Genomic DNA, 57,671 nt, shown 5'->3' on the forward strand with positions numbered 1-57,671 from the left:
CTGAAATTCCGTATTGCTGAAGAAGGTGCGCGAGTATCTGAATACTTCTTTTGGAGGAATATTTTTTCATAGTACAAATTTAATTGATAAATGCTTAACACAAAAAAGAAATTAATTTAAAAATCTGTAATTTAGCCATTCGTAAATTTCTAAAAATGGATAAAATACCTAGTGTAGACCTGCGTGATTTCCTTTCGGGTGAACCGGAACGCAAACAGAAATTTGTAAATGAAATCGGAAAAGCTTATGAAGAAATTGGTTTTGTAGCCTTAAGAGGCCATTTTCTTGATGACGAATTGGTGGAGGAATTGTATGGAGAGGTAAAAAACTTTTTTGACCTGCCAACGGAAACGAAACAGAAGTATGAGATTCCGGGAATCGGTGGACAGCGAGGTTATGTCGGCTTCGGTAAAGAAACGGCAAAAGGCTTTAAAAAGGGAGACCTGAAAGAGTTCTGGCATTTCGGACAATACGTGTCTGAAGATTCCAGGTACAAAGACGAATATCCCGACAATGTTATTGTTGAAGAACTTCCCAAGTTCAATGAAGTAGGAAAAGAGGCGTATCAGATGCTGGAAAAAACAGGACAGTATGTTTTGAGAGCATTGGCACTGTATCTTGGTCTTGATGAATTTTATTTTGATGACAAGATTGCTGAAGGAAACTCTATTCTAAGACCGATCCATTATCCGCCGATCACAGAGGAACCGGATGATGCGGTGAGAGCAGCCGCTCACGGAGACATCAACTTAATTACTTTATTAATGGGTTCACAGGGAAAAGGCCTTCAGGTTCAGAACCACAAAGGTGAATGGATCGATGCGATCGCAGAACCGGATGAACTGATGATTAATGTAGGTGATATGTTATCCAGACATACCAACAACAAGCTGAAGTCTACGATCCATCGAGTGGTAAATCCGCCAAGGGAATTGTGGGGAACTTCAAGATATTCCATTCCGTTCTTCATGCACCCGGTAAGCTCCATGTCTTTGAATGCATTGGAAAACTGTGTGGATGAAGATCATCCTAAATTATATGAAGATACAACCGCAGGCGAATTTCTTCATGAAAGACTTATCGAATTAGGATTAATTAAAAAATAATAGAGAAACCGGGTCTTGAACCCGGTTTTATTTTGATGTCGTTTCACGTGAAACTTTTCTGTTATAGTTTTCTAAAACTATCCTGTGATACAATAAAATTCAGGACATGGGGTATTCTGCACTACCGTTCCCCACGGGCAGATACAGGTGTAAGTATCTCCACCACCGCCTGGATTTCCAGGACCACCCGGACCCGGTGAATAAGGTACACAAGTCCCGCCGGAACAGATTTCATTGGCTCCGCAGCCTCCCGTTCCCGGTCCGTCCCCTTCAAAACAGGATGCCGGAGGTGATCCTGCAGAAATACTCTTCTTGTCTTCTCTTGAAAGTTTTCTGAAATTTTTCATAGTTTTTGATTTTGATATTTTCCTACTCTTCCAGCTTTTCGGATTCCGCTTTATTTTTTAAAATTAAAAATTTTCTAACTAACAATCAAACATTTAGCCTTATTTATTCACATTGAAATGAATTTTATATTAATTCAGAAAACAAAATATACCACAGTTCATTGATATATTATTTTTTTGATTAACTTTACTTTAGTATCAAATTTTTAACTCAAACAATATGAAAAATTTAAAAAAACTAGACAAAAGCCAATTAAAAAACATTAAAGGAGCCGGAGGGATTAAGCCAATCGACGAGCCGGAATTTTGCGTATACGCTTGTGGAAATACGGTAATCTGTACTGCTTGCAGCGATGATTTCGAATGTCCGGATGATTCGATCTAAGATAGAGATCCTTTCTGAAATGATAAAAACCGTTTCTTTTTGGAACGGTTTTCTATTTTTAATGAATTTTTGCTATTTGAAGTTAGGTTTATAATTAAGCTCTATAGGATTATTATTTTCCTTCAGCACTTTTTGCATTTTTTGCGACATTTCACGAGAATTCCAAGGCAACTTATTGCCTTTTTCATCTGCATGTACTATTTTCATTCCACTGCTTTCAAGCTCAGCAAATGGTTGACTGTAAAAATTTTCTTGTAAAAGTTTAAATTGGGTAAAGCTTAAAATTTTACCTTTCTTCGAAGGAAAAAACATACTGTTTTTTTTATCCGCATAATATACAAGGCTGAATTTAAAATCATTAGTTGAATCAGCAATCTGTATAATTAATCCAGGTAATCCATGAAATACATAAGGCCTGTCCTGAATGGCAATGCTTTTTGCAAACCAGGCTTCCCACGTTCTTCCTCCATAATTTACGGTTGCTTTCTGACATTTCAAACCTGCAATAGTTGCTGAATCACTTAATAATTTCCAATCAAGTTTTTCATCAATTAAAACATCATAAGTATTTAAAACAAAAGGAATGGTCACCGTTTTATATATTTCTTCTTTGGACTTTCCTTTATGACTATATAATTGATTAAAGTCGAGAGGAGTTCCTAAGCCCTTTCCCGTCTTTTCTCTCAAAGAATCATAATATCTATCATTTTCTGATCTAAAAACTGATTTCTCATCAGAAATATCAAGAAAGTAATTTTCCGTTTTGAATAATTTTTTATCAGGAGTTGAATTTGTTGTCACTTCATAAACAAATGACAAATTTTGCGAAAACAATAGGGCTTCCACAAAAAATAAAAGTAAAATAAAAAGTTTTCTCAATACAAATTATTAAAATTTTTAGTTACAAACATTTTCGGCAGTAACTTGTTATTTGGCCATTATCACTATTTGAAATAACATAAGTACTGCAAGTTAAGCCAAACTGCTCACAATATCCGTCATTTGGACCGCAAGCGTCTCCACAATTGCCCATACCAACAGGAAGTTTTCCTCCATAAATCTTTCTTAGTTTTATTCTAGAATAGTTTTTAAAATTTTTCATTTTTTGAAATTTAATATAACTAAACTAAATACTTCCTATTAAAAATTCTATGACACTACGAAGAAATAAATTATTGAATATACGTAAAGTTAAAAAATTTCTCACGCGAATATGGCAACTTATCTTAAGATAAGCCAAACACAATATCAGAAAAGAGAGACAGGAAAAATTAAAATATCTGATTCAGAATGGGAACGAATCGCTCGCCTTTTAAATGTCAATATAGAGGATATTTATGAAGATGACCAGCCTTCCGATGAAACGGATATAATGGATGAAATCACTTTTTTAAAAGAAAAAATTAACGTTCCAGAAATGAAAGTGGCCTCACTTACGGATGTTAAAATCACTCAAACAGTCTCAACTGCTGATCCTTCGCTCCTGTAAAATTTTGGGTTGAAAGTTTTGGAAAATCTGTTCCGTCAAAGAACTTTTTCCTTCCTATTTTGAAGGTATTATGAATCATTTCAGCAATATTTCCTTCACCTTTTTGCCGGTCGAAATATCTTTTCTCGCCTAATTTTCCACCGCGCATTAACCGGATCAGGTTCAAAACCTTCTGCGCGCGGTCCGGAAAAGCATGTTCGATCCAATTGACGAAAACCGGCTCTACAGAATCATTCAGCCGTACCAGCGTATACCCGAAACTCTTCGCACCTGCCTCAGAAACAGCCTTCAGTATGGACAGCGGTTCATCGCTGTTCAGCCCAGGAATAATCGGTGCAACCATCACATTTACCGGGATTTTATTTTCCGAAAGGATTTCGATGGCTTTTAATTTATTTTTAGCAGAACTCGTGCGGGGCTCCATTTTCCGCCGCAGCTCTTCATTAATCGTCGGAATGCTCAGTGAAACCGAAACGAGATTTTTTTCCGACAAAGGTTTTAAAATATCGATATCCCTCAGCACCAAAGCATTTTTTGTGAGAACATGCACGGGATGCCGGTAATCCAGACAGACCTGCAGGATTTTCCGGGTGATCTCAAACTGGCGTTCTGCAGGCTGGTAACAGTCGGTATTTCCGGACAGTAAGATCGGTGCCGGCCGGTAACCTCTTTTCTGGAAGAACTTTTCCAGCAGCTGTGGTGCATTTTTCTTCACCATGATCTTCCTTTCGAAATCGATTCCGGCGCTGTATCCCCAATATTCGTGGGTAGGTCTTGCAAAACAGTATGAGCAGCCATGCTCACAGCCCTGGTAAGGATTCATGGAATACTCCATCGGCAGATCTTCGCTTTTTACCTGATTAACAATGGTTTTCGGAAAAACTTCAGTGAAGGATGTTTTTACCGTTTCGAAGTCTTCTTCTTCCGGTTCATAGGTATAGCGGTCGAAACGGTTGATGACATTTCGCTGAGCGCCCTGACCTTTTATGATATCCTCGTTCTGCATTGTTGATGTAAAATTAAAAGGTAATTTCTAGAAAACCATTACATTTTACGTTACAATTTGTAACAAAAAAATCCAACACTGTAATAGTGCCGGATCAACATAATTGGGATATATTTTGTAACTACTTCAATGCATAAAATTCGATACCGTGATATTCGTCATCATGATTTTTACCCTCAAAATGACGGTGATAATCCGAATAGGCATCGCTGTATTTTTTATCTTTTCTATCTAATATTTTTTTTATTCCTATGATACTTAATACTGCCAAAAGACCTACTCCCCCTGCCAGTAAAACTCCGACTTCTTTTTTCATATTCTGTCTGATTTATGTATCACTAGCTATTACAAAAAGTATACCCAACGCCTTATGGGTATTATAAATTTTGTTAACGTTGCATAAGCCTTTTGATGCATTGAATAAAACAGATATACCATGTTTTGTATATCAATGGTTTAATTATTGCAGTTTTAACGGAAAAAATTATTATGGACAGTACAGGAAATATTGATAAAATGACAACCTTAAGCCAGGTTATGACCAAACTGACACAGAAAGGCGTTCACAGAGAGTTCCGAATGAATGAAAATGGTGAGATGAAATTTGAAAACTCTGACAAAGTTTACCAACCTCATGAACTTACCATCGTGAAAACCTACCGTTTTGAAGGGCCGAGTGCACCGGATGATAATGCCGTGCTGTACGTTGTAAAAGACGATGCCGGTAATATCGGAATGATGATCGATTCTTACGGTGCCGACAGCAATTATCCCGGTGAGGAATTCGATAAGTTTTTACGGGCTGTACCAATCCTGGAAAACCACGAATTTGATTTCGAATAAACAAAATCGACTTATATAAAAAATCCGGAATTATTCAGTTCCGGATTTTTGTTTTTTCTTAAACAGGCCTTTCAGAAATCCCTTTTTCTCATCTGGCTGAGCGGGCGGCTGTACGGCAGCTCCTTTTTTCTGCTCCTGATTATCTTTAGATTCTGCCTCCTTTCCGGATGGCTTTGTATCCTTTCCTTTAATGTCATCCTTCCCTTTTTTAGAGGTATCGATGTTGATTCCGATCAGTGTTTTCTTCAAGCCCTGCTCGATTCCTTTCCAGAATAGATTAAAGAAAGATTTGGTGGGGTCTCTTTCTACATCTTCGATTTCCACATCTTCGGGAAGCTTTCCGGAATCCGATTTCACCAGCAGATTGGCAATAGCCGTTAAAAATCCCTTCTTCTCGCGGTTTTCTTTATCCAGGATCGCTACTTTAAGATCTTTATGTCTAAGGTTAAAGCTGCCGTTCAGCCCTTTTGGGTTTCCTCTGAAATTGAAAAGCATTTCCTGGATGGTTCCTGTAGCCGTCACATGAAGATAAGGACGGATAAAAGGATTGATCCCGGTTGCCGGAAGATTGGTTGTACGACCTGAAATATTAAATACATCCCTCTGGTCGGCGACATCAAAATTCCAGTTGACTGAAAGCGGCGCGAGATTCATGAATGAACAGTTGATTTTGATATCAACCCGGGTCGGCTTGCCTTTCATTTTGGCAGAATTCAGATTCTTTACATTCATATTAAAATTACCGAATGTCAGTTTACCTGGCCCGGCACTTTCCGGTGTATCTTCTTCATAAACCAGAACAGAATTCCGAAGATTTAGATTATTGACAACCATCGGAATTTTAATAGATCGCAGCATCCTTGAATACAAAGGCTTTTCTTTAGGATCGTCTTTAGGGATCTTGCTCCTGAAAATATTGGCATCCGCCGACTGGATCGTAACATTTGAAGCGTTGATAGATTTCTGGTCCGAAAATAGATCCCAGGTTCCGTTGGCAGTAATCTGAGCAGCTTTAATATCATATAAATCCCTTTCTACGGGGATCATTCTGATAAACTGGCTTCTCGAAATGAGAGGCTTCATCACAAACTGGGCGATCCGGATATTATTCTGATCTGCTTTTAAAACACCCGTCGTCATCCGGTAAAACTGAGTTTTATAAGCAAAGTTATCGGAAGTAACGGCATAGCTTTTAATTCCCACCTCCATTCCCGGCTGCCCCTTTTTGGAATTCAGCTCAATATCACTAAGGGTAGCATTCAGATTATTTAAAGTTAACGGCTGATTATTTTTATCGTAGGTAATATCAGAATTTCTAAGCGTTACTTTCCTGACATTGATCGGAAACTGTATCCCTTTGAAATCTGCTGTTTTATTTTTCTTTGTGTTTTCTTCTCCCGCTTTAATGCTTCCTTTTACACGGTCCACCAGCACATCTTTTACGTCAAGATTCATTTTTTTATCAACAACTTCCCATTTATTGATGGCAAATCCTATGTAATTTGCAGTAAGATCCATTGAGGTCTTCTCATTGCCTGAACCGTTCGGAACAACGGATATCATTTTAAGCTCCCCTTTTTTGGGCGTTAAGCTGAAACTTTTTACATTAAAATCCTGGTGGTTGGAGTACAGGATATCCTGTGCTGAAAACTGAAAATCCTTGTATCCTACTGGGATCAGCTCCTCCCGAGTTTCTTTGTCAAACCGGAGCTGGTTGATATTCAGGTTGGCCTTATGGGCATAAAGGAGCTTGCTTCCGTCGGGCTTCATTACCTGTATCGTCATGTTATTCAATCTTACCCCCTGCAGATCCAGTTCAAAATTAAATGGCTTTTTCGCCTTGATGGGAACCGCACTCGTTGTGTATACAAAAAGATCCGGGTTATAAAAATCGGCATTGGCCAAAGAAATTTTATTCTTTTCCAGCAGGATATCTTTTAACTGGATTTTTTCGACATTAAACTGAAAAAGCTGCGTTTTTTTAGGATAATATTTTTTAAACTGTTCAAAAGTTACGAGGGGAGTCAGCTGAAACTTGTTAATCGACATTTGTCCGTTTTTTGTTTCAATCCTGTCGATCTGTAAAGCATACACATTATCCGGCCGGAAAAAAAAATCCGTTCCTTTGATGGTATACTGATCGAAAACCACAGGAAGCTTATCTTCAACCGACTCTTCTGTCATCTGGAGGTTTTCCACATACAGGCTGAGATCTTTCACGGAAAAAAATTTCTGTTTGGTGTACCTGAACATATTGATATTCCCTTCATTGATCCTGATGTTCTCAAATAGAAAGGGACTTCTTTTTTTGCCTGTTTTGGCATCCACGGGTTTTGCGAGGATAATATTCAGATTCGGCTTGGACAGCAGGAGGTCGGACGAACTGATCTGCTTGTTGAAAAGGGCATCGTAAATTCCGAAACGGCTTACCTTCAAAGTATCCATTGTTCCCTGGAGCCCGATTACCTCCGTATTCTGCGGATTTTTATTATTAACGGTAATTCCTGTCGAAAGAATATTTCCCGACAGCAGATCGACATCAAGGGTTTTATAGGAAACCTGATAGTCTGTATTGTTCTTAATGTATTTTGGAAGCTGGGTTTTAAGCCAGATATTAAGCCCTAAATTTGCCAGTAAAATAATGACGAACAGAATTCCGAGACTGATTAATAATTTTCTGACCCATTTTTTCATAATTTGTGATCTGGTTTAATCTGAGATCCGGTTTAGTTGGTTACATTCAATTCAATCACATAGCCTTCATGCCCTCTAACGTTAATAAAATGCCCTCCGTCAAATCCCAGATACTGTCCTTTGATCCCCGTCAGCTTTCCGGTAAATTCCGGTTTTTTATCCAGGGTAAAGGAAGTTACTTTTTCAGGTTTGTCGTAAGGATAATCGAATGTCCAGAGGTTTTCACCTTCACTGTAAAACTTCTGAAAGTCTTCCGGGAAATATTCTTTTATTTTCTGCTGAAAATCGGCCAGATCTACTTCTCCTTCCAGATCGTCCTGAAGCATTTTTTTCCAGCTGGTCTTATCCGGCACATGCTGCTTGAGGGCAACTTCGATCATTCCTGCTTCATACCGGTTTTCGGTTCTTGCAATCGGCAGTGCGAAAGTAGCGCCCTGGTCGATCCATCGGGTGGGGATCTGCGTATTTCTCGTCACCCCTACTTTTACTTCTCCCGTATACGCCAGATAAACCGTATGTGGCTGTAATTGAATTTGTTTTTCTATATCCAAATCCCGTTCCGCAATTCCCAGATGTGCCGTAGAAAGTTCCGGTCGGATGATCGTATCGCTCGCATAAGGGCTTTCGAAAAAGCAGTTTTTACAGAAACCCATTCTGTAGATGGTTTTATCTTCCTGGCAGTGCACGCACTGAAATCCGATATGCTTGATGGTAAGTTCCTTCCCGAAAAGCTCGTTCATGTGGATCAGATCCCCCGAAAGATTGAGATAATACTGAATCGGCTCGTCATGGAAGCTCGTCATCTTTAAAATTTGCCCTTGAAACTGCATATTAATTTTATATTACTTTTTTAAGTAAATTTAATGATTATATTTTTCACGAAGTAAATTTATATTTTTGTAGCACGAAAAACATACGGATGAATTATCTTGTCACCGGCGGAAGCGGTTTTATTGGTTCTCACTTAACTGAACAATTATTGAAAAAAGGACATTCTGTCATAAACGTTGACAATTTTGACGATTTCTATAATTATCATATAAAAATTCAAAATACTTTAGAGGCGATCCAACATTTTTCGGATTTTGAATACTCGGATAAGGAAGCAGACATTTGTAAATTAATTTCTCTATCCCAATCGGAGAATTATCGTCTATATTACCAGGATATCAGGGACAAAAATGGGCTTGAAGAAATCTTTAAAACCCATCAGATTAATGCGGTCATTCATCTCGCTGCGCTTGCCGGCGTACGCCCTTCTATTGAAAGGCCGCTGGAATATGAGGAAGTGAACGTACGAGGAACTATGAACCTATGGGAGTTATGCCGCGATTTTAACGTTAAAAAATTCATTTGCGCCTCATCATCAAGTGTTTATGGGAACAACGAGAAAATTCCTTTTGCGGAAACCGATAATGTAGATCATCCGATTTCCCCTTATGCTGCCACCAAAAGATGCGGTGAAATTTTAGGTCATGTTTATTACAATCTGTACAACATTGATATCATCCAGCTGAGGTTTTTCACGGTATATGGGCCACGGCAGAGACCGGATCTGGCCATCCATAAATTTATCCGGTTAATATCCGAAAACAAAGAGATTCCTTTTTACGGCGATGGTACTACGGCAAGAGACTATACCTATATTGATGATGTTATTGATGGGATCTTAAAATCCATCCTCTATCTTGAGAACAATTCCGGCGTTTATGAGATCATTAACCTCGGAGAAAGCGAAGTCATTAACCTGAACGAAATGCTGGCCACAATAGAAGGCGCACTTGGAAAATCTGCCATCCGGAAAAATCTGCCAATGCAGCCCGGAGATGTCCTGAAAACCAATGCCGATATTGCCAAAGCACGCACATTAATCGGCTATAAACATGACACAAACTTCCAAAATGGCATAAAAAAATTTGTGGAATGGTTTTTGAGAAAATGACCTCGAGTACGGCGAAGGCGCCTTGCAAAGACTTCTCCGGCTTACAGTGAACAAAAATTAATAAAAAGAATTGAAAATCAGGTGTAAAAAAGCATATTATATAAGCGATTTTTATACTTTTGCAAAAAATTAGAAAATTATGTACTGGACATTAGAATTAGCTTCATACTTAAGTGACGCACCTTGGCCAATGACTAAAGCAGAGCTTATCGACTATGCCATCAGAACCGGTGCTCCTATGGAAGTAGTGGAAAATCTTCAGGCGATTGAAGATGAAGGGGAAATTTATGATGCAATCGATGAAATCTGGAGCGATTACCCTACGGACGAAGATTATCTTTGGAACGAAGACGAATATTAATTAAAAGCAATAAGCTTTAGGCCATGCTTAGAGCTTTTTTGCCCTTTTTATATATCATTTTCACGTTAAGTGTTATTCAAACGCTTAAAGGGTATTCTTTTAAGCATAAAGCAAAAAATTTATGAGTTTTTTAAACAAAGTTCTAAAAGGGTTTTTGGGAGACAAAAAAGCGCAGGACCTAAAAGAAGTAAAAAAAGTTGTAACAAAAATCAAAGCTGTTGAACCGGCGATCCAGCAATTGTCTGATGACGGTTTAAGAGAGAAAACTGCTGAGTTTAAAGAAAATATTAAATCTGCCACCAGCAAAATCACAGCGCAGATAGAACAGATCCAGGAACAGATCAAGAATTCGAAAAACGTGGACGAAAAAGAATCCCTTTTCTCGAAGATCGAAACCCTGAAAAAAGAATCATACGAAATTGAAGAAAAAGTCCTGGGCCAGATCCTTCCTGAAGTTTTCGCTTTGGTGAAAGAAACGGCAAGAAGATGGGCACAGAACGGAGAAATCCGTGTAACGGCATCCGACTGGGACAGACAATTGGCTGCTGCCGGAAAAGATTTTGTAGAAATTCAGGGAGATCAGGCAGTCTGGAAAAACTCATGGGATGCTGCCGGAACACCTGTAAACTGGGACATGGTACATTACGATGTACAGTTTATCGGAGGGGTTATCCTGCACAGCGGAAAAATTGCTGAAATGGCAACCGGTGAAGGAAAAACTTTGGTAGGTACGCTGCCGATATTCTTAAATGCTCTTCCGGGAAGAGGGGTTCATGTCGTAACAGTGAACGATTATCTTGCCAAAAGGGACTCCGCGTGGATGGGACCATTATATCAGTTCCACGGAATGTCGATCGACTGTATCGATAACCACCAGCCAAACTCAGACGGAAGAAGAAAAGCGTATAACTCAGATATTACTTACGGAACCAACAATGAATTCGGTTTCGATTATTTGAGAGACAACATGGTAACTTCTCCATCTGAATTGGTACAGAGAGAACTGAACTTTGCCATCGTCGATGAGGTAGATTCCGTATTGGTAGATGACGCGAGAACTCCGCTGATCATTTCAGGTCCGGTTCCGCAGGGAGACCGTCAGGAATTCGACGTTTTGAAACCTTCAATCGACAGAATCGTTGAGGTTCAGAAAAAAACCGTTTCCACCATCTTTAATGAAGCGAAAAAATTAATCGCTGCCGGAAACACCAAAGAAGGAGGATTTAAATTGCTTCAGGCCTACAGAGGTCTTCCTAAAAACAGACAATTGATTAAATTCTTATCGGAAAGCGGAAACCGTGCATTGCTTCAGAAAGTGGAAGCGCAATATATGCAGGACAACAACCGTGATATGCCGATCGTAGATAAGGATCTTTACTTCGTAATCGAAGAAAAGAACAACCAGGTAGATCTTACCGACAAAGGGGTTGAATACATGTCCCAAGGGAATTCCGATCCTAATTTCTTCGTACTTCCGGACATCGGAACGGAAATCGCTGAACTGGAATCTAAAAATTTATCCAAAGAGGAAGAATTTGAAGCAAAGGAAAGGTTGTTCTCTGATTTTGCAGAAAAATCCGAAAGGGTACATACCATGAGCCAGTTGCTTAAAGCGTATACATTATTCGAAAAAGATGATGAATATGTAGTAATCGACGGAGAAGTAAAAATCGTTGATGAGCAGACCGGGCGTATCATGGAAGGAAGACGTTATTCCGATGGTCTTCACCAGGCTATTGAGGCGAAAGAAAACGTAAAGATCGAAGCGGCAACCCAGACGTTTGCGACCATTACCCTTCAGAACTATTTCCGTATGTACAACAAACTTGCGGGGATGACGGGTACTGCTGAAACGGAAGCGGGAGAGCTTTGGGAAATCTATAAGCTGGATGTGGTGGTAATTCCTACCAACCGTCCGATTTTAAGACATGACAGACAGGATCTTGTTTTCAAGACCAACAGAGAAAAATACAATGCCGTAATTGAAGAAATTGAAAGATTGACGGCAGCAAAAAGACCGGTACTTGTAGGAACTACTTCCGTAGAGATTTCACAGTTGCTTTCAAAAGCATTACAGCTGAGAAAAATCCAGCACCAGGTTCTTAACGCGAAACTTCACAAAAAGGAGGCAGAAATTGTAGCTGGTGCAGGTCAGCCGGGTGTTGTAACCATCGCCACCAACATGGCGGGTCGTGGTACCGACATCAAGCTTTCCAAAGAAGTAAAAGAAGCCGGAGGTTTAGCCATTATCGGAACCGAAAGACACGATTCCAGAAGGGTAGACCGACAGCTGAGAGGTAGAGCGGGACGTCAGGGAGATCCGGGAAGCTCACAGTTCTATGTATCTTTGGAAGATAACCTGATGCGTTTATTCGGTTCGGAAAGAATCGCTAAAATGATGGACCGGATGGGCCATAAGGAAGGTGAAGTTATTCAGCATTCCATGATCAGCAAGTCGATCGAAAGAGCTCAGAAAAAAGTAGAGGAAAATAACTTCGGAACCAGAAAGAGACTTCTTGAATATGATGACGTGATGAACAAGCAGCGTGATGTAATCTATAAAAGAAGAAAGAACGCTTTGTTCGGGGATCACCTGAAGTATGATATTACCAATATGATCTTTGATGTGGCAAATTCTATTGCTGCAAAAGGAAAAGCTTCAGGAAGCTATAAAGATTTCGAATACGAAATCATCAAGACTTTCACTATGGAATCTCCGGTTTCTGAAAACGATTTTAAATCCAAAACCGTTCAGGACTTAACGAATATTCTGTTTAAAGCTGCTCAGGAAGATTACCAGATGAAGCTGAACCTGTTGAAGGAGAAATCATTCCCGATTATTGAGAATGTATACCAGAACCAGGGGTCGATGTTCAGAATGATCCAGGTTCCTTTTACGGACGGGCATAAAACGATGACTATCGTTACTGATCTTAAGGATGCTTATGAAACGCAGTGCGACAGCCTGATCAACGATTTTGAGAAGAATATCACGTTATCCATCATCGACGAGAACTGGAAACTGCACCTTCGTGAAATGGACGATTTAAGAAGATCTTCACAGGGAGCCGTATATGAGCAGAAGGATCCGTTGGTGATTTACAAGCAGGAATCTTTCCACTTATTCAGTGAAATGATCGATAAATTGAACAAAGAAATTATCTCATTCTTATATAAAGGAGAAATTCCGGCATAAGAAATAATAATTTTAAATACATAAACCGCTTCAGGATGGCCTGGAGCGGTTTTTTGCTATTCATGGGATATTAAATCTATGATAAATATCAACTTATTAATTTATTTAGAATAATTAAAAACAATATATTTGCAAAAAATTTGTGTTTCATGAAAAATGTACTGATCTGCGCTTCACTGTTAGGTTCCATGCTAACTTTCGCCCAGGAAAAAGATACGATTAAGTCGAATGATATCGAAGAAGTTGTTGTAAACGGTAAATATTATAAAAAATACGTCGAGAAAGAAGGATCTTCTTCTATCCGTCTGGATGAGGAACTGATAAAGATTCCTCAGAATATTTCCATTATTACCAATAGGGCTTTAGAAGATCAGCAGGTCACTACCATGAGCGACGGTGTTCTCAGAAACGTTGCCGGAGCCCAAAGGCTGGAGCACTGGGGAGATATGTACACAAGAGTGAACATGAGAGGTTCCAGAGCTGCCGCTTTCATGAACGGGGTAAACGTAACTTCAAATTGGGGTCCGTTAAGTGAAGATATGTCTTTTGTGGATCACATCGAATTTATCAAAGGGCCGTCAGGATTCTTAATGTCGAATGGTGAGCCGAGCGGTATTTACAATATCGTAACCAAAAAGCCTACCGGACAATCTTTAAACGGTTCTGCCAGAGTAACCCTGGGAAGCTTCAATATGTACAGAGGCGAAACGGATATCGATACCAAGATTACCGACAAAGTAGCATTCAGATTAAACTTAATGGCTCAGAACAGAAAGAGTTTCAGAGATTATGAATTTAACGACCGTTACATCATCAATCCTTCCCTAAAGGTAAATCTTACCGATAAAACAACTTTAACGGCAGAATATATCTATCAGAAAGCAAAAATGTCTGAAGTAGGTTCTGCTTATGTTTATAGCTTTGAAGGATACGGAACTAAACCTGTAGAATATTCTATAACAGATCCAGGAATTGATCCAACAAAAGTAACAAACAATACAGTAAATGTTAATCTACAGCATAAATTCAACGAAAACTGGAAATTAACAACCCAACTTACTTATGTAAATGAATATACAATGGGTAGCGATATCTGGCCCGGAGAATTCATATCCAATACACAGTTCATTAGGACATTAAATTTTTGGGAAGCAGATAATACTATGAAGTTTGGGCAAGCCTTTTTAAATGGTTACGCAAAAACAGGAGCTGTATCTCATAAAATATTAGTGGGTCTTGACCTAGGCTCTAAAAGATATTTGGCAGACTGGTCTAAATCCGGTCCGCTAGATACAAAGGCAAATCCTTTTGATCTTAATTCAACAACGTACAGTCCGCCAAGTGCTGGATATCCTCATTTTACAACTGATGGAAAATCGTTATTAGAAAGAGCAACACCTTACGGTACTATTGAACAAAACTATACAGGTCTCTATCTACAGGATGAATTAGGTTTCTTTGATGACAAATTAAGATTAACCTTAGCTGCCAGACATACCACAGTCAGCCAAAATGATTATGGTACAGACAAAAAAGCAAGCAGAATTACACCACGTATAGGATTAAGTTATTCTGTAGATGGAAATACTTCGGTATATGCATTATATGATCAGGCATTCGTTCCGCAGGCAGGCTTCCTAAGAAATGGAGAAATCGCAAGCCCGATTACCGGAGATAATATAGAAGTGGGTGTAAAAAGAGACTGGTTCGGTGGAAAATGGAATACAACCCTATCCCTTTATAACATTAATAAAAACAATGAGCTTATCAGTGATCCAAACAATCTTCCGGGAGAGAGATTCTCTATTGTATTGGGTAAATCCAGAGTTCAGGGAGTTGAATTCGATCTGAAAGGAGAAATCGCAAGAGGATTCAATGCCATATTCAACTACGCTTTCACGGAAAATAAAATAACAGAGTCCAACGATCCGACCGCTAATCCGGTAGGCATGAGAATTCCGGGATATGCAAAACATACGATTAACGGATGGTTAAACTATACGTTCACAGAAGGAACACTGGAAGGATTCGGATTAAGTTTCGGAGGAACATTCTTAGGCGACAGAAGTACCTGGAACTGGGGAACTGCCGGAACGCAGAATATGAATGATTACCTTAAGTTTGATGCAGGTTTATCCTGGGAAAATACAAAATTCAGAGTGGGATTAAACGTCTTCAATGTATTTGACCGATACCTGTACTCCGGATCTTACTATGGTTACGGCGGATACTATTACTACCAGGCCGAAGCCCCAAGAAATTTCAGACTTTCAATAGGATATAAATTTTAAATAATTAAAAGTTAACCCCTCAAAAGGTTAACTTTTTTCTCATGAGAAAGAAGCATCATCATAAAAAGAGCCCTTCTTTTACCAAAAAATGGTCTGCCAAACTGCACTTGTGGTTTGGCTTGTCCGTTGGACTGATCGTTTTCATTGTTTCATTATCGGGAACAATGTATGTTTTTAAAGATGAAATCCAGCATCAGCTCCGGAAAGAAGCAATGTACGTAAATGCTGAAACGATTACACAACAGCCGCTTTCCATCGAAACATTAAAGGAAAAAGTATCTCTGGAGCTGAACGAGAAATATCCGATAAGCTCCGTTGAAATCCCTTTAGCCAAAAACAGGGCGTACGAATTCCTGTATTATGAGAAGGATAAAAAAGCATGGAATTACTTCGATGAAGTAAAAATCAACAAACTGGTGTATGTAAACCCGTACACGGGTGAAGTTTTAGGGATCTACAATGAGAAATACGACCTCTTCCCCATTTTGAAATCAATTCACTGGAGCCTACTTTTAAAAGCCGACTGGGGAAAATATGTGGTGGGAATTCCGGTGGTCCTTTTTATTATCATGCTGATCACGGGTATCATTTTATGGTGGCCTAAAAACAAAAAAGCACGGAAAGGAAGATTCTGGTTCGACTGGAAAAATGTGAAAACCTGGAAACGCAAAAACTACGACCTGCACAATGTATTAGGATTTTACGCTTCTTTTATTGCCCTGCTGATGAGCCTATCCGGAATTTACTTTGCTTATCCGTGGGTAAAAAACACTTTCAACCTGGCATTGTCCGGCTCAGTGGAGCTGCCAAAAGAAAAAGAAATGAAATCCCAGGATTCTTTACATGGAAAAAATAATGCGGTTTATGATCTTACCGCCCGGGAAACAAGAAAGCTGTATGCCACCTCATCAAGCTTCAGAATTCCGCTAAACGGAAAAAATAAAAAAGGAAAGACGTTAAAAAATATTCCGGTAACGGTTTACGGTGAAGACGGACGATTCGCTGTCCGGAACCAACTGGCTTTTGATAAATTTTCAGGAAAACTATTAATAAACAAACCCCATCAGCAGCTTAATGCTGCAGAGCAATATGCCCACGCCAACTATGACATCCATACCGGTTCTTATTTTGGAATGGCAGGAAAAATCATCTGGTTTATCGCAGGACTAATCTGCACCTCACTGCCCGTCACCGGATTTTTGGTATGGCTGGGGAAAAAGAAGAAAAAAGGAATTAAAAAAGCATCATGAAGAAAATCATTTTATCGGCAGCTGCCTTGGCTGCTATTGGCGTTACCGCACAACAAAAGGACTCTCTACAGGTTAAAGACGTAGATGAAGTAGTTCTTACCGCTTCACGGAAAAAAGAAAGCATCAAGGAAGTTCCCGGTTCTGTAACGATCGTCAGCCAGAAACAGATCCAGTCCCAGCTTACCGTAAATTCCGACATCAGCAATATTTTACAATACACTGTTCCCAGTCTTGCTCCCAGTTCGGGAACAACAACCAATAGCGGCCAGACCCTTAGAGGAAGACAGGTTCTTGTCCTGATCGACGGCATCCCGCAGTCCACTCCCCTACGGAACGGCGCAAGGGATATCCGGTCGATCGATCCCTCCGTTATTGAAAGAATTGAAGTCATCAAAGGAGCAACCTCCATTTATGGGAACGGATCGGACGGGGGAATCATCAACTACATCACGAGAAAAGCAAGCGGGGACCGCAGGATTTCAGGACAGTCGCAAATCGGGATTACCGGGCAATTGTACGGAGGAACGCTGGGTTTCCGTGCTAGCCAGTTCCTGACAGGAAAAATCACTTCGAAATTTGATTATGCCGCATCCCTGGCCTACGAGAGAACCGGATATCTGAAAGATGCTGATGGTGTCAACCTCAGCCCGACGTACAGCACCGCCAAAATGGACAATTACAACGGGATGCTGAAGCTGGGATATAACCTGAATAACAACCAGCGAATAGAAGCTTCCTATATCGGGTACGCTTCAAAATCCGATCTGGATCTTGGCCTTAAAACCGGGAAATATGGCATTACGCCAACCGTTGGGGAAGGATCTTCCAAAAATCAGGAGCTTACCCCGCAGGGAACACCGAGAAACCACAACTTCAAAATCAGTTATGACAACCAAAACCTGTGGGCAGGAACATCGCTGAACGTCAACCTTTATCTTCAGGATTTCAGAACGGTGTACGGATACAGCGACACCTTTCTGAACGGCGGCCAGTCCAACGTCATTTCAAAGAAGAAAGGAGCGCGGTTCAATTTTGACACGCAGCTTTGGAATACGCAGAATTCCCAGGGAGAAGTTCTCTATGGAGCCGATATTTTAAATGATCAAACCGTGCAGAAGCTGGAAGACGGACGATACTGGACTCCGGATATGGATATGACCAACATCGCCCCGTTTATGCTGGTAAAGATTGATTTATTTAAAAAGCTGATCCTGAAAGGTGGCCTGCGCTACGAAAACATCAAAGTAAAGGTCGGTGATTTCAACACCCTTTCCACCATTAAAAACGACGGTACCTTTACCAAAAGTATTTTTGTAAAAGGTGGCGACCTGGAGTACAATGCTTTGGTGGGAAACATCGGATTCCGTTACAATTTCAATCCTCAGATCAACCTCTTCGGAAGCTTTTCACAGTCGTACTCCATCAACGAGCTGGGAAGAATCCTGAGAACATCAACTGCTGATACCATCAGTAAGCTGGAAACCAAACCTATTATCGTAAACAATTATGAATTGGGTGCTACCGGGCAGATCACCAAATGGCTGAATTACGAAATAACATCCTATGTAAGTACGTCCAAACTGGGAGCAACCTTTGTTCAGAGTCCGGACCGGTCACTGACGATCCAACGAGCTCCGGAAGTGGTGTACGGTGTTGAAGGATTCCTGCATTTCAATCCGGCACAGTGGATCAGTTTCGGAGGAAGCTACAGCTGGATAGAAGGCATCACTTCCCCGAAAGACGACGGCGATTATTCAACCAAAATAAACAACAGCCGGATTTCGGCTCCCAAGATCCTGGCTTATGTGCAGGTAAGACCTGTCCCGAACGTATCGGTAGGTCTGGATATGCTTCATGCATTCGGACAGGACCGTTTCCAGCCGAACGCCAAAACAGGACTGTATACCTATGGCGAAGGCAAGGTTCCGGAATACACCGTTTTCAACTTTAAATCAAGCTACGACATCAATAAGAGCTGGAAGGTTTCTGCGGGGATCGAAAACCTGTTCAATAAATCTTATCAACCTGCTATCGCCTGGTGGGCGGCACGGGACAGCGATTTCGTCAATGCATTGGGAATGAGGGGAACCCTGATCGTGGAATATAAATTTTAAATATAAACAGGCTTTGTAACTCTAAAAGCCGCAAAGACTATCATATTACACAGATCTAATTTAAAGCTTAAAGTTATTTTTTAGGTTGTGTACCCCATAAAGCTCTTGAAATTTTTCGAGAGCTTTTTGTTTTGAAGCAGGCCTTAATAAACCGCATCAACATTCTTCATCTCTCCGTTGGTGAACCAACTAAAATATCTTCGACGAAATTTCGTTAATTATAAGTATTCTAAATAAAAATTAAAACATTATCTTTGCCGGAATTAAGGAAGACATGAGGAAAAAGCATCATAAGAAAAAGCCGAGCGCCTTTAAGAAATGGACCGGGAAACTGCATTTGTGGCTGGGCCTGGGTGTTGGATTTCTGATTTTCATTATCTCGATTACCGGCGCATTGTATGTTTTTAAAGATGAAATTGAAAACGCTACCCGGAAAGACGTTATTTATCATAACGAGCAGAATATCGACCGGAAGCAGGTTCTTCCGATCAGGGCGCTGGAAAAAGCGGTAGTGCAGCAGGTGAAAGAAAAGTACCCAGTACACTGGGTGAATATCCCGATCGACAAAAAAATGTCCTACCTTTTCTACTGGTACGAGCATAACCCAGACGGCTGGAATTATTTTGATGAATTTCCTATTTATAAAGTTGCTTACGTCAATCCTTACACCGGGCAGGTTCTGAGAACCTACGACGAGAAAAACGGATTCTTCCAGATCGTTAAGATGATCCACTGGAGCTACCTGCTGAAACAATCCTGGGGAACCTATCTCGTGGGTATTCCGGTTATCATTTTTGTCATCATGCTGATTTCAGGGATTATCCTTTGGTGGCCTAAAAACAAAGCGGCCCGCAAGCAGCGTTTCTCTTTTAAATGGAAGAATGTAAGCGGGTGGAAAAGGAAAAATTATGACCTTCACAACGTATTGGGATTTTATGCTTCCATCTTTGCCTTAATCTTTTCCATTACAGGATTGTTTTACGCCTTTTTTGCCGTTCAGGCTGCCATTTATTTTATCTTTTCCGGAGGAAAGACAGCCTATCCTGATTTTTCATCCATCAAAACAAAAGCTCCGATCGAATTACGGACGGAAGGAACGCTGGATAAAATCAGCAATACCGTTAAAGCAAAATATCCGGATTCTTACGGATTTTCCATCGATCTCGGCCACGAGCACATGGATGATCATGAGCATCCGCACTTTGAAGTCTATGTAAAGCACCTCTCCTATTCCTATCACAAAAGCAGCAGCCTGATCTTTGATGAAAACTCCGGCGAACTGCTTCATACCCACGATATGAAAGACAAAAATTTCGGTGAAAAAACAGTCGGCGCCAATTACGACATCCACGTAGGATCCATTCTCGGTCTTCCGACAAAGATCATCGCTTTCCTGGTAAGCCTTATATGTGCCTCATTACCAGTCACCGGCTTCATGATCTGGTGGGGAAGAAGAAAAAAGAAAAAGTTGAAAACCGCCTGAAAAAAAATTTCAATAATTATCTAGTTAATAATCCATTAATACAATCTTTTTTATAATTTTAACCTTTTAGAATTTTAGAATAGAATGTCATTAGTAGATTTGTCAAAACACGTAGCGCTTGGAATTGATATCGGCGGGACGAACACAAAATTTGGAGTAGTAAACCACCGGGGTGAAGTCCTGGAAAAAGGAAACATCCGTACAGATGCCTATCCTACCGTAGAAGAGTATATCGATGCCTTATATGAAGCGGTGCGTCCGCTTATCGAAAACCACGGAAAGGAAAAGAATTTCGACGGGATCGGAGTGGGTGCTCCAAATGCCAACTACTACACGGGAACCATAGAACAGGCACCGAATCTTCCGTGGAAAGGGATTATCCCCTTTGCACAGCTCATAAAAAATAAATTCGGGCTTCCGTGCACCATCACCAATGATGCCAATGCAGCAGCCATCGGGGAAATGCTTTTCGGCGCAGCACGCGGAATGAAAGATTTCATCATGATCACTCTGGGAACCGGTGTAGGAAGCGGGATTGTTGCCGGTGGAAAGCTGATCTACGGACATGACGGATTCGCAGGCGAACTGGGACATACCATCGTAAAGCCTGGCGGAAGAAAACACTGGAGTACCGGTTCTGAAGGCTGTCTTGAAGCCTATGCTTCGGCTACAGGAATCGCGATCACCGCCAAGAAAATGAGAGCGGAATTCCCGGAATCTCTGCTCAACCAATACCCTGAAGAATCCATCAATTCTAAAACCGTTCACGAATGCGCTTTAAAAGGCGATCCGATCTCCATGGAAGTTTTCAGGTATACCGGACAGAAATTAGGAGAAGCTTTGGCTAATTTCGTTATGTTCTCTTCTCCGGAAGCCATTCTTTTATTTGGCGGCGTGATCAAGGCCGGCGATTTTATCTTAAAACCGACCAAGCTTCACATGGAAAGAAACTTACTTCCGATTTTCAGAAACAAAGTAAAACTGGTATTCAGCGAACTGGATGAGGCCGATGCTGCTATTTTAGGAGCAAGTGCACTGGTTTGGGAAAAATAAGTTGAAATACATTTAAAATATAAGCATCCTTTTTCAGGATGCTTTTTCTTTTGTCCGAATCACTGAATCGATTCAAGTTCGCCGATTAGCAGATAATGCAGATTGTGCTCACAAAATTTTTTAAACGCAAAGATGGTTGTTTATACCGCTTATTTTAAGAGACAAAGGCAGATAAATCTGCTGCGCGAAGCGAACGTAACCTTCATCAATCAGCTTGCTGATTCGCCCTTTGTTTCCTTTAAATAATACATTTCGAAAAGGAATCTTTGCGTTAAAGAAAATAGCACGCAGATCTTGCAGGTGACGCAGATTTTTGTCTGTGGAATTTTTCAACGCAAAGATGGTTGTTTTATACCGCTAATTTTAAGAGACAAAGGCAGATAAATCTGCTGCGCGAAGCGAACGTAACCTTCATCAATCAGCTTGCTGATTCGACATTTGCTTCCTTTAAATAATACATTTCGAAAAGGAATCTTTGCGTTAAAGAAAATAGCACGCAGATTTTGCAGATGACGCAGATTTTTGTTTGCGGAATTTTTTTAAACGCAAAGATGGTTGTTTTATACCGTTTATTTTAAGAGGCAAAGGCAGATAAATCTGCTACGCGAAGCAAACGTAACCTTCATCAATCAGCTTGCTGATTCGACCTTTGCTCACTTTAAATTATACATCCTGAAAAGAAAGCCTTTGCGTTAAAGAAATAGCACGCAGATCTTGCAGATGACGCAGATTTTTGTCCGTGGAATTTTTTTAACGCAAAGATGAATGTTTTATACCGCTTATTTAGAAAGCAAAGGCAGATAAAATCTGCTGCGCGAAGCGAACGTAACCTTCATCAATCAGCTTGCTGATTCGACCTTTGCTCACTTAAAACTATACATAATGAAAAGGAAACCTTTGCGTTAAAGAAAATAGCACGCAGATTTTGCAGATGACGCAGATTTTTGTCTGTAGAATTTTTCAACGTAAAGATGAATGTTTATACTGCTTATTTAAGAAGCAAAGGCAGATAAATCTGCTGCGCGAAGCGAACGTAACCTTCATCAATCAGCTTGCTGATTCGCTCTTTGCTCACTTAAAATTATACATCATGAAAAGGAATCTTTGCGTTAAAGAAAATAGCACGCAGATCTTGCAGATGACGCAGATTTTTGTTTGTGGAATTTTCAACGCAAAGATGGATGCTTTATACCTCTGATTTTAAGAAGCAAGGCAGATAAATCTGCTGCGCGACGCGAACGTAACCTTCATCAATCAGCTTGCTGATTCACCCTTTTCTTCCTTTAAATAATACATTTCGAAAAGGAATCTTTGCGTTAAAGAAAATAGCACGCAGACCTTGCAGATGACGCAGATGTTTTTGTGGAATCCGAAAAGAAATTTTTGCGTTAAAAATCTCCGGCGATATCACAAAGCTATTATTTTAAAATTATGGCATACGCAATCCATAAGCCATTTGTCTGATCTATGACCGCAATTTATCTTTCGTCCCTTTGACTGGGCATGAATTGAAAAAGTTTTCCTTATTTTTGATATGTTTTTCTCCATTCCTATTCCGTGAACGAGAAAATATTTAAAATCATAATCAAACGAAAATGGATAACAATAATTTAGAACAGATCACTTTCGGAGGCGGATGTTTCTGGTGTGTGGAAAGCTGTTTCAATATGCTGAAAGGCGTACAATCTGCTATTTCAGGATATTCCGGAGGCCATAAAGACAATCCGACTTATGAAGAAGTCTGTACGGGAACAACAGGCCATGCGGAAGTCGTGCAGATCACCTATGATCCGGCCGTTATTTCCTATGAACAGCTGATGGACGTTTTCTTCTTCCTTCATGATCCGACCCAGCTCAACAGACAGGGCAATGATGTCGGAACCCAGTACCGCTCCGTCATTTATTACAAAGATGATGCGGAAAAGGCAAAAGCAGAACAGGCCATCGAAGTTTCCAAGCAATCCGGAAGATGGACAGGAACTTACGTTACCGAACTTACGAAATTTGAGAAGTTCTGGCCGGCAGAACAGTATCACCAGGGGTATTATAATGAAAACCCGACACAGCCGTATTGCAGCGCTGTCGTAGGGCCGAAGATCCAGAAATTCAAAAAGCATTTCGGGGAACTTGGGATGCTGAATGCAGAGTAATCCTGCATCGATCTTAAAAAAATAAAAGCGAAGAGACTAATCCCTTCGCTTTTTGTTTACAAAAATAATCGCTTTATAAAAAGAAATAACCGTTTAGTATCCAGGGTTCTGGGTAAAATCTTTTGAGGCATCAATGGTAGCCTGCGGAATCGGGAAAATTCTCCGGTAAGGCTGGGTAGCCGGTTTTGCCGTTCCCGCAAGATCAAACTTCCCGAAGCGGATCATGGCTTTTCTCCTGTACAATTCCCAATACAGCTCATAGCCCGATTCCTTGAATAAAGTATTGGCATCCAGAGAAGTAAGCGCAACTCCCGGAGCATTGCCTTTTAAGGCATCATTCGTCCGGCTTAGTCTGAGTTTATTAACATCCGCCAGGGCAGCCGTTATATTTCCGTTTCTGAAATAGGCTTCCGCCCGCATCATATAAATCGTTCCCAAACGGTATAAAGGGATATCGACACCGCTTGTACCGTTGTTTCCATAGCCGGGATCAAATTCAAATTTGAAGTTTCTTACGCCTCTGTTGATTTGTGCCTGGGTAAAGACAGCTTCCGAGGGATTATCAAAATTAAGATCAGGCGTAAAATCTGCGGCCAGAGTTGTATTTTTTTCTGTAAAAAGTTTATAAACTTTAATTCTGCCATCTGCCGTCATATCAAAATTCCCATTGACGATCTTAGGGCCGTATTGCTGCCCCACCTGCAGGCCTCTGTTGAAATGGAACCAGGGCTTTCCTGTTCCTTCTACTTTGCTGGTAGAGGGTACGCTTACATCGGTACCGTCGTTTCTGAACCACGTTCCGTCTGAGTACTGATAGCTTCTCTGGAAACGGGGATCGTTATGGTTTCCGTCCCAGGAATAATAAAATTCCGGCGTTACGCACGACGCATTTGTCCCGCGGTTGTCAGGTGATGGTTTCTGAATTCTTTCCATGGACATATAGGCCAGGTCATTATCGGAACCTTTGTCCGAATTCGCAATTTTTTTCTGAACCACCGTAAAGATCATCTCTTTACTCGTATCATTGTCGATGTCGAAATTGTGGAAATAATTGGATTCCAGGCTGAAAAGGGAATTGTTGATCAGTAAATTGGAATACTGGATCACTTTATCCATATCCGTACCGCCTCCGTTGATGGCCTGCTCTGTAAAGCTGAAGGTACTGGCTGTTTTAGTTTTCAGAACAGCCCTGTTCAGATACATATCCGCCAGCAGTGCGTAAGCGGCCTGTCTGGTAAATCTTCCGGCATGGGTATTCTTGGTTTTGATGTCCGCCAAATTGGGGATAAGTCCCTCCACTTCCGTAATCAAAGCATCAATAGTGGTTTCCGCTTTGCGGATCTGGATAGGAGCATTAATGTTATCCGGATCTCTGTATGGTGCCTGCCCGAACAGATCAATCGTCGTATAGGTATAAAATGCCAGCAGTCCTTTGGCTTCTGCCAGGAATAAATCTTTATTGGCCGCTGTACTTTTATTGGCGCTCGCGATTGCCGTTAAGGATTTGGTAATCCCGAAATTCAGCTGATTCCAGGTGTTTTTTACCACATCGCTATTGGCATCCCAGGTAAATTCGTGCATGGCTCTCCATTTTCCGCCGTCGCCCCAGTCACTTCCCCGGGTTGGCAGAATGGCCTCATCGGTAGAATATTCCTGCAGGGCGAAGACTCCGCCATGATCTACAAAAGTTCCCTCACCCAGCTGGCTGTAAGCTGCCGCCAGAGCCGCTTCAGGATCCGCCACTTCAGCGCCCAGCACCTCATCGATTACTTTTTCATCCAGGTTAGTACATCCTACCAGCGCCAGTGCGGCAATGGATAAAACAAGGGTATTGATATTTAAAAATTTAGATTTCATGATTTCTTTTAATTAAAATTTAACGGTTGCGCCCAGGATAAAGGTCTTGGCAGAAGGATAAGTAGTATAATCGATTCCCAGCGACTGGTTTCCTCCCACCTGCTTGTTGGTATCCACCAACGGATCGTAACCGGAATAATGGGTAATTGTAAATACATTCTGTGCACTTACATACAGATTAATGCTTCTCAGGAATTTCAGCTGGTTGATATCGAAAGTGTATCCCAGCCTTACATTATTCAGACGGAGAAAATCCGATTTTTCAAGATATAAGGAAGACAGCTGAGGCTGATTGGTGAAACTTGCCCCCGATTCGTAAAAGCTTTTCAGCACATTCCTGTCCGAAGCCAGGTTGTTGATGTTTAAATCCAATGCCGTATTGTTGACCAGATATCCTCCGGTCTGCCCGATGAAGGAGAATGCAAAGTCGAATTTCTTGTATTTCATGTAGGAATTGATCCCGAAAGTGAAATTCGGAATGGCCCCTTCGAAAATTTTTCGGTCGTTCTGATCGATTCTTCCGTCGCCGTTGAGGTCTTCATAGATATATTTTCCGCTGGCATCCACTCCCAGGTAATTGTACATATAAAAGGACCCTGCTTCATAGCCGTTTTTATAAATATTCGCCGTTACCCCGGAAAGTCCCGGTCCGGAAACTTCCCCTGAATAGATTGCTGAAACCGGAAGATCTTTTACCACGTTGTTTACGGTGGCCCCGTTTACATCGAAGTTCCAGGTAAAGTTTTCATTTCTGATGATTTCGGAGCCTAAGGAAAATTCAAACCCTTTGTTTACGATCTGCGCGTCAACGTTTCTCCAGACGTTACTGGTAGGACTTAACGGCCTTGAAGGAATATTCAGGATAGGATCTTTCGTTGTTTTATGATAGTATTCCAATGATCCGTAGAGCTTGTTTCTGAAGAGGCTGAAATCTGCCCCGATGTTGGTCTGCTCCACCACTTCCCATTTAAGATCCGGATTTACCGTCCGGTTGATGGCCACCCCGTTGATCAGATTTAAATTATCATATAAATAATATCCCGCCGCCTGGGTAAGAGAAGAACTGGCCTGGGTAATTTTGTTCGGAACTTCCTGGTTACCGGTCTGCCCCCAGCTTCCTCTCAGTTTCAATTCATTAATGATCTGTGAGTCTTTCAGGAAATTTTCATTGGAAACCGTCCAGCCTACCGCTACCGAAGGGAAATATCCGTATTTGTTGTTTTTTCCGAAACGCGTAGAGCCGTCTGCTCTCAGGGAAGCGGTCAGAAGGTATTTTTTATCAAAATTGTAATTTACCCTTCCGAAATACGACTGCAGTTCATTTTCCTGAGCATAGCCGGCGCCCGGCACAAATGCCGTTCCTGAGTATCCGGGATTGATTTCCGGAGCAATTCCCGCTCCCTGCGCTGCAATATCTTTTACCCCGAAATAAGTCCCGGTATTTTTAAATTTCTGGTAAGAAAAACCTCCCAAAAGACTGAAATTATGTCTTTGAAGATTAAAATCATACGTAAGATAATGCTCCAAAAGCACATTATAGGAATCCAGATTGGCCTGAACGTATACTCCTTTCGGCGTCCGGTCGGTAATATTCGGATACATGGTGGTATTTCTTTCCGACATGGTTTTATCGATTCCCAGATTGAATTTGTAATTCAGTCCCGGTAAAATCCTCAGTGTGGCTTCCGTATTCCCCAGCACCCTGAAGGTATTGGTTTTGTCACTGTATACGCTCAGCAAATACAACGGATTGTAGTGGGCATTCATGTTGAAATTGGTATAATTTCCGTTTTCATCGTATACGGAACGTGTAGGGTTGGCCATCAGCGCATGGATGATCAGCTGCCCGTCGGACCCGGCGTTTCCGCCATTCGGGATTCCGGTTTCTTTAATATCACTTGCGGTAAGGTTTACCTTTACTTTCAGCCTTTTGTTATCAAAAAAAGATTCTTCTGCGTTGATCCGGGCGGTGTTTCTCTTGAAGCTGCTGTTCAGTACGATTCCGTCCTGATCCATGTGGGAAACCGAAGCAAAATAGCTTCCCGTATCCGTCGCTTTGGAAAAGGAAACCGAATGATTGGAAGAAACCGCATTTCGGTAGATCTCGTCCTGCCAGTCGGTATTTCCGCCGTGGTCGTACAGCTTATTGATTCCTGCTGCCCGATATTCGTCTGCCGTCAGCAGATCCAGCTTTTTGATCACCGAAGAAAAGCCCAGATACGTATCATAGGTAAACATCGGCTCTCCTTTCTTTCCTCTTTTTGTCGTCACCAATACCACCCCGTTTGATCCTCTGGCTCCGTAGATCGCGGCTGCAGAAGCATCTTTCAAAACGGTGATGAATTCGATATCATTGGTATTTAAAAAATTCAGCGGGTTTTTTGCCTGTACATTTCCCAGTCCTACGTTCGGGCTTTGGGCACTTACCGGATCATTGTTCAATGGAACACCGTCTACTACGAACAAAGGCGTACTTCCGCTTCTGATGGATCCGATCCCCCGGATGGAAACATTCACTCCGGCTCCCGGTTCACCGCTTGTCTGCACGATCCGAACCCCGGCTACTTTACCCTGCATGAGATTGTCCACAGAAATGTTCATTCCTTCTTTGAAATTTTCCGCTTTCAGCTGGCTGATGGCTCCGGTTAGATCCGATTTTTTCTGCGAACCGTATCCCACTAAGGTTACTTCTTCAATGGAAGTTGCAGTTTTTTTAGATTTCAGGCTGATGGAAACCGTCGGGCCTGAAATTTTTACCATCTGCGCGGCATATCCGTCATAGGAAACGGATAACGTCTGCCCGATTCCTGCCGAAACCGTAAAATTTCCGGAGGCATCTGTGGTTACGGTTTCTCCCGTTTCCACTACGGTTACTTTCGCCCCTTCTATGGCGGAGCCGTCCTGATCCGATACATTTCCGGTAATCGTTTCATTCGCCTGCGAGGCGACTGCATAACGCGCCGGAAGCTTTTCTGCATGAACCTGATGGCCCACCAGGAAAATCAGGGCGATCGGAATTAGTTTTTTAAACGTAAAAGAATTAATTTTGTGGTACATATCATTAAGTAAAGTAATTACATGACGTTACCTTGCTTGATAAAAGCCGCTGTTGTTGCCGCAACAGTGGTTTTCATTTCAGGCCGTCGTTAGTTTTATTTCGGGGTACAAAGTAAAAACGTTTAAGCGGAAATGATTTTAACCTAATATTATCTTAAAATCAAATAAATATAAATGTTCGTTTTCGGGACGATACCATCCCATTCATCATCAAACACTTACAAACAGGGCATTTTATCCATTTACATAACCTTAAAAAAGACTTAACATACTGTATAAGTACGGTCGCACAAAGACTCGTTAATTTCGCTGAATCAATTTGAATTCATGAAAAAGGCAGTTTTTTTAGTCATGTCCCTCGCCCCGTTCTCACTTTTCTGGTCGCAGGTGCAGCCACTTGATGATCTTAAAATAAATGAGATCCAGGTAATCGGCTCTCACAATTCCTATAAAAAGACCCTCCTTCCTGAGGTGTATGAATACCTTTCGAAAAGGGATTCCCAGAATCTTCTCCCGAGGATCCAGTATGAGCACATCCCGATTCCCCGGCAGCTGGACCTCGGGCTCCGCAATCTTGAAATTGATGTCTACGCCGACAGCAAAGGCGGAAAATATGCCCACCCGAAAATTCTGGACCTGGTAAAAACCGCACAGCCTTTCGATCCGGAAGGAAAGATGAAAAAGCCGGGCTACAAAATGATCCATATTACGGATATCGATTACCAGACCCAATATTATACGCTGGAAGACTGCCTCAAGGATCTGAAAAAGTGGTCGGATGCCCACCCTGATCACGACCCGATTTTCATTACGCTGGAACCAAAAGATGGCAATGCCAACGCGTACGGTACCGAACCGGAACATTATACGGCCGAACTGTTTAACGACCTGGATGCCGAACTTGTAAAATATTTAGGGAAAAATAAAATCATCACGCCCGATGAGATCCGTGGCTCCTATCCTACCCTGAATGCAGCGGTTTTAAACAGAAACTGGCCGAAAGTACAAGAGGCAAAGGGCAAATTCCTGTTCGTGCTCGACAACAACGGCGAAAACCGGGACCTCTATATCAAAGGCCATCCGTCGCTGAAAGGAAGAATGATCTTTACCAATTCGGCTCCGGGAACTGCTGAAGCGGCGGTTTTATTCCGCAATGATCCGGGTCCCGAAATTACCGGGCTGATAAAACAAGGATACATTGTCCGGACGCGGGCGGATGCCGATACCATGGAAGCGAGAAAAGAGGATTACTCCAGGTTTGAAAAGGCAAAAGCAAGCGGGGCACAGATCATCACAACCGATTATTATCAGCCGAGCACGTTGTTTAAGTCAAACTATAAAATCAGTTTTGATCACCGTACCTATGAACGGAAAAATCCTGTAACCGGAAAATAGAACATTTTTTACGATTAGATTTATAAAGGAAAAGGCTGCCGGTTACCGGTGGTCTTTTCTGATTTTTAAATACAAATGACAAAAATATTTTCACAAATAACACGGGAAATTTATCCGGATTCAGATATGACTTTTTGATTTTGACATGATGCTTTTTAAACACAAATGACCCAAATTTTTTCGCGAATAATACAAGGAAATTAAATGCAGAGTGCGAAACCTGTAGGAACTTAACTATAATTTTCTGATCTCCTGCTTTTTCAGATCGATGATAAAGTGATCTGCCGGATCTCCGGAGGACAGGAGGGAAAGGATATGAAACAGGGATTTCACCTGCAAAGCAAACGGATCCTGCGGACGGCTTTTCTCATAGAATGCTTCAAGGGTACGGTATTGCTGTAATCTTTCTTTCGGAATGTTCTTTCTGGCCAGCTCATCCGCCGACTGGAATTTATACAGATCGAGCAACACTTCTTCAGCCTTCCATTTTCTGAATCCTTCGGTGCTGATTCCGTTTTCTCTCCACTGCTTTTCAGGCTGAATCAGCAGCAACAGGTTTTCCCCATTCATTTTTTTTAATTTCTGAATGAAATCCTGCGGCCATTCGCCGGGAATCATCCGTAGGCGGACCAGCTCTTTCAGATGAAACAGCATAAAATCGTGATAGGATTTGGTTTTCAGGATGTCTTTATTCCAGAGGATTTTTGTTTTGTCTTTCTGTAAAGCCTCGTATTCTTTTTCGTAAAGCGGGAAAAGTTCATCAAAATCCGGAACTTGATCTACGGTTTCCGTCGTTACTTCCAGTTGATCCGGGGAGTTGACGGTCAGGATTTTATACGCCGGAAGGTAGGCAGCCAGGGAAGGTACCTGAACATTCACCAGCATATGGTCGCCGAATTTCCGGATGCCCGTATCGTTGATGTGCATATGCCCGGCAAAATGAACCGTCAGCCCTGCCTCTGCAAAGGCTTTGGCCACTTCTTCTTCCGGAACCCGTTCCAACTGCCATTTCTTCTCACCCAACAGGCTTTTGATTTCACCGGTGGCCCCGTCATTGAAATCGATCATCGGATAATGGGTAAAGGCAATTACTGTTTTACCGTTCCGTCTGGCTTCGGCGGTAACCTTTTTTACCCAGTTGATGAGGTGTTTTTTATGGGTTAAGACGTTATTGTACCCAATGCCTGCGCCTTTGTAATTGGAGGGGTTTCCGGGGTTTTCGTTCAGGTTTTTCGGGATGTAGGTGTTTCCGTCGATGGCCATCAGCCAGACTCCTTTTACCGGTTCAACCACATAACTCAGGTCGGGAACGGTGAATCTTTCTGCCACGTCATACATCCTTTTCGAATAGTCGGCGTCCTGTACTGCCTTTTCGTATGAATATCCGTTCTCCGGATTGAAACCGAAAGGCGTGCTCCAGAACACATCTTTCTTTTTCGGATAAAACCCGAAGTCTTTCAGTTCGTGCAGGATTTCCAGATACCCGGATTCGGCAATGTCCCGGGTAATGATTTCAGGATGGGTTTTCCCGATATTTTCCCGGCTGTAAATTCCCAGGAGATTTCCATCCTGCCCCAGAAAATCGTCCTTTCCGGCTTCCTGGCGGAACGGACCTACCGGATCGTGGTTTCCGGTGGTGAGGTAAAAATCAATGCCGTACTGCTGATGGTACCGGTCGAGGATCCGGTGCAGCCCGCGGATGTTGTAGGCCTGCCCGTCATCTGAAAAATCACCGGGCATCGCTACGATCTTAATTCCTTTTGCCGCAATATTGTCCAGTGCTTTCAGGAAAGCGAAATAGTTTTCGTTAAAAATTCGGGTCGAGTGCAGCTGCGAATCCATGGTCCTGAGGATCGTGGGTTTTCCCGTTCCGGGATTGGTAATTCCTTTAAAATCATTGTCTGAAAAGCTTCCGTACAGATCCTGGAAATGCACATCCGAAAGGAAAGCGATCCGTACCGGTTTTTGTTGCGCCGGAAACAGGGAAAAAGCCAGCACTAAAAATGAGAATATTCCTTTATTCATCCTAAAAAAAGACGAAAGTAAAGGAATATCCGGTGAATTGTTTTACGTAAAGTTTAAATCATTGTAAAGAAATTTAATTCTCGGCCAGTTCAGCTAAAGCATTTTCGCCGCCATAAGTTTCAACAATGTATTCGGTAGCTACTTTTAAGGTCTTTCCGTTTTCCGGATGTTCCCCATAATTAGTGAAAAATTCTACATGATTATCGCTCTTGTCATACCAAACTTTACCCTTCGCATTTTCGATTGTAAGCGTGTCCGGTCGCGTTATTTTTTTCTGATGTACAAATTTAGTGGGATCCATGGGAACCACATCAGTCTGAGGATTTATATAACTGCTGTCACTGGCTATGTAGCGGTCTTTATCCCAATACATATAAGGTTTTTCAATGGCCGGAGGTGCCCAAATTGACGTAAAGCCAAAAATTCTTTTTGGGCCTTTAGAAAATACCACGCCGCCTGTCACGAGAAGTAATACAAAAGCCATTTCTACGATTCCCGGTCCATTCTTTTTGAGGAAATCAGGCATTGTAAAAATAGGCTTATTGATTATAGTAATCATAATTTTAGAAATCGCTTGCTGAATCGTGTGTTCAATGGTTTTCCACCCAGCACAATATTCTCTAAAATTGTCATATCCTACATACCTGCTTAGATTATCCAAAATTGGCGTTTTTATTTTGTAATCTACATCATTCTCAACGATTGCCTTGTAGTAGTTCTCAAATGATTTATAACTCAGCGGTTCGAAATGATCTTCTAAAGTTCTCTCTAAATGTAAGAGAATTCCATTAAATGAAGTTTCTGTAGTTGTACTAGAAGCTTTTTCATAAACTTCCTCTAATAGTCTCTTTCTCTCGGGTAAAAATTTTGACATATGTATGATTATTATTAATTCGAAATTATAAAGAATTCAATCAACATCATTACGGTTTTCCGCATATCTCACCGAAAAAAACTTTCCAAAAACTTTCCAAAAACTTTCTAACCCTTGCCTTTCCATTCGCCGTTACTTTGCCATAGAAATCAGTGAGAAACAAACAATTAAAACAAAAGACAAAACCAAAGTTACGAAACTGATTTCAAAAACTACCAGATAAAACGGAAGAAAATATCCGGGTTGGGAAGCAGATGTTTCTCTTCCGTTTTTGAAGGTTCACTTCCCAAAAAATTTAAGAAGCGCTTCGAAATTTTTCACGTGTAAAACTATCTGCGATCTGTTTCGCAGGGAAGAGCACGAATGCCTCAACAATTAAATTTTTTGACAATGATCGAATTCATTTTGATGCTATTAGGATTAGCATTCGGACACAATAATGCCAATACACAATCATGCAACAGCGATAATAATAACGGAACAGTAACCGTTCAAACCACCAATCCGGGAACGACTGATCCGGGAACAGGAATAGATCCAGGAACCGGAGGGTCAGGTGGAGATACGGGAGGTGAAACAGGACCAACACTACCTCCTAAAAAATAATAAACAAATGAATCCGTCTTAAATTATTAAGGCGGATTTTTATTTATTGTCATTAATATTCATTTATTTATAAAATAATTTTAATAATAAATGATTTAATTACAATACAAATTCTTTTATTAATTTAGTGAAATGATAAAATATTTATTAATTATTATGTTTTTTCTGGTTTCTTGTAAAAAGGAAAAACAGCAAAGTTTTGATACAATTAATGGAGATAAATTTTATGACGAAGGAATTTTATTACTTCAAAAAAATAATATTGAAGCATATAAAAAATTCCAACAAGCAATTAATTATTATAAGAAACAAAAAGATAATTCAAATATCTCTAAGAGTTTAATTTGTCAAGCAATTGCTCAACAAGGAAGTGGTGACATATTTGGAGCTGAAGCAACTTTAGTAGAAGCTTTAAAAATAATAAAAGATAACGATGAAAGCCTTTATTCTATTTATGATACATTGGGCAACTTAAAATTAGATCAAAAAGAATATGAACAAGCTCTTAAATGGTATAATAAGGCATTGTCAGAAAATACTATTCCTGAAACATCACGAATCAATATTTTAAGTAATAAATCTGTAGCAGCGTTTAAATTAAAACGCTATGATGAAGCGTTAGACATTTTATCAAAAATAGATCTTACTAAAGATCTTGATTTAAAATTAAAAAATAGAATAAGAGATAATATTGAATATATAAAATGGTTAAAAAATAAAAATTATCCTGCTCAAAGAAATATCGAGGCAATCGCAGGACTAAAACAAAAGAATTCTGATTTTTGGGGCCTAAATTCAACATATGCACATTTATCAGATATCTATAAAAATATAGATAATGAAAAATCTCTTTTTTACGCAAAAAAGATGTATGAAACAGCAACAAAAATCAAAAGCCCAGATGACAAATTAGAATCTATTGAAAGATTAATAATATTGGATAGCCCTGTAAATTCAAAAAATTATTTTAATCAATATAAAAAACTTTCAGACAGTATCCAATCTAGTAGAAATGATTATAGAACTAGATTTTCTTTTATAAAATATGATAGTGAAAGAAAAGAATTAGACAATGCACAAAAAGAATTAAAAATTTCAAGACAATACTTTTTCCTAGGTCTTTTAGGATTAGCAATTATTATATTAATCATCTGGTATACCAAACGACAAAAGCAACTAAAACAGGAAAAAGAACTCGAAGTCAAAAACACCCAGCTTAAAATGTCCAAAAGGGTTCATGACGTGGTCGCGAACGGGATTTACCAGGTGATGGCGAAGATTGAGAACCAGAAAGATTTTGACCGGGATAAGGCGCTGGACGAACTGGAATTTGTGTATGAAAAGTCGAGGGATCTTTCGTATGAGAAAGCCGGGGAGGAAAAAGAGTTCAGCCAGGAAATTTCAGAGCTTATCGCCGGATTTAATAATGCAACGGTGAAAACCTTTACGGCAGGCAATGATCCTTCAGTCTGGGAAAAAGTATCTCCGGCCGTGAAAGAAGAAGTCTACCAGATGGTCCGTGAACTGATGGTGAATATGAAAAAGCACAGCCAGGCCAGCCATGTGGCGGTTAAATTTGAAAAAACCGGTGAAACCGTTGAAATCCAGTACAAAGACAATGGTGTAGGGATTTCCGGGGATCTTATTTATAAAAATGGCTTACGGAATACGGCTTCCCGTATTGAAGCGATCGGCGGGACGATTACTTTTGACACAAAAATTGAAAAAGGGTTGAAAGTGAATCTCTCCTTCCCTGCTTCGTAACCGTTTTGTTATGTTTAAAAAAGTATTAATTGTTGAAGACCAGGAAGTCGCCAACCTGGGCATTCTACGGAACCTGGAAGAATTATCGATTCCCCATTGTGAATTTGCAACCCATTGTGATGAAGCCCTGCAAAGGCTGAAAACCTCAGCCACAGAAAATAAGCCGTACGACCTGCTGATCGCCGACCTTTCTTTTGAAAAAGACCATGTCCGCCAACACCTGAAAAACGGACAGGAACTGATCCGGGAAGCCAGAAAGGTCCAGCCCGAACTTAAAGTCGTGGTGTTTTCCGTAGAAAAGCGGGCAAGGATCATAGACGATCTTTATAAAACTTACCGCATCGACGGGTTTGTAAGCAAGTCCAGAAACGACGGGAAAGAGCTCAGGAATACCATCCGGAAAGTTTTTGAAGGAGAAACCGTGATGTCGCAGGAAATTCTGAATGCCATCCGGAATATCCCTTTCGCACTGGATGCCTACGACCTCAAACTGCTGGAGCTACTCGCCAAAGGTTCCAAGCAGCACGAAATCCAGGCTTACCTGAAAGAACACCAGATGCAGCCCTACAGCATCCGCTCCATCGAAAAAAGACTGAACGAGCTCCGCGACAGCTTCGGGGCGAAAAACAATATCGAGATGATTGTGATCTGTAAAGATATCGGACTGATCTGATGTAAAAAGACCGGAATTATCTATTTTTTTCATTATTTACGAGAACCCGTAATGGCGGAATGATAAATGCTTTTACTTTTGAGGTCTTAAACCTATATTTTTAATTAAACCGTATAACCATGTTCAAAAAAATTTTAATTGCCGAAGATCACGAAAGCATCAACATTTCCGTCCAGAAAACCCTTGAGGATCTGAATATTCCGAAGGTAGACTATGTGTACTACTGCGATGATGCGATCGGGAAAATCCAGAAAGCCCTTCGGGAAGAGCAGCCCTACGACCTGTTGATCACCGATCTTTATTATGAAGAAGACCACCATACCCAGCATCTTAAAGACGGTAAAGAGCTCATTGAGAAAGCAAGAACCCTTCAGCCCGATCTGAAAGTGATCGTCTTCTCCGCTGAACGCAAGACCGGCGTCATCGATAATCTTTTTTCCGAGTATCACATCAACGGCTATGTGCAGAAGGCCCGTAATGATTCCAAAGATTTAAAGAAAGCCATTGCTTCCGTATACATCGGCGAAGATCATATTTCCTTTGAGCTCAAACAGGAAATGAGAAAGTTCAACAATTATGAATTTTCCGCCTACGATATCGTAATTGTGTCCCTGCTTTCCAAAGGGGTACTGCAAAAAAACATTCCGGCCCACCTCGAAGAAAAGAGCATCCGCCCTTCTAGCCTCAGCAGCGTGGAAAAAAGACTCAACAGCCTGAAGGAAGACCTCAGCGTCAACAGCAACGAGCAGCTGGTCGCCTTCTGCAAGGATCTCGGAATCATTTAACTTATTTATTTTGTTTACAGCCTTTCAAGTTTTTTGAAAGGTTTTTTTATTTTTTGCCGGTTTTACGGTTTTCCGTAAAAAAAATTCATCAAGGGGTGATACTTTTGAAATGTAAAACAAAAACAATCATGGAATACAAAGTAATACCTTTTGTTGCAACAGTGAACCCAAATAATATGAGTTCCAAAAATATTGCAGAACAGTTAGATCAGTTAGTAAAAACCCACACTGAGAATGGGTGGGAGTATGTAAGGCTTGAAAGCGTATCTACCTACGTACAGCCGGTAGAGGGCTGCTTTGGAAATACGGAAAAATCCGGATACATGACCTCCTTTCAGATGGTCGTATTTAGTAAAAAAGAAGATGAAAAATCTCCTGCTACTTCCGATTAAAATGTATTGGCGGATCATTCCACCGTCAAAAAGAAGAAAATGTATTTTCAGAACAAGCTGTTCAAAATATGTATATGAGAAAACAACAGCAGATGGATTTGTTTCAGGACTAAAAGCATTGAAATACCGCTTCCAAAACTGCAGATCCGGAGCCTGTATCATCGAAAACCTGACAGGAGAAACCTATATTATCCTGCCGAATCAACAGATTCTGAACGAATCAGAAATTTCAGAACGATTTATTAAAAATAAAAATTAATAACCATGGGAAAATTTGTCATTACCCGAAGAGTAAACAACGAATATCAGTTTAATCTGAAAGCCGGAAACGGCGAAATTATTTTAACCAGCGAAGGCTATGTCCAGAAAGTTTCCTGCCAGAAAGGAATCGAATCGGTAAAAGCCAATGCTCAGGATGATTCCCGATACGACAAAAGAACAGCCGTTAACGGAAAAGTATATTTTGTTCTAAAAGCAAGGAACGGCGAAATTATCGGAAAAAGCCAGCTGTACAGTTCAAAATCCGGCATGGAAAGCGGAATTGCTTCCGTAAAGTACAATGCGCCCACCGCAGAAATCGTTGATGAAACCGTAAAAACCAATGAATATGGATCTTAAAATTAAACTTGAGCAGCTGCACCAGAAAGTCGTTGGCCTGAAAGACCAGATCGGAACGGAAGAGGCTACCAAAAATGCATTCGTCATGCCTTTTATCCAGATTTTAGGCTATGATATTTTCAATCCTACAGAAGTAGTTCCTGAGCACGTTTGTGATATCGGAACGAAAAAAGGGGAAAAAGTGGATTATGTGATCCGTCACAACGATGCTCCGATATTCATTATTGAATGCAAGCACTGGAAAGAAAGCGCCGATGCCCACAATTCGCAGCTTCACCGGTATTACCATGTTTCGAAAACCCGATTCGGCGTGCTCACCAACGGAATTGTCTATAACTTCTACACGGATCTGGAAAAACCGAATATTATGGATGAAAAGCCATTTTTCACCATTAATATCGAAGACATTAAAGACAGTTCCATTAAGATTCTGGAGAAATTCACCAAGAAAGATTACAATCTTGAAGAGATCCTGGATTCTGCAGAAGCCCTGAAATACATCAAAGCGATCCGCAAGGAATTTGAAAAGGAAATAGAAAATCCTTCGGATGAGATGGTTAAACTGTTGGTCAGCCGTTTTTTCGAAAAACCGATTACCGCCAACCGGATGGTTCCGTTTAAGGAATATACCAAAAAAGCACTCACGACTTCCATTAATGAGTCTATCAGTTTCAGGCTGAAGTCGGCTTTAAGCATTAATGAACAGATCGAAAAGCAGGACGATGCGGTAAAAACACAGCAGCCGGTTGATGAGAATAACGAATCGAAAATCGTAACTACCGAAGAGGAATTGGAGGGCTTCCAGATCGTAAAAGCAATTCTGCGCGAGAAAATTCCTTCGACCAGGATCGCCTACCGCGATACCCTATCGTATTTCGGGATCCTGCTGGACGACAACAACCGTAAACCGCTCTGCAGGCTTCATTTTAATACAAATAACAAATATCTGGAAACCTTCCATAACGGAAAGGAAGCCGGCGAAAAAATCCTGCTGGGCACGCTGGATGAAATTTATAATTACCGTGATAAACTCCTGATGACCCTGGAGAACTATAACTAAACTGATAACCATGAAAAAACTAATACCCTTCATCATAATCACTTTCAGTGTATTTATTTTAAATTCTTGTTTTAAAGCCAACGACAATGTAGGCCATGACGGTAGATGCACCGGCTCTGCCAATTGTTCTGCGTGCTCCAACTGTTCAGGGTGTGGACATTGCAACAGTGGAGGGTCCTGCGGAGTCTGCGGTGGAGGATCTTCCGGAAGAAGTTCGTCTTCCGGGAGTTCTTCCAAAAAAAGCAGCTCTAAAAAACACAAAACCTCAAAATCAAAATCCAGCAAGCCGCCAAAAGTTCGTATTGATAAGATAGATATCAATATCAATTCTAACAACAGGTACTTTGCAGGAGTTGCGGGAGTCAGCATTTATGAACGTCCTTCCGAAAAATCGAAGATCTTAATTAATGTTACCAGAAATGACCGGCTGATTAAGCTGCAGGAGATGAAAGACTGGTATAAGGTAAAAGTAGAGCCCGCCAATAAAACAGGATATATTAAACGAAAGGATGTGAAATAATCAAAAACAAATATCATGAATTTAAAGAAATTTTTAAATGAAGAGCAGGATCCACAAGCTGTCGAAAAGCTTTTGGGAAGGATCAACAGCCTGCTGACTTCGCAGGAAACAGTGGAATATATTGCGGTTCAGAAGAAACCGATCCTCAATTTTTCTCCCGAATGTATTGCACTTACCAACAGAAGAATTATCTTCTGCAGACCGAGAACCTTCGGGTTATCAATGGATTTCCAGGATTACCGATGGGTAGAGGTCTTAGACTGCCACATTAAAGAAGGAATTGTCGGTTCTACCTTTATGATGAAAACTACAAAAAACTTCACCAATATGGTGGATTATCTTCCAAAAAACCAGGCCAGAAAACTTTATCAGTTCGCACAGGAAGTGGAAGAAAGAATGCACGGAGTGAGAAGAGAAAAAAGTCTGGAAACCCTCAGGGCCTCCGCCGGAGGTGTGACGGTAAACAATGCCACTCCGATTATCACTCAGCCACAGCAATTTCAGCAGGAGAACAAACCTTTATTGATTGAAAATGAGGACCCCTTTGCATTATTGCAGAAATTAAAAGATTTAAAGGAGAACGAAATAATTTCTTCTGAAGAATTTGAAACAAAAAAGAACGAAATCTTATCAAGAGTTTAAGTTATGAAATCAAAATCTACCACCGTTTTACTTACCTTTTTCTTAGGAGGATTAGGCATTCACAGATTTTATTTAGGACAGAATGGTATGGGAATACTTTATCTTGTCTTTTGCTGGACTTTTATTCCTGCATTTATTGCACTTATTGATTTTTTTGTGTTCCTTTTTATGTCTGAATATCGTTTTAATAACAAATATAACCTTAAAACAGGATTTTAAATCACATCATGAAACCACTTCTCACCTTCTGTGCGCTGTGTTGTTTCATCGGTATTTTCAAACTTCCTATCGAATATTATACTTTTCTGAGAATTCTCGTTTCCGCCGGAGCTTTATTGGTTTTATACCATACGATAACTTCGAGACAGCCTTATTTCAGTATCGTATTTCTTGTCATCCTCATTCTTTTCAATCCTGTTTTCCCGATCTATCTCTACCGGAAAGGCATCTGGATTCCGATTGATACCATAACGGGGATCCTGTTCCTGCTGATCAATTTCATTGAGAAACAGGTACCTGAAAAAGAAGAGGAAATAACCGAAGAAACACAGGAACATACATTACCGATACATCAGCGAGCTGTTTCCAGAGACCGAATTATTAACCCTAAAAAACTAAAAGAACAATAACCGTATGGAAAACAATCAGATAACGGAAAACCTTAAAGCCCATTTTTTAAGACTGTATCAAATGGCAGTCTGTGACGATGATTTCAGCGCACTGGAATTGAAAATGCTTTACAGATGTGCCGAAGAAAGAGGGATTTCTCCTAAAAATCTGGATGAAATACTGATGAACCCGATCAATTTAAAATCATGGGTGCCACAGACCATTGAAGAAAAAGTGGATTATCTCTATGATCTTACCGCCATGATCTGGGCAGACGGCACGGTTTCCCCGAATGAATATAGTGCCATGCAGAAATATGTGGTCATGTTCGGATTCCTGGAAGAAAATGCAACGGCTATTGTAGACTATCTTATTGAAGCTGTAAAAACCGGAAAAAACAAAAGTGAAATTTTATACGAACTCAAAAACTAAGCATTATGGATACATCCAACATAAAAAATTTATTCCGGCTGAAGCCGGCTCCTGCAGAACCAGCACAGGAAGAGCTTCCCAAAACCGAAGTGAACCCTGATGATGAATCTCTTGAAGAAAGCAGGAGAAGAACCTATCACGAATCGGGATACCGCGACAGTTCGCGCACCAGCGGAAACCACTCTACCCTTTCTATCTGCCTGGATGCGGTATATTCCAAATTCCAGAATGAAGAAAAAGAAATGGTCGAAAAGCAGCAGAAGCTGAAAGAATCTTACGTCAATGAACAGAAAAACAGGGAAACGGAAATCAAAGCATTAACGGTCTCCCAAGAGACTAGAGAGGAACAGCTGAAAACAAAGAACACAGAAATTGAAAACCATCAGCATACGATTGAAAACTTAAAAGCTGAAATCCTTGATTTACCCAGAAATCCAGAAAAGTATAATGTGAAAGCAGGAAGGGGAGCTTCTGCCAAATTCTGGATCGGTACGATTCTTTTGATTCCTATCACATTATACCTGGCTACTTTTTATATATCGACCTCATATTCAGCTTTCTTCAAAAGTTTTGATGCAAAAAGTACGGTTATCCAAAGTGTACTGGATGCCAATGCCTGGATGAAAGCGTGGAATGACGGGTTTATTGAAGTGGCATTCGTCACCCTTATTCCATTTGTTTTCTTAGGATTAGGATTTCTGATTCATATGTTCGGAGAAAATAAAACCAAAATCAATTATATTAAACTTGCCCTATTATTCATCGTAACTTTTATTTTTGATGCTATTCTAGCATATGAAATCGAGTCAAAATTATACGAATTAAACAAGACTTTCGAATCTCCTCCATTCGACCTTAAAATAGCTTTTACGAAGATTCAATTCTGGGGAATTATCTTTGCGGGATTCGTTGTATATGTTATCTGGGGGCTGGTTTTTGATTTTATCATGAAAGAGCACCGTGAAAAAGACAGGATTAAAAACGAACAGGAAATCCGGCAGAAAAAAGTGGAATTCTTTCAGGAAAAGATCAACACCCTGAAAAAAGAAATTGAAGAGATTATAGCCAATATCGGAAGCACCAAAGAACTTATTATCAAAACCCGTGGCAGAATCGAAGAACTGCAGAACATCATAGACGGCGTTATTATCCCTACCAAAGATTATAAACTCTATGCTTCGGAATATGTGCAGGGCTGGATTACATTTATCGGAGAAAAAATCGCTGTATCCAAAACGGAAAAGCAAACCATGATCGACACCTGTATTGAAACTTACAACACGAATCTGGAAACCGTCGGAGCCAATTCGGATAACCAGAACCTGGTTTATTTATCATCTCTTTAAATCTACTTTATGAAAAAAATATTCTACTTGCTATCAATCGTTTTTGTGGTTTCTTGCTGTAAAAAAGGAGGAGAAAATACAGAAGGAAATAAAACAGACACCGTTGTTGCTGATCCAAACAATATCAATGTCAGTATTTTGATCGACCTTTCAGACCGGATAGATCCTGCAACCAATCCCAATCATGCAATGCCATATTTTCAACGGGATACCGAATACATCAAAGCCATCGAAAAAGGATTTCTCAATCATATGAAATCCAAAAGAATCATCACCTATGACGATCAGATGCAGGTGTTTTTCAATCCGGAGCCTTCCGATCCCAAGATCAATGATTTCACAAAAGAACTAAAGGTTTCTTTTGATAAAAATACGTCGAAAGAATATTTTGCAGCCGTTGAAAAGAAATATTCCGAAATTCCGTCATACATTTATCAATCAGCCATTAAAGATAAAAATTATATAGGCTCCGACATCTGGGAGTTTTTTAGAAATAAGGTCAAAGATTACTGCGTAAAAAATGATAAAAGAAATATTCTTTTTATCCTGACAGACGGTTATATGTATCATGATGATTCTAAATTTTCACAGGAAAATAAAACCTCCTATTTAACTTCAAAACTGATAAAATCAAATAATCTTACGACAACAGATTTTAAAAAGATTATCGAAAAGAACAAATACGGCTTTGTAAAGGCAAACGATGGCCTTAGCAATCTTGAGGTAGTCGTTTTAGGAATTAACCCTGAAAAAGGAAACCCCTTTGAAGAAGCCGTTATCAAAGAATATTGGGAGAACTGGTTTAAAGAAATGAAAATCAAAAGCTATCAGATCAAATCGGCTGATCTGCCTTCCAATCTGGAACCGATTATTATGAAAGTGGTTACGGGAAAATAAAGAATAGCTTACCGCTTTAAATTAAAATCAGCAATCCTTGAAGGTAAGCGTATTTCTGCATTTTTATTAACTTGCAGGCTTTAAAATAATCATGACAAATCATTCGCTTGTTTCCAATCCAAAAAAGAGCATAATAGTAGATTTTCCTTTAGAAAAAATCAGGGAAAGTGTTAAAAACATCTCATTGCTTGATCATAAGTATGAGCCTGGTCAGCAAGACGATGTTTTTAACCAGTATATATTTAAAGCAAGTGAATTTTTAAGTTGGGGAGCCGTTATTCTTATCAATTTAAGCCGTGTTTCTGAAAATAAGACTGAAATAAGCATTGAAGTAATGAGAAATTTTGGTGCTTTTGATTCTTCTGTGGAAATTCAAGATGCAAATAGACACCTTATTAATGTTGTAAACTATATTTCTCGCTTAACAACATTGTCTTCTCAAGAAATTGCAGGAATGAAAACCCGGCTTCAGCAGGTTGAGGCAGAACGAGAACGTGAAAAAAGGAAAAAGTCAGAAGAAAGAGCGGAAAGAATTGAAGTTATGAAAGTAAGATTTCATCGGAGAAATAAAACGGCAGCCGCTGTTCTGGCTTTATTCTTAGGATTTGCCGGTGCACACCGTATCTATCTGGGACAGCGCACCAAAGGATATATCAGTGCTTTCTTTTTTTGGACTTTAATCCCTTCAGTAATTGGCATAATAGATTTTTTTTCCTTCATCTTCATGTCTCAGGAAAAATTTGATGCTAAATACAATTCAGAAAATATTCTAAAGTAAAAAGCGAAGAGTGGTTCTTCGCTTTTATTATTTTCTAAACATTTCCGTGTGCGGAATATTGTCTTCGAGGTATTTTTTTCCGGTATCTTCAAAACCGAATCCGCCGTAGAACCGCAGCAGATAGTCTTGTGCAGAAATTCTGATCTCCGAAGTACGGAAACGGTTTTCAATGGCTTGTACAGCATAAGCAATCAACTGTTTCCCCAGGCTTTTGCCTCTTGCCTTTTCCGTGGTCAGAACCCTTCCGATTGATGCTTCATTATACTTGATCCCTTTATCGAAGATTCTGCAGTAAGCCAGCACTTCCCCATCCTCTTCAGCCCAGAGGTGAACAGCTTTCTGATCGTAACCATCCAGGTCCGGATAGGGGCAATCCTGCTCTACAACAAAAACATCTACCCTCGCTTTGATAACGGCATACAGTTCGGGAACGGTAAATTCCTCAAACGTTTTTATTTTCCAGATTATATTACTCATCAAAACTTACATTGTTGTTAACCAGGAACTCATTGGTCTTTTGGATAAAACGCAGGATTTCGTCACAGCCTTCTTTCTTTTCCGCAGAGGTAACATAGATTTCCGGCAGGTCTTCCCAGGTCTTATGCAGTTCCGCTTTATAATTTTCTACATTCTGTATCGCGGCATTGGGTTTCAGCTTATCCACTTTCGTAAAAACAATCGAAAAAGGAACCCCGCTTTCCCCGCACCACTGGATAAACTCCAAATCGATCGCCTGGGGCTTATGCCTGGAATCTACCAGTACGAAAAGGTTAACCAGGTTTCTTCGGTTCAAGATATAATTGGTAATCAGTTTTTCAAAATCCTTACGGATGGATTTGGAAACTTTAGCATATCCGTATCCCGGTAAATCGGTGAGATACCAGTTTTCATTCACCAGAAAATGATTGATGAGCTGTGTTTTTCCGGGAGTTCCGGAAGTTTTCGCAAGATCCTTATGGTTCATCATTGCATTGATCAAAGAAGATTTTCCTACGTTGGATCTCCCGATAAATGCATATTCCGGCATATTCGGCTCCGGACATTCCTGCCATTTTCCGCTGCTCTTTACAAACGTTGCTGTTTTAATAACCATTTCTTTGCATATTTTAATTCTTCAAATATCGGAATAAAAAAGCCGACATGAAAACTTAGCCTTCTCTTATAAAATAGTAAGGAGCTTTCAACAGTTTTATTTAATTATAAAACAACAGGTTAGATAAAATTATAGAAATTTTTAAATAGGATAAGTGTAAAATGGAAAAGAGTAATAAATGTTACGCTTGTGATAGGTTGATGTTTAGCAAAAAAATAGGAAGTAAAACTTACCTCCTATCCTATATTTTAAACTTTATCTTTCAGCCAGCTGTAAAGAATTTCATTGAATTCGTCTGCCTTTTCCATCATCGCTGCGTGGCCGCATTTATCGATCCAGAACAGCTCCGAATTCGGAATAAATTTATGCATGTCTTCCGCAACTTCCGGAGGAGTTACATTATCGTTTCTTCCCCAGATCAGGCAGGTAGGCGTTTTGATCTTCGGCAGATCGTTCAGCATATTATGCTTGATGGCACTTCTGGCCAGCATAACCGTTTTAATGCCTTTCATCCTGTCATTTACCACAGAAAAGACCTCGTCCACAAGATCTTCGGTAGCTACGGCAGGATCATAAAAGACCTCTTCTGTTTTTTTTCTGATATAGGAACGGTCGTTCTTTCTCGGGAAACTGTCCCCGAAAGTCCTTTCATACAGGCCCGAACTTCCCGTAAGTACAAGATTTTTAACCAAATCCGGCCTCGCCAGGGTCAGGATAAGTCCGATGTGTCCGCCCATAGAGTTCCCGACAATTGTTGCAGGACCTTCCACATGGGTTTCCAAAAATTTGGCGATATACTTGGCCAAAGTCGTAAGATTGGTATTAAGTACCGGCAACTCGTAGATCGGTAGCTGGGGAACATATACTTTGAATCCCCTGTCTGAAAAAAAATCCACCATCTTATCGAAATTGCTCAATCCTCCCATCAAACCATGAAGCAACACCAATGGATGTCCCTCTCCCGCCTCTATAAAGGTATATTTCTTTTCTTTTTTTGTACTAAATATCATAAAATGCCTTAATAAAGCCTTGCAAAAATACAAATTAAACCTCAAAAATATTTTGAATACTCTAATTTAAAATAAAAATAATATACCAAACTCCTTTTTCCTCACTTTTTTGTGAAACTCTTTTCTATGGGTCAAATAATACTTCCCACAACCCCCATCATATCAGAATATTAAACCCCCGAAATTAAATCTTTAATAAAACTTATTAACATTAAGGCAAAAAGTGGTAAAAAGTGGGAGGATTTAGAAATTATTATATAAATTTGTCCCAAATGAAAAGTTTCATTGGGACATATGAGTGTAAAATTGACGACAAAGGCCGCTTAAAAGTTCCCTCCTCTTTAATCAAACAGATGGAGAACTTCGATGATAAGGCATTTGTGGTCAAAAGATCTGTGTTCCAGTCCTGCCTGGAAGTTTACCCCATTACGGCATGGGATAAAATGATGGGCAAGATCAACAAACTGAATCGTTTTGTAAAAAAGAATGCTGATTTCATCAGAATGTTTACGGCAGGAGTAAAAACGGTAGAATTGGATAATGCAGGAAGGTTACAGATCTCAAAAGACCTTACGGTATTCGCCGGTCTTCAGAAAGACATCGTGATTACCGGGGCGGGAGAACTTTTCGAGGTCTGGGACAAAGAAGCGTACGAAAAGGTAATATCCATAGACGAAGCCGATTTTGCCAGCCTTGCCGAAGATGTAATGGGCTCTTTAGATGAAGAATAACCGCCGGATAAGGCGATAAAAAAACACACCTTAAGCATGTATCATAACCCCGTTTTGTTGAAGCAAAGTGTTGATGATTTGGTAACGAATCCAGACGGAACCTATGTAGACTGTACTTTTGGTGGCGGAGGCCATTCAAGAGAAATATTGAGCCGGCTTTCCGATAAAGGGAGACTGTTCAGTTTTGATCAGGATCTGGATGCGCTGAAAAATGCCATCGACGATCCGAGATTTACACTGATCAATCAGAATTTCCGGTTTCTGGAAAACTCGCTGCTGATCTACGGCGTTTCCCAGGTCGACGGAATTCTGGCAGATTTGGGGGTTTCCTCGCATCAGTTTGATGAAGCCGACAGAGGATTCTCCACGAGGAGCAATGCGCCGCTGGACATGCGGATGAATGTGATGCAGGGCCTTGATGCCAAAAGAGTGATCAACGATTACGATGAAGAGCAGCTTGCCGATATCTTTTATTACTACGGCGAACTGAGAGAAGCAAGAAAGCTGGCAAGGGATATTGTTCATCACCGGAAAACGAAGAGCATCAATACCACGGAAGACCTGAAAAAACTCTTCAGCTATCTTCCGCCGCATAAAGTGAATAAATTTTATGCCCAGCTGTTTCAGGCGATCCGGATCGAGGTGAATCAGGAGCTGGAAGTTTTAAAAGAAATGCTTGTTCAGGCATATAACGTTTTAAAGCCTGAAGGAAGGCTGGTCGTAATCTCCTACCACTCCCTGGAAGACAGGCTGGTAAAAAGATTTTTGAAAAACGGAATGTTTGAGGGGGAACCCGAAAGAGACATTTACGGAAATTATAAAAAAGCATTCGAGCTGGTAAAGAGCAAAGCCATCGTTCCCGACGACAGGGAAATCGAGGAAAATTCCAGAGCCCGAAGTGCTAAAATGAGAACAGGAATTAAAGTGTAATGGTGAATAGTGAATGGTGAATAGTCAATTGTAAATTAAATTGACCATTCACAGGCAACGCGAATTCACTGCAAAGCAAATTGACAATAAATTGGCAAAAAGAGCAACAACAAATCGTCCTCAGAAGAGACTTACTTTTATAGACATTATAAAAGGAAATTTCCTGAACCGTGACGAGATCAAGATGCACTACAAATACTTTTTGCTGCTGTTTATCCTGATGATGGCGATGATTTACAGCAACCATCTGGTAAATAAAAAAATTAAAATCGTTAACGCTTTAAAAGAAGAAACGGAAGAATATAAATCACGGAACGCTTACGCACAGAGTAAGCTGATAAAAGTAAAAATGGAATCGGAACTGGGGAAGGAAGTCGCACGGGATTCTCTGATGACGCTGGAAAACCATCCTCATAAATTGCTAATCAAACTGGACAGTACAGATGCAAAAGCAAAATGAATACGACAACAAACGTAAGAAAACCTTACGGTGGGGCTACCTCTTCGCAGTGGTGGCTTTGTGCGTGTTTACCCTGTTCCTTGCAAGAATCGTCATCCTTCAGAATACCAACGTCCAGGAAATAAAAGACGATTACATCAACAAAAATTACCGGGAAGCGACCTTAAAAGCCGCCAGAGGGAACCTGTTTGCTTCAGACGGCTCTATCCTTGCCACAACCGTGATGCGGTACGACATTTACCTGGATTTCAAAACAATGAGGGACACGATATACACCAATAATATCGGCGCTCTCACCGATTCTTTGAGCAAAATGTTCGGAAAGCCGAGAGGAGAATTCAGAAAGAAATTTGACGAGCAGCGTAAGAAGAAAAACCAGTATTATACCTTGGTAAAAGGCCTGGATTTCGATCAGTATGACAGGATCCGTAAATTCCCGATTTTCAGAAGAGGTAAAAACAAAGGCGGTTTCATCGTAGACCGCAACTACAAAAGAGAACTTGCCACCTCGGAGATCGGAGCAGGAACTATCGGGATGGACGACGGTGTACACACAGCCGGTCTTGAAGGTGCTTTCTCAAAATACTTAAGAGGCACAGACGGCAAAAGACTGGAACAGAGAATCAATTCATCCCAATGGAAACCAATTGACTTCTGGAAAGTTCAGGAACCGATCGACGGTGAAGATGTATATACGACTTTAGACCTTCGGATTCAGGACATTGCGCACTCTGCATTACAGAAACAGCTGATTAATTTCGAAGCGAAACACGGAACCGTGATTGTCATGGAAGTGGCAACCGGGAAAGTCCGCGCTATGGTAAATCTAAGAAAAACCGACGATGGTGATTATGTGGATTCCTATAACTACGCCCTGAAAGATAATATAGAACCGGGTTCCACTTTTAAAACCATTTCTCTGCTTGCCGCAATGGATGATGGATTTATCGACGAAAACACAACCGTGGATGTAGGAAACGGTGTCTGGGTATATGCCAAACAGCGGATTTCAGACGGTCACGGTCACGGGGTGTATGACATCAGTGATGTGCTGGCCAAATCCAGCAACGTAGGTTCCGCAAAATTAATTACGAAATACTACGCCGAAAAGCCACAGATTTTCCTGGATCACCTGAAACGATGGAAATTATTCGACAAAATGGATATCGAGCTTCCGGGAATCACCAAACCCCGGTTTGTAACCCCGGAAAGCAAAAGATGGAATCCTGCAGCCCTTGCATCCCTGGCGTATGGATATGCTTCCAACATCAATTTATTGCAGTTAGCCACTTTCTACAACGGGGTTGCCAACAACGGTAAAATGCTGAAGCCTCTTTTCATCGATAAAATTATGAAAGACGGCAAGGTATCGTATACGGCAAAACCTGAAGTGATGGTAAGCAAAATGGCTTCTGAAAAAGCGATCAGGATGATGACCCACGCGCTTACCAAAGCCGTTGAAAAGGGAACCGGAAAAAGCATCTTTACTCCTAACCTGAAAATGGCCGGGAAAACCGGAACCGCAAGGTTTGAATACTGGCTGCCCGGTCCGATGAAGTACCGCGCCTCATTCGCCGGCTTCTACCCTGCGGATAGTCCGAAATACACCTGCTATGTGATGATCAGCGAACCGAATACTGCGAAAGGCTTTTACGGAGCTACCGTTGCCGCACCGGTATTTAAGGAAATCGCAGGGAAAACCTTCCTAAAGACACCACAGAATGTTGAAAAAGAAATGCTGGTCGACAAAAAGGTAAACCTCAACAAGATGGTGGAACCGAATGTAAAAGTCGCCGTAAATCATAAACAGATGCCTAATGTAGTGGGATTAATCGGTAAAAACGTAATTCCGCAGCTGGAAAACCTGGGCTACCGGGTAGATTATAAAGGAGTCGGCAGAATTACGGAACAGTTTCCGACGGAAGGGACGACCATCAGCAAAAACCAGCGGATTTATTTATCCCTGCAGAATTAAAACGGGTCCTGAAGGAACGATTTAAAACAGAACGGGATGCAGTCCTGTTAAAATAAAATATTAAAAGATAAAGCATCAGAGAAATGCAGCTAAATGAATTATTAAAAAGAATACCGGTATTAGAGATCCTTGGCAATGACAGTCAGGAAGTTTCCGACCTGGTTTTCGACAGCAGAAAGGTTACGGAAAACTCCTTATACATTGCGGTGAGGGGAACCGTTGTGGACGGACATTCATTTATTGCATCATCGGTAGAAAAAGGAGCAACAGCTATTGTCTGTGAAGAATTTCCTGAAAATCCGGATGAGAACATCACCTATGTGAAAGTAAAAGATTCATCCAAAACTTTAGGCCAGCTGGCCTCCAACTTCTATGGGAATCCTTCCGAAAAGTTAAAATTAATCGGTGTTACCGGAACCAATGGGAAAACTTCGGTTTCCACACTGCTTTTCGATGTCTTTAAAAATCTGGGGTATGATTCAGCCTTATTGTCTACCGTGGAAATCAGAATTGCCGACCAGGTGATTCCGGCAACCCACACCACTCCGGATATCATTACCATCAATAAAATCCTGGCCCAGGCTGTTGAAGAAGGCTGCGAATTTGCCTTCATGGAAGTTAGCTCCCACGGGATTGCCCAAAACAGAATCGAAGGGCTTCATTTTAAGATCGCAGGTTTCACCAATCTTACCCACGATCACCTGGATTATCATAAAACGTTTGACGAATATCTGAAAACGAAGAAAAGGTTTTTCGATGAACTCGATCATACAGCCGTTGCCATTACCAATGTAGATGATAAAAACGGAAATGTCATGCTTCAGAATACGAAGGCTGCTAAAAAGTCCTATGCCCTGAAAACCATGGCCGATTATCATGGAAAACTCCTGGAAGTTGACTTCAACGGAATGCTGCTGAATTTCAACGGAAAAGAATTTTGGACAACTCTTACAGGAAAATTCAATGTATACAATCTACTGTTGGTATTCGGAATTGCTGCTGAGCTTGGCTTTGAGCAGGAAAAAATCCTTCAGGCCATCAGTCAGTTAAAAAGGGTTTCCGGAAGATTTGAAACCTTCAAATCGGATGGCGGAATTTTCTTCATTGTAGATTATGCCCATACTCCGGATGCCCTGGAAAATATTCTGGACAGCATCAACGATATCCGAACCAAAAACGAAAGGTTAATCACCGTTTTTGGCTGTGGCGGTGACCGGGATCATGCAAAAAGACCGGAAATGGGAAATATTGCCACGAAAAAATCGACGTTGGCCATCATCACTTCAGATAACCCGAGAACGGAAGATCCGGCAGCCATCATTAAAGAAATTGAAGCCGGTGTTGAACCGCAGAACTTCAGCAAATACACATCTATTCCGGATCGGAAAGAAGCCATCAAAATGGCCATAAAATTTGCCGAGCCGAAAGACATCGTCCTTGTAGCCGGAAAAGGACACGAAAACTATCAGGAAATCAATGGCGTAAAACATCATTTTGATGATAAAGAAACAATTAATGAGCTTTGGAAATTAATGAGTAAATAAACATAAATGATTATTGATAATTGATTAATGATGGAAAATAATTACAACCAGATTTTTGCCAAGAGAACAAAGGCTTTAGCAATAAGAATAATCAATGACTTATCAGACTTGCCATATTCTGATAAGGTATCTGTAATCAGAAAACAAATATTTCGTTCAGCAACTTCGGTAGCAGCAAATTACAGAGCAATGTGCAGAGCGAGATCTGAGAAGGAGAAATACGCTAAAATCTGTATCGTTGTTGAAGAAGCTGATGAGACAGTATTTTGGCTTGAAGTCATTGAAGAAATAAATATGATTTCTAAAGAGATTGCAGATGTTCTCATGAAAGAATGTTTAGAAATTTTAAAAGTAACATCAACTTATAAAAGTAAATTAAAGAGTAAAGTAGCATAATATTACTTTCAGAGATCAATCATCAATTATCAATCATCAATAATAAAGAAATGTTATATTATCTATACGAATATCTAACCCAACACGGCATCCATGTTCCAGGACTGGGACTGCTGAGATACATCTCGTTCCGTGCCGGAATGGCGGTTCTGTTTTCCCTGACCATCGCTCTTGTATTTGGTAAGAGAATCATCAACTACCTGCGGGCAAAACAAATGGGTGAGCTGGTTCGTGATCTTGGACTGGACGGACAGAAACAGAAAGAAGGAACCCCTACCATGGGAGGCCTTATTATCATTCTGGCGACGTTAATTCCGGTTCTGCTTTTCACAAGAATTACCAATGTCTATATCGTTCTTCTGATTGTGTCGGTCATCTGGATGGGGGCGATCGGTTTCCTGGATGATTATCTGAAGAAGATTAAAAAAAATAAAGACGGCCTGAGCGGTAAATTCAAAATCGTAGGACAGGTCGGCCTGGGAATGATTGTCGGAGTTACCATGTATTTCCACGCTGATGTTACGGTAAAAAGAAAATACTCGGATGCCAAAGTGGTAAACAGAAATAATGTGGAGCAAAATTTTATGCCTACTGAAAAAATCACGGTTTCCACAGTTCCTTTTGCTAAAAACAACGAATTCGATTACAGCGGGATACTCTTCTGGATGAATGATAAAGATGCCCACGAATGGGCCTGGGTGGTTTTCATCCCGATCGTTATTTTTATTGTAACGGCCGTATCCAACGGAGCCAACATCACCGATGGGATTGATGGCCTTGCCGCAGGAACCAGTACCGTCATTTTATTGGCACTCGGCCTGTTTGCTTACCTCTCCGGAAACATCATTTTTGCAGACTATCTGAACATTATGTTCCTTCCGAACATGGGAGAAACCACCATTTTCGTAGTGGCCATGGTAGGAGCCGTGATCGGATTCTTCTGGTACAATACCTACCCTGCCCAGGTTTTTATGGGCGATACCGGAAGTCTCATGCTAGGCGGTGTCATTGCCGTTTTAGCAATTATTTTAAGAAAAGAACTGATGATCCCTGTGCTGTGCGGAATTTTCTTAATTGAAAATATTTCCGTGATGCTTCAGGTGGTTGTATTCAAATACAGAAAAAGAAAATTCGGGCTGGAATATGCCCAGAACAACAGGCTGTTCAGGATGTCCCCTTTGCATCACCATTATCAGAAGGGTGGCTTCCATGAGAGCAAAATAGTAAACCGAATGATCATTATCGGGGTAATGCTGGCGATTGTATGCCTGATTACTTTGAAGATGAGATAAAATTAATTTAAAAATTGAATGATTCTAACCGGATTGTTCAGTCATTAAATCAGAAATTATATGAAAATAGTTGTTTTAGGAGGAGGAGAAAGCGGTTGCGGAGCTGCCTATCTGGCGAAAAAGAAAGGCATGGAAGTCTTTCTTTCGGATAAAGGCGCCATCAAAGACAATTACAGGCAGTTTCTTACCGACCATGAAATTGAATTTGAAGAAGGGAATCACGACGAAGAAAGGATTCTAAATGCAGACTGGATCGTAAAAAGCCCGGGTATCCCGAAAAAGGCCGATATGATTCAGAAAATCCAGCAGAAAGGCATAAGACTTTCCTCTGAGATCGAATTTGCTTCAGAGTTTACCGATGCTAAAATTATCGCGATTACCGGAAGCAACGGAAAAACAACAACCACATCCCTGATCTACTATATCCTGAAAAATGACGGATTAAACGTAGGCCTGGGCGGAAATATAGGATACAGCTTTGCAAGACACGTAGCCGATGAAAACCATGAGTATTACGTACTGGAAGTAAGCTCCTTCCAGCTGGATGATATTCAGAATTTCAGGCCGTACATTTCTTTGCTGCTGAATCTGTCTCAAGACCATTTGGACCAGTATAATTACAATTATGAGGAATATGCACTGGCCAAATTCAGGATTACGGAGAACCAGGAGAATGATAATTTTTTCATCTACAACAAAGATGATGAAATGAGCAAGAACATTCTCGAAAAATTAGAGGTCAAAGCGAAAATGATCCCTTTTTCTACCAAAGAACAACTGGCTGAAGGAGGTTTCATCAACGAAGATAAAATAGAAGTGAAGCTGAAAGATAATTTCTCCATGAAAATTGATGAATTATCTCTTTTAGGCACCCACAATGTAGCCAACAGCCTGGCGGCGTCGATCGCCGGTAAAATACTGGAAATCAATAATGAAAGCATTAGAAATTCTTTAATGACCTTCCAGGCGGTAGAACACCGGTTAGAGCTGGTAACCGAAATTGACGGTGTAAAGTTCATCAACGACAGTAAGGCAACCAATGTGAACGCGACCTATTATGCCTTGGAAAGCATGAAAACACCGACCGTATGGATTGTCGGCGGCGTAGATAAAGGAAATGACTATACTGAAGTAGAAGAATTAGTCAAAAGAAAAGTAAAGGCCATTGTCTGCCTGGGAATAGATAACGATAAGATTATCAACTTCTTTAAAGACAAAAAAGAATATATTTACGACACCTCAAGCATGGAAAAAGCTGTGGAAATAGCAAAATCCCTGGCTAAAAAAGGTGATACGGTATTACTGTCTCCCTGCTGTGCAAGCTTTGATTTATTCAAAAGCTATGAAGACAGAGGCCGTCAGTTTAAAGATCAGGTATTAAAGGAAATCCGCTAACCTCAAATAGCGAACACGAATTATGAACGAACAGGACACAGAAAACAGATTTGAATTTCTAAAGGGCGATAAAGTACTTTGGATGGTCATTCTTGTGATCTCCATCTTCTCTATTTTCCCTGTATACTCCGCAAGTTCGAATCTGGAATATATCGTTAATAACGGGACCACGACCGGTCACGTCATCAAGCATATGTTCTTTGTGGTCTTAGGATTGGGGATCATGAGAGTGGTCGGAATGATCAAGTACGAGTACATTGGAAAGCTCAGCAGCATTCTGCTTGGGCTGATGGTGGTGTTATTGATTGTCACCATGTTTACCGGCCAGACCATCGATGGGGCAAGTGCTTCCCGATGGCTGAAAATCCCCGGAACACCGATTTCTTTCCAGCCTTCTTCGTTCGCTTTCCTAATGCTGATTATCTATCTGTGTCGGTATTTAACCAAAAAAATTACCCGTGAAAGGCTTCCGATAGAAAACATCATGTACATTTTCGGGCCGATTTTACTTGTTTTTGTCCTGGTGGCCAAAGACAACGGTTCCACGGCATTGATGATCCTGATGGTTTCCGTGATTGTGCTTATTATTGGGCAGCTGCACTGGAAATATATCGCAGGATTTATTTCTGCTTCGTTCATCGCTATCGTACTGTTTTTAGTCGTTGCCTTGAATACCAACCTCATCGGCGGAAACCGGGTGCATACCTGGATGAGCCGGATCGAAACCTTTACCTCCAGCAAAGCGAAAACCGCTGATGTAGATGATGAAAGCGTAAAAGCCAAAAACTACCAGGTGATGCAGGCCAAAGCGGCCATCGTTCATGGGGGAATTACCGGAATGGGACCTGGCAAAAGTGCTTTGAAGCAAATGCTTCCGCAGTCCGCCTCCGACTTTATCTTCGCGGTAATTGTAGAGGAATATGGGGTAATCGGAGCTGTTTTTTTAGTGAGCTTATATTTAATCATGATTATCCGTATTGTGATGATCGCCAGCAAGATGCCTGCCTTCTTCGGTTCTCTGCTGGTACTTAGCCTGGGAGTTATGATTTTCGTACAACTTTCGGTAAATATTGCCGTTGCCGTCAATCTCATCCCGGTTACAGGGCAGCCGCTGCCACTGATCAGTTACGGGGGAACCTCGATGCTGGTCACCTACCTGCAGCTGGGAATCATCCTGAACATCAGCTCAAGGATTCAGATCTACGATGAAGAAGGAATGGGTAAAAAACAGAGCATCGCCGAGATAAACGATATTGCTTAAAGTTCCAAAGGAACGACTTAACACAGGATAGGATGAAATCCTATCAAAATTGAATAAATAAATTTTTGATAAATAAAAATGGACAATCATTCAGTCAATAGCCAAAAGCCAACAGCCATCCGCGTTTTATTATCGGGCGGAGGAACGGGAGGACATATCTTTCCGGCCATTGCTATTGCCGATGAGATCAGAAAAAGATATCCGGATGCCGTTTTCCTCTTTATCGGGGCCAATGGCAAAATGGAAATGGAAAAGGTTCCGCAGGCGGGTTATCCTATCGAAGGAATCGACATTGCCGGAATCGACAGGGGAAATATGCTGTCGAATCTGGGTCTGCCTTTTAAAATTCTGAAAAGCCTGTCCCGATCGAAAAAGATCATTAAGAATTTCAACCCCGATTTTGCTGTGGGAACCGGAGGTTTTGCCAGCGGACCGGCCTTGTACGAAGCCAGTAAACTGGGAATTCCGATTTTTATTCAGGAGCAAAATGCCCACGCCGGTGTAACGAACAAAATTTTAAGTAAAAAGGCAAAAGCCGTATTTACGGCCTATCCTAAAGTGGAAGGCTTCCCGGCTGACAAAATAAAATTCCTCGGCAACCCGATCCGTGAAAATATTGTTTCCGGAATGCAGGATCCTGTTCTTGCCAAAGAGAAAATGGGACTTGCCAAAGACAAGCTGACCATTTTATCCGTTGGCGGCTCTTTGGGTTCAAGAACTCTGAACAACGGGTGGAAAGACAATCTGGAACACCTGAAAGAAAAAGGCTACCAGCTAATCTGGCAGACCGGGAAACTGGATTACAGCGAACTGTCCTCCAGCCTCCAGCTTTCAGCTTCCATCCAGCTAAAAGAATTTATTAAGGAGATGGAAACGGCCTACTCGGCAGCCGATGTAATTGTTTCCCGTGCGGGTGCTATCGCCATTTCCGAACTGGCCGTGGCTCAGAAACCGGTCTTATTGGTACCTTTTCCTTTTGCTGCAGAAGACCACCAAACTAAAAATGCCTTAAATACTGGTAGAAAAAAATGCGGCCCGGATGGTAAAAGATACCGAGATGAAAGATACATTCTGGAATACGCTTTCAGAGATTTGTGAAAATGAAGATTTAAGAAAAGAAATGTCGGACAATCTAAGGTATTTTGCCAAGCCCAACGCGGCTAAAGAGATTGTGGATGAGATTTTTGAAGCAATGTCTATCTGAGAAGAAAAGACAATATATTGAACTTGGCATTAAGAAAAGCCATTTATAGCCTTTGAAAAGGTAATTTGGAAAAGAAAGAGATTATAAAGATTTAAAATATAAAATGAACCGTTTAAAAACATATCAGAATTTTTACTTCGTTGGAATCGGAGGTATCGGGATGAGTGCGCTGGCACGTTATTTCCATGCCTCAGGCAAAAAAGTTTTGGGCTATGATAAAACCAATACCAAGCTTACGCAAGCGCTGATGAATGAAGGAATCGATATCGTTTTTGAAGATACCGTTGATGAAAAAATCACCCAGCTTCAACAGGAAAACACATTGGTAATCTATACGCCC

General features: G+C 40.8%; 55 protein-coding genes and 1 pseudogene (2 of these 56 cut by a window edge). 41 read left to right on the forward strand and 15 right to left on the reverse strand.

Features of this window, described 5'->3' with window-relative positions; genetic code table 11:
- Nucleotides 1-70, reverse strand: partial view of a 2-succinyl-5-enolpyruvyl-6-hydroxy-3-cyclohexene-1-carboxylic-acid synthase gene (gene menD, locus QE422_RS01335; RefSeq protein ID WP_307454547.1) — the beginning only. 1,607 nt of this gene lie to the left of the window's left edge; only the first 70 of its 1,677 coding nucleotides appear in the window; the start codon lies at nucleotides 68-70; its stop codon lies beyond the left edge, outside the window.
- 85 nt (nucleotides 71-155) lie between these two features.
- Between menD and QE422_RS01340 the strand changes: the two genes are divergently transcribed.
- Entirely contained in the window at nucleotides 156-1,106 is a 951-nt protein-coding gene (locus tag QE422_RS01340) for an isopenicillin N synthase family oxygenase (RefSeq protein WP_307454548.1), read from the forward strand.
- 77 nt (nucleotides 1,107-1,183) lie between these two features.
- Here the strand turns inward: QE422_RS01340 and QE422_RS01345 are convergent, their stop codons facing one another.
- Entirely contained in the window at nucleotides 1,184-1,453 is a 270-nt protein-coding gene (locus tag QE422_RS01345; protein WP_294199215.1) for a hypothetical protein, read from the reverse strand.
- Nucleotides 1,454-1,673: 220 nt separating this feature from the next.
- On the opposite strand from QE422_RS01345, the gene QE422_RS01350 reads away from it, so the two are divergent.
- Nucleotides 1,674-1,838, forward strand: coding sequence for a hypothetical protein (locus QE422_RS01350; RefSeq protein ID WP_307454550.1), 165 nt, complete (start codon nucleotides 1,674-1,676; stop codon nucleotides 1,836-1,838).
- Nucleotides 1,839-1,910: 72 nt separating this feature from the next.
- Here QE422_RS01350 and QE422_RS01355 read toward each other — a convergent pair whose 3' ends face one another.
- Together QE422_RS01355 and QE422_RS01360 are read right to left on the reverse strand one after the other, a co-directional pair.
- The gene (locus QE422_RS01355; protein ID WP_307454552.1) at nucleotides 1,911-2,717 is read right to left on the reverse strand and encodes a GLPGLI family protein; all 807 of its coding nucleotides are present in this window, start codon (nucleotides 2,715-2,717) and stop codon (nucleotides 1,911-1,913) included.
- 22 nt (nucleotides 2,718-2,739) lie between these two features.
- Nucleotides 2,740-2,940, reverse strand: a complete 201-nt coding sequence (locus tag QE422_RS01360; RefSeq protein WP_307454554.1) for a hypothetical protein — start codon at nucleotides 2,938-2,940, stop codon at nucleotides 2,740-2,742.
- Between the two features lie 111 nt (nucleotides 2,941-3,051).
- Between QE422_RS01360 and QE422_RS01365 the strand changes: the two genes are divergently transcribed.
- A complete protein-coding gene (locus QE422_RS01365; RefSeq protein ID WP_307454555.1) occupies nucleotides 3,052-3,327 on the forward strand; it encodes a helix-turn-helix transcriptional regulator in 276 nt (91 codons plus the stop codon).
- Here the strand turns inward: QE422_RS01365 and QE422_RS01370 are convergent.
- Both QE422_RS01370 and QE422_RS01375 read right to left on the reverse strand, forming a co-directional pair.
- The gene (locus QE422_RS01370; protein ID WP_307454557.1) at nucleotides 3,287-4,333 is read right to left on the reverse strand and encodes a PA0069 family radical SAM protein; all 1,047 of its coding nucleotides are present in this window, start codon (nucleotides 4,331-4,333) and stop codon (nucleotides 3,287-3,289) included. The genes QE422_RS01365 and QE422_RS01370 overlap by 41 nt on opposite strands.
- Before the next feature lie 121 nt (nucleotides 4,334-4,454).
- Nucleotides 4,455-4,649: a hypothetical protein gene (locus QE422_RS01375; RefSeq protein WP_307454559.1), complete on the reverse strand. Its 195-nt coding sequence runs from the start codon at nucleotides 4,647-4,649 to the stop codon at nucleotides 4,455-4,457.
- A 173-nt stretch (nucleotides 4,650-4,822) separates the two neighbouring features.
- Between QE422_RS01375 and QE422_RS01380 the strand changes: the two genes are divergently transcribed.
- Nucleotides 4,823-5,176 carry a hypothetical protein gene (locus tag QE422_RS01380; RefSeq protein WP_307454561.1) on the forward strand — a complete coding sequence of 118 codons (354 nt, stop codon included), beginning with the start codon at nucleotides 4,823-4,825 and terminating at the stop codon, nucleotides 5,174-5,176.
- Between the two features lie 30 nt (nucleotides 5,177-5,206).
- Here the strand turns inward: QE422_RS01380 and QE422_RS01385 are convergent, their stop codons facing one another.
- Nucleotides 5,207-7,870, reverse strand: a complete 2,664-nt coding sequence (locus QE422_RS01385; RefSeq protein WP_307454562.1) for a hypothetical protein — start codon at nucleotides 7,868-7,870, stop codon at nucleotides 5,207-5,209.
- 32 nt (nucleotides 7,871-7,902) lie between these two features.
- Complete coding sequence (locus QE422_RS01390) at nucleotides 7,903-8,700, reverse strand: DUF2797 domain-containing protein (RefSeq protein ID WP_307454563.1); 798 nt, start codon at nucleotides 8,698-8,700, stop codon at nucleotides 7,903-7,905.
- A gap of 89 nt (nucleotides 8,701-8,789) precedes the next feature.
- On the opposite strand from QE422_RS01390, the gene QE422_RS01395 reads away from it, so the two are divergent.
- From QE422_RS01395 to msrA, 9 genes are all read left to right on the forward strand, one after another.
- Nucleotides 8,790-9,812 (forward strand): GDP-mannose 4,6-dehydratase, encoded by a 1,023-nt coding sequence (locus QE422_RS01395; RefSeq protein ID WP_307454565.1) that lies wholly within the window; start codon nucleotides 8,790-8,792, stop codon nucleotides 9,810-9,812.
- A 139-nt stretch (nucleotides 9,813-9,951) separates the two neighbouring features.
- Complete coding sequence (locus QE422_RS01400) at nucleotides 9,952-10,173, forward strand: DUF2795 domain-containing protein (protein WP_027382805.1); 222 nt, start codon at nucleotides 9,952-9,954, stop codon at nucleotides 10,171-10,173.
- A 121-nt stretch (nucleotides 10,174-10,294) separates the two neighbouring features.
- Nucleotides 10,295-13,369 carry a preprotein translocase subunit SecA gene (gene secA, locus QE422_RS01405; protein ID WP_307454567.1) on the forward strand — a complete coding sequence of 1,025 codons (3,075 nt, stop codon included), beginning with the start codon at nucleotides 10,295-10,297 and terminating at the stop codon, nucleotides 13,367-13,369.
- 149 nt (nucleotides 13,370-13,518) lie between these two features.
- Nucleotides 13,519-15,660 (forward strand): TonB-dependent siderophore receptor, encoded by a 2,142-nt coding sequence (locus QE422_RS01410; protein ID WP_307454569.1) that lies wholly within the window; start codon nucleotides 13,519-13,521, stop codon nucleotides 15,658-15,660.
- Nucleotides 15,661-15,701: 41 nt separating this feature from the next.
- Entirely contained in the window at nucleotides 15,702-16,910 is a 1,209-nt protein-coding gene (locus tag QE422_RS01415) for a PepSY domain-containing protein (protein WP_307454570.1), read from the forward strand.
- The gene (locus QE422_RS01420; protein WP_307454572.1) at nucleotides 16,907-19,024 is read left to right on the forward strand and encodes a TonB-dependent receptor; all 2,118 of its coding nucleotides are present in this window, start codon (nucleotides 16,907-16,909) and stop codon (nucleotides 19,022-19,024) included. Before QE422_RS01415 ends, QE422_RS01420 begins: the two co-directional genes overlap by 4 nt.
- Nucleotides 19,025-19,298: 274 nt before the next feature.
- A complete protein-coding gene (locus tag QE422_RS01425; RefSeq protein WP_307454574.1) occupies nucleotides 19,299-20,507 on the forward strand; it encodes a PepSY domain-containing protein in 1,209 nt (402 codons plus the stop codon).
- Nucleotides 20,508-20,591: 84 nt separating this feature from the next.
- Nucleotides 20,592-21,560: an ROK family protein gene (locus tag QE422_RS01430; RefSeq protein WP_307454575.1), complete on the forward strand. Its 969-nt coding sequence runs from the start codon at nucleotides 20,592-20,594 to the stop codon at nucleotides 21,558-21,560.
- A 1,595-nt stretch (nucleotides 21,561-23,155) separates the two neighbouring features.
- Nucleotides 23,156-23,710: a peptide-methionine (S)-S-oxide reductase MsrA gene (gene msrA, locus QE422_RS01435; protein WP_307454577.1), complete on the forward strand. Its 555-nt coding sequence runs from the start codon at nucleotides 23,156-23,158 to the stop codon at nucleotides 23,708-23,710.
- Between the two features lie 93 nt (nucleotides 23,711-23,803).
- On the opposite strand, the gene QE422_RS01440 is transcribed toward msrA, so the two are convergent.
- Nucleotides 23,804-25,567 carry a RagB/SusD family nutrient uptake outer membrane protein gene (locus QE422_RS01440; RefSeq protein WP_307454579.1) on the reverse strand — a complete coding sequence of 588 codons (1,764 nt, stop codon included), beginning with the start codon at nucleotides 25,565-25,567 and terminating at the stop codon, nucleotides 23,804-23,806.
- 12 nt (nucleotides 25,568-25,579) lie between these two features.
- Nucleotides 25,580-28,624, reverse strand: a complete 3,045-nt coding sequence (locus tag QE422_RS01445; protein ID WP_307454581.1) for a SusC/RagA family TonB-linked outer membrane protein — start codon at nucleotides 28,622-28,624, stop codon at nucleotides 25,580-25,582.
- A 327-nt stretch (nucleotides 28,625-28,951) separates the two neighbouring features.
- Between QE422_RS01445 and QE422_RS01450 the strand changes: the two genes are divergently transcribed.
- A complete protein-coding gene (locus tag QE422_RS01450) occupies nucleotides 28,952-30,019 on the forward strand; it encodes a phosphatidylinositol-specific phospholipase C1-like protein (RefSeq protein ID WP_307454583.1) in 1,068 nt (355 codons plus the stop codon).
- Between the two features lie 234 nt (nucleotides 30,020-30,253).
- On the opposite strand, the gene QE422_RS01455 is transcribed toward QE422_RS01450, so the two are convergent.
- Together QE422_RS01455 and QE422_RS01460 are read right to left on the reverse strand one after the other, a co-directional pair.
- Nucleotides 30,254-32,044, reverse strand: coding sequence for a metallophosphoesterase (locus QE422_RS01455; RefSeq protein ID WP_307454584.1), 1,791 nt, complete (start codon nucleotides 32,042-32,044; stop codon nucleotides 30,254-30,256).
- Between the two features lie 73 nt (nucleotides 32,045-32,117).
- Nucleotides 32,118-32,918 (reverse strand): hypothetical protein, encoded by an 801-nt coding sequence (locus QE422_RS01460; RefSeq protein WP_307454586.1) that lies wholly within the window; start codon nucleotides 32,916-32,918, stop codon nucleotides 32,118-32,120.
- A gap of 390 nt (nucleotides 32,919-33,308) precedes the next feature.
- Between QE422_RS01460 and QE422_RS01465 the strand changes: the two genes are divergently transcribed.
- From QE422_RS01465 to QE422_RS01540, 16 genes are all read left to right on the forward strand, one after another.
- A complete protein-coding gene (locus QE422_RS01465; RefSeq protein WP_307454588.1) occupies nucleotides 33,309-33,524 on the forward strand; it encodes a hypothetical protein in 216 nt (71 codons plus the stop codon).
- A gap of 132 nt (nucleotides 33,525-33,656) precedes the next feature.
- Nucleotides 33,657-35,288, forward strand: coding sequence for an ATP-binding protein (locus tag QE422_RS01470; protein WP_307454589.1), 1,632 nt, complete (start codon nucleotides 33,657-33,659; stop codon nucleotides 35,286-35,288).
- Between the two features lie 10 nt (nucleotides 35,289-35,298).
- Entirely contained in the window at nucleotides 35,299-35,961 is a 663-nt protein-coding gene (locus QE422_RS01475) for a response regulator (protein WP_307454591.1), read from the forward strand.
- Nucleotides 35,962-36,080: 119 nt separating this feature from the next.
- Nucleotides 36,081-36,746, forward strand: a complete 666-nt coding sequence (locus QE422_RS01480) for a response regulator (RefSeq protein WP_307454593.1) — start codon at nucleotides 36,081-36,083, stop codon at nucleotides 36,744-36,746.
- Between the two features lie 128 nt (nucleotides 36,747-36,874).
- On the forward strand, nucleotides 36,875-37,138 hold the full coding sequence (locus QE422_RS01485; RefSeq protein WP_307454594.1) for a hypothetical protein: 264 nt from the start codon (nucleotides 36,875-36,877) through the stop codon (nucleotides 37,136-37,138).
- Nucleotides 37,110-37,397: a membrane protein insertion efficiency factor YidD gene (yidD, locus tag QE422_RS01490; protein WP_307454596.1), complete on the forward strand. Its 288-nt coding sequence runs from the start codon at nucleotides 37,110-37,112 to the stop codon at nucleotides 37,395-37,397. Before QE422_RS01485 ends, yidD begins: the two co-directional genes overlap by 29 nt.
- Nucleotides 37,398-37,402: 5 nt before the next feature.
- Nucleotides 37,403-37,756: a YegP family protein gene (locus QE422_RS01495; protein ID WP_307454597.1), complete on the forward strand. Its 354-nt coding sequence runs from the start codon at nucleotides 37,403-37,405 to the stop codon at nucleotides 37,754-37,756.
- Nucleotides 37,746-38,816 (forward strand): type I restriction endonuclease, encoded by a 1,071-nt coding sequence (locus QE422_RS01500; protein WP_307454599.1) that lies wholly within the window; start codon nucleotides 37,746-37,748, stop codon nucleotides 38,814-38,816. The genes QE422_RS01495 and QE422_RS01500 overlap by 11 nt, the downstream gene beginning before the upstream one ends.
- 10 nt (nucleotides 38,817-38,826) lie before the next feature.
- Nucleotides 38,827-39,336 carry an SH3 domain-containing protein gene (locus tag QE422_RS01505; protein ID WP_307454600.1) on the forward strand — a complete coding sequence of 170 codons (510 nt, stop codon included), beginning with the start codon at nucleotides 38,827-38,829 and terminating at the stop codon, nucleotides 39,334-39,336.
- 15 nt (nucleotides 39,337-39,351) lie between these two features.
- Nucleotides 39,352-39,978 carry a PH domain-containing protein gene (locus QE422_RS01510; RefSeq protein ID WP_307454602.1) on the forward strand — a complete coding sequence of 209 codons (627 nt, stop codon included), beginning with the start codon at nucleotides 39,352-39,354 and terminating at the stop codon, nucleotides 39,976-39,978.
- Nucleotides 39,979-39,981: 3 nt separating this feature from the next.
- Entirely contained in the window at nucleotides 39,982-40,197 is a 216-nt protein-coding gene (locus QE422_RS01515) for a TM2 domain-containing protein (protein WP_307454604.1), read from the forward strand.
- 8 nt (nucleotides 40,198-40,205) lie between these two features.
- Complete coding sequence (locus QE422_RS01520; RefSeq protein ID WP_307454606.1) at nucleotides 40,206-40,607, forward strand: DUF6804 family protein; 402 nt, start codon at nucleotides 40,206-40,208, stop codon at nucleotides 40,605-40,607.
- Between the two features lie 4 nt (nucleotides 40,608-40,611).
- Nucleotides 40,612-41,019 (forward strand): hypothetical protein, encoded by a 408-nt coding sequence (locus QE422_RS01525; RefSeq protein WP_307454607.1) that lies wholly within the window; start codon nucleotides 40,612-40,614, stop codon nucleotides 41,017-41,019.
- A 5-nt stretch (nucleotides 41,020-41,024) separates the two neighbouring features.
- Entirely contained in the window at nucleotides 41,025-42,365 is a 1,341-nt protein-coding gene (locus tag QE422_RS01530; RefSeq protein ID WP_307454609.1) for a beta-carotene 15,15'-monooxygenase, read from the forward strand.
- A gap of 9 nt (nucleotides 42,366-42,374) precedes the next feature.
- Complete coding sequence (locus QE422_RS01535) at nucleotides 42,375-43,262, forward strand: hypothetical protein (protein WP_307454611.1); 888 nt, start codon at nucleotides 42,375-42,377, stop codon at nucleotides 43,260-43,262.
- A gap of 91 nt (nucleotides 43,263-43,353) precedes the next feature.
- Nucleotides 43,354-44,040 carry a TM2 domain-containing protein gene (locus QE422_RS01540; RefSeq protein ID WP_307454613.1) on the forward strand — a complete coding sequence of 229 codons (687 nt, stop codon included), beginning with the start codon at nucleotides 43,354-43,356 and terminating at the stop codon, nucleotides 44,038-44,040.
- 27 nt (nucleotides 44,041-44,067) lie between these two features.
- Here the strand turns inward: QE422_RS01540 and QE422_RS01545 are convergent, their stop codons facing one another.
- The 3 genes from QE422_RS01545 to QE422_RS01555 form a co-directional block, all read right to left on the reverse strand.
- The gene (locus QE422_RS01545) at nucleotides 44,068-44,517 is read right to left on the reverse strand and encodes a GNAT family N-acetyltransferase (protein WP_307454615.1); all 450 of its coding nucleotides are present in this window, start codon (nucleotides 44,515-44,517) and stop codon (nucleotides 44,068-44,070) included.
- Entirely contained in the window at nucleotides 44,510-45,133 is a 624-nt protein-coding gene (gene yihA, locus QE422_RS01550) for a ribosome biogenesis GTP-binding protein YihA/YsxC (RefSeq protein ID WP_307454616.1), read from the reverse strand. Before yihA ends, QE422_RS01545 begins: the two co-directional genes overlap by 8 nt.
- A gap of 248 nt (nucleotides 45,134-45,381) precedes the next feature.
- Nucleotides 45,382-46,143, reverse strand: a complete 762-nt coding sequence (locus tag QE422_RS01555) for an alpha/beta fold hydrolase (protein ID WP_307454618.1) — start codon at nucleotides 46,141-46,143, stop codon at nucleotides 45,382-45,384.
- Between the two features lie 272 nt (nucleotides 46,144-46,415).
- On the opposite strand from QE422_RS01555, the gene mraZ reads away from it, so the two are divergent.
- From mraZ to murC, 11 genes and pseudogenes are all read left to right on the forward strand, one after another.
- On the forward strand, nucleotides 46,416-46,874 hold the full coding sequence (gene mraZ, locus QE422_RS01560; protein WP_307454620.1) for a division/cell wall cluster transcriptional repressor MraZ: 459 nt from the start codon (nucleotides 46,416-46,418) through the stop codon (nucleotides 46,872-46,874).
- A 36-nt stretch (nucleotides 46,875-46,910) separates the two neighbouring features.
- Nucleotides 46,911-47,804 carry a 16S rRNA (cytosine(1402)-N(4))-methyltransferase RsmH gene (gene rsmH / locus QE422_RS01565; RefSeq protein WP_307454622.1) on the forward strand — a complete coding sequence of 298 codons (894 nt, stop codon included), beginning with the start codon at nucleotides 46,911-46,913 and terminating at the stop codon, nucleotides 47,802-47,804.
- A 91-nt stretch (nucleotides 47,805-47,895) separates the two neighbouring features.
- Nucleotides 47,896-48,264, forward strand: coding sequence for an FtsL-like putative cell division protein (locus tag QE422_RS01570; RefSeq protein WP_307454623.1), 369 nt, complete (start codon nucleotides 47,896-47,898; stop codon nucleotides 48,262-48,264).
- The gene (locus QE422_RS01575; protein ID WP_307454626.1) at nucleotides 48,248-50,239 is read left to right on the forward strand and encodes a penicillin-binding transpeptidase domain-containing protein; all 1,992 of its coding nucleotides are present in this window, start codon (nucleotides 48,248-48,250) and stop codon (nucleotides 50,237-50,239) included. Before QE422_RS01570 ends, QE422_RS01575 begins: the two co-directional genes overlap by 17 nt.
- An 83-nt stretch (nucleotides 50,240-50,322) precedes the next feature.
- Nucleotides 50,323-51,783 (forward strand): UDP-N-acetylmuramoyl-L-alanyl-D-glutamate--2,6-diaminopimelate ligase, encoded by a 1,461-nt coding sequence (locus QE422_RS01580; RefSeq protein WP_307454628.1) that lies wholly within the window; start codon nucleotides 50,323-50,325, stop codon nucleotides 51,781-51,783.
- Nucleotides 51,784-51,810: 27 nt separating this feature from the next.
- Nucleotides 51,811-52,179 (forward strand): four helix bundle protein, encoded by a 369-nt coding sequence (locus QE422_RS01585; protein ID WP_307454629.1) that lies wholly within the window; start codon nucleotides 51,811-51,813, stop codon nucleotides 52,177-52,179.
- 50 nt (nucleotides 52,180-52,229) lie between these two features.
- Complete coding sequence (mraY, locus tag QE422_RS01590; RefSeq protein ID WP_307454631.1) at nucleotides 52,230-53,471, forward strand: phospho-N-acetylmuramoyl-pentapeptide-transferase; 1,242 nt, start codon at nucleotides 52,230-52,232, stop codon at nucleotides 53,469-53,471.
- Nucleotides 53,472-53,531: 60 nt separating this feature from the next.
- On the forward strand, nucleotides 53,532-54,866 hold the full coding sequence (gene murD / locus QE422_RS01595) for a UDP-N-acetylmuramoyl-L-alanine--D-glutamate ligase (protein WP_307454633.1): 1,335 nt from the start codon (nucleotides 53,532-53,534) through the stop codon (nucleotides 54,864-54,866).
- Nucleotides 54,867-54,888: 22 nt separating this feature from the next.
- Complete coding sequence (locus QE422_RS01600; protein WP_307454635.1) at nucleotides 54,889-56,127, forward strand: FtsW/RodA/SpoVE family cell cycle protein; 1,239 nt, start codon at nucleotides 54,889-54,891, stop codon at nucleotides 56,125-56,127.
- A gap of 78 nt (nucleotides 56,128-56,205) precedes the next feature.
- Nucleotides 56,206-57,331 (forward strand): annotated as a pseudogene (murG, locus tag QE422_RS01605) (undecaprenyldiphospho-muramoylpentapeptide beta-N-acetylglucosaminyltransferase).
- 103 nt (nucleotides 57,332-57,434) lie between these two features.
- Nucleotides 57,435-57,671, forward strand: partial view of a UDP-N-acetylmuramate--L-alanine ligase gene (murC, locus tag QE422_RS01610; RefSeq protein ID WP_307454636.1) — the start only. The gene runs 1,137 nt beyond the window's last position; the window shows 237 of its 1,374 coding nt (coding positions 1-237); it begins with the start codon at nucleotides 57,435-57,437; its stop codon lies beyond the right edge, outside the window.

The organism is Chryseobacterium sp. SORGH_AS_0447 (assembly GCF_030818695.1).
Classification (GTDB): Bacteria; Bacteroidota; Bacteroidia; order Flavobacteriales; family Weeksellaceae; genus Chryseobacterium.

Bases quoted from the DNA above. Each gene is read 5' to 3' on its own strand.
- QE422_RS01390 (WP_307454563.1), bottom strand. From the start codon at position 8,700: ATGCAGTTTCAAGGGCAAATTTTAAAGATGACGAGCTTCCATGACGAG.
- QE422_RS01370 (WP_307454557.1), bottom strand. From the start codon at position 4,333: ATGCAGAACGAGGATATCATAAAAGGTCAGGGCGCTCAGCGAAATGTC.
- QE422_RS01440 (WP_307454579.1), bottom strand. From the start codon at position 25,567: ATGAAATCTAAATTTTTAAATATCAATACCCTTGTTTTATCCATTGCC.
- QE422_RS01520 (WP_307454606.1), top strand. From the start codon at position 40,206: ATGAAACCACTTCTCACCTTCTGTGCGCTGTGTTGTTTCATCGGTATT.
- QE422_RS01380 (WP_307454561.1), top strand. From the start codon at position 4,823: ATGGACAGTACAGGAAATATTGATAAAATGACAACCTTAAGCCAGGTT.
- yidD (WP_307454596.1), top strand. From the start codon at position 37,110: ATGAAAAATCTCCTGCTACTTCCGATTAAAATGTATTGGCGGATCATT.
- yihA (WP_307454616.1), bottom strand. From the start codon at position 45,133: ATGGTTATTAAAACAGCAACGTTTGTAAAGAGCAGCGGAAAATGGCAG.
- QE422_RS01345 (WP_294199215.1), bottom strand. From the start codon at position 1,453: ATGAAAAATTTCAGAAAACTTTCAAGAGAAGACAAGAAGAGTATTTCT.
- rsmH (WP_307454622.1), top strand. From the start codon at position 46,911: ATGTATCATAACCCCGTTTTGTTGAAGCAAAGTGTTGATGATTTGGTA.
- QE422_RS01340 (WP_307454548.1), top strand. From the start codon at position 156: ATGGATAAAATACCTAGTGTAGACCTGCGTGATTTCCTTTCGGGTGAA.
- QE422_RS01575 (WP_307454626.1), top strand. From the start codon at position 48,248: ATGCAAAAGCAAAATGAATACGACAACAAACGTAAGAAAACCTTACGG.
- QE422_RS01545 (WP_307454615.1), bottom strand. From the start codon at position 44,517: ATGAGTAATATAATCTGGAAAATAAAAACGTTTGAGGAATTTACCGTT.
- QE422_RS01535 (WP_307454611.1), top strand. From the start codon at position 42,375: ATGAAAAAAATATTCTACTTGCTATCAATCGTTTTTGTGGTTTCTTGC.
- QE422_RS01395 (WP_307454565.1), top strand. From the start codon at position 8,790: ATGAATTATCTTGTCACCGGCGGAAGCGGTTTTATTGGTTCTCACTTA.
- QE422_RS01600 (WP_307454635.1), top strand. From the start codon at position 54,889: ATGAACGAACAGGACACAGAAAACAGATTTGAATTTCTAAAGGGCGAT.
- QE422_RS01430 (WP_307454575.1), top strand. From the start codon at position 20,592: ATGTCATTAGTAGATTTGTCAAAACACGTAGCGCTTGGAATTGATATC.
- mraZ (WP_307454620.1), top strand. From the start codon at position 46,416: ATGAAAAGTTTCATTGGGACATATGAGTGTAAAATTGACGACAAAGGC.
- secA (WP_307454567.1), top strand. From the start codon at position 10,295: ATGAGTTTTTTAAACAAAGTTCTAAAAGGGTTTTTGGGAGACAAAAAA.
- QE422_RS01400 (WP_027382805.1), top strand. From the start codon at position 9,952: ATGTACTGGACATTAGAATTAGCTTCATACTTAAGTGACGCACCTTGG.
- QE422_RS01410 (WP_307454569.1), top strand. From the start codon at position 13,519: ATGAAAAATGTACTGATCTGCGCTTCACTGTTAGGTTCCATGCTAACT.
- QE422_RS01525 (WP_307454607.1), top strand. From the start codon at position 40,612: ATGGAAAACAATCAGATAACGGAAAACCTTAAAGCCCATTTTTTAAGA.
- QE422_RS01500 (WP_307454599.1), top strand. From the start codon at position 37,746: ATGGATCTTAAAATTAAACTTGAGCAGCTGCACCAGAAAGTCGTTGGC.
- QE422_RS01450 (WP_307454583.1), top strand. From the start codon at position 28,952: ATGAAAAAGGCAGTTTTTTTAGTCATGTCCCTCGCCCCGTTCTCACTT.
- QE422_RS01530 (WP_307454609.1), top strand. From the start codon at position 41,025: ATGGATACATCCAACATAAAAAATTTATTCCGGCTGAAGCCGGCTCCT.
- QE422_RS01365 (WP_307454555.1), top strand. From the start codon at position 3,052: ATGGCAACTTATCTTAAGATAAGCCAAACACAATATCAGAAAAGAGAG.
- QE422_RS01455 (WP_307454584.1), bottom strand. From the start codon at position 32,044: ATGAATAAAGGAATATTCTCATTTTTAGTGCTGGCTTTTTCCCTGTTT.
- QE422_RS01515 (WP_307454604.1), top strand. From the start codon at position 39,982: ATGAAATCAAAATCTACCACCGTTTTACTTACCTTTTTCTTAGGAGGA.
- QE422_RS01425 (WP_307454574.1), top strand. From the start codon at position 19,299: ATGAGGAAAAAGCATCATAAGAAAAAGCCGAGCGCCTTTAAGAAATGG.
- QE422_RS01585 (WP_307454629.1), top strand. From the start codon at position 51,811: ATGATGGAAAATAATTACAACCAGATTTTTGCCAAGAGAACAAAGGCT.
- QE422_RS01470 (WP_307454589.1), top strand. From the start codon at position 33,657: ATGATAAAATATTTATTAATTATTATGTTTTTTCTGGTTTCTTGTAAA.
- QE422_RS01360 (WP_307454554.1), bottom strand. From the start codon at position 2,940: ATGAAAAATTTTAAAAACTATTCTAGAATAAAACTAAGAAAGATTTAT.
- QE422_RS01475 (WP_307454591.1), top strand. From the start codon at position 35,299: ATGTTTAAAAAAGTATTAATTGTTGAAGACCAGGAAGTCGCCAACCTG.
- msrA (WP_307454577.1), top strand. From the start codon at position 23,156: ATGGATAACAATAATTTAGAACAGATCACTTTCGGAGGCGGATGTTTC.
- QE422_RS01555 (WP_307454618.1), bottom strand. From the start codon at position 46,143: ATGATATTTAGTACAAAAAAAGAAAAGAAATATACCTTTATAGAGGCG.
- QE422_RS01460 (WP_307454586.1), bottom strand. From the start codon at position 32,918: ATGTCAAAATTTTTACCCGAGAGAAAGAGACTATTAGAGGAAGTTTAT.
- QE422_RS01540 (WP_307454613.1), top strand. From the start codon at position 43,354: ATGACAAATCATTCGCTTGTTTCCAATCCAAAAAAGAGCATAATAGTA.
- QE422_RS01505 (WP_307454600.1), top strand. From the start codon at position 38,827: ATGAAAAAACTAATACCCTTCATCATAATCACTTTCAGTGTATTTATT.
- QE422_RS01445 (WP_307454581.1), bottom strand. From the start codon at position 28,624: ATGTACCACAAAATTAATTCTTTTACGTTTAAAAAACTAATTCCGATC.
- QE422_RS01420 (WP_307454572.1), top strand. From the start codon at position 16,907: ATGAAGAAAATCATTTTATCGGCAGCTGCCTTGGCTGCTATTGGCGTT.
- QE422_RS01465 (WP_307454588.1), top strand. From the start codon at position 33,309: ATGATCGAATTCATTTTGATGCTATTAGGATTAGCATTCGGACACAAT.
- QE422_RS01350 (WP_307454550.1), top strand. From the start codon at position 1,674: ATGAAAAATTTAAAAAAACTAGACAAAAGCCAATTAAAAAACATTAAA.
- QE422_RS01510 (WP_307454602.1), top strand. From the start codon at position 39,352: ATGAATTTAAAGAAATTTTTAAATGAAGAGCAGGATCCACAAGCTGTC.
- QE422_RS01580 (WP_307454628.1), top strand. From the start codon at position 50,323: ATGCAGCTAAATGAATTATTAAAAAGAATACCGGTATTAGAGATCCTT.
- QE422_RS01385 (WP_307454562.1), bottom strand. From the start codon at position 7,870: ATGAAAAAATGGGTCAGAAAATTATTAATCAGTCTCGGAATTCTGTTC.
- QE422_RS01375 (WP_307454559.1), bottom strand. From the start codon at position 4,649: ATGAAAAAAGAAGTCGGAGTTTTACTGGCAGGGGGAGTAGGTCTTTTG.
- QE422_RS01480 (WP_307454593.1), top strand. From the start codon at position 36,081: ATGTTCAAAAAAATTTTAATTGCCGAAGATCACGAAAGCATCAACATT.
- QE422_RS01485 (WP_307454594.1), top strand. From the start codon at position 36,875: ATGGAATACAAAGTAATACCTTTTGTTGCAACAGTGAACCCAAATAAT.
- murD (WP_307454633.1), top strand. From the start codon at position 53,532: ATGAAAATAGTTGTTTTAGGAGGAGGAGAAAGCGGTTGCGGAGCTGCC.
- mraY (WP_307454631.1), top strand. From the start codon at position 52,230: ATGTTATATTATCTATACGAATATCTAACCCAACACGGCATCCATGTT.
- QE422_RS01495 (WP_307454597.1), top strand. From the start codon at position 37,403: ATGGGAAAATTTGTCATTACCCGAAGAGTAAACAACGAATATCAGTTT.
- QE422_RS01415 (WP_307454570.1), top strand. From the start codon at position 15,702: ATGAGAAAGAAGCATCATCATAAAAAGAGCCCTTCTTTTACCAAAAAA.